49 protein-coding genes (1 of these 49 running past the window's edge) are annotated in these 51211 nt (G+C 59.7%); 3 read left to right on the top strand and 46 right to left on the bottom strand.

The window, feature by feature from the left end; all coding sequences use genetic code 11:
- Both M5G26_RS27870 and M5G26_RS27865 read left to right on the top strand, forming a co-directional pair.
- Positions 1–2682: hypothetical protein (locus M5G26_RS27870; RefSeq protein WP_273917034.1), on the top strand; the 2682-nt coding region annotated here is incomplete at its 5' end.
- 616 nt (positions 2683–3298) lie between these two features.
- A complete protein-coding gene (locus tag M5G26_RS27865) occupies positions 3299–3658 on the top strand; it encodes a DUF6124 family protein (RefSeq protein WP_273917033.1) in 360 nt (119 codons plus the stop codon).
- 185 nt (positions 3659–3843) lie between these two features.
- Here the strand turns inward: M5G26_RS27865 and M5G26_RS27860 are convergent, their stop codons facing one another.
- The 13 genes from M5G26_RS27860 to M5G26_RS27800 form a co-directional block, all read right to left on the bottom strand.
- Positions 3844–4518 carry a hypothetical protein gene (locus M5G26_RS27860; RefSeq protein ID WP_273917032.1) on the bottom strand — a complete coding sequence of 225 codons (675 nt, stop codon included), beginning with the start codon at positions 4516–4518 and terminating at the stop codon, positions 3844–3846.
- Positions 4519–4696: 178 nt separating this feature from the next.
- Positions 4697–5836, bottom strand: coding sequence for a flagellar biosynthesis protein FlhB (flhB, locus tag M5G26_RS27855; RefSeq protein WP_273917031.1), 1140 nt, complete (start codon positions 5834–5836; stop codon positions 4697–4699).
- Positions 5837–5839: 3 nt separating this feature from the next.
- Positions 5840–6625, bottom strand: a complete 786-nt coding sequence (fliR, locus tag M5G26_RS27850) for a flagellar biosynthetic protein FliR (RefSeq protein ID WP_047599973.1) — start codon at positions 6623–6625, stop codon at positions 5840–5842.
- A gap of 3 nt (positions 6626–6628) precedes the next feature.
- A complete protein-coding gene (gene fliQ / locus M5G26_RS27845) occupies positions 6629–6898 on the bottom strand; it encodes a flagellar biosynthesis protein FliQ (RefSeq protein ID WP_041072975.1) in 270 nt (89 codons plus the stop codon).
- The gene (fliP, locus tag M5G26_RS27840; protein ID WP_016984314.1) at positions 6895–7653 is read right to left on the bottom strand and encodes a flagellar type III secretion system pore protein FliP; all 759 of its coding nucleotides are present in this window, start codon (positions 7651–7653) and stop codon (positions 6895–6897) included. Before fliP ends, fliQ begins: the two co-directional genes overlap by 4 nt.
- Positions 7653–8105, bottom strand: a complete 453-nt coding sequence (fliO, locus tag M5G26_RS27835; RefSeq protein WP_122844898.1) for a flagellar biosynthetic protein FliO — start codon at positions 8103–8105, stop codon at positions 7653–7655. The genes fliP and fliO overlap by 1 nt, the downstream gene beginning before the upstream one ends.
- The gene (fliN, locus tag M5G26_RS27830) at positions 8106–8555 is read right to left on the bottom strand and encodes a flagellar motor switch protein FliN (RefSeq protein WP_007920031.1); all 450 of its coding nucleotides are present in this window, start codon (positions 8553–8555) and stop codon (positions 8106–8108) included.
- A gap of 56 nt (positions 8556–8611) precedes the next feature.
- Entirely contained in the window at positions 8612–9580 is a 969-nt protein-coding gene (fliM, locus tag M5G26_RS27825) for a flagellar motor switch protein FliM (RefSeq protein WP_038363850.1), read from the bottom strand.
- Positions 9581–9589: 9 nt separating this feature from the next.
- Positions 9590–10093 (bottom strand): flagellar basal body-associated protein FliL, encoded by a 504-nt coding sequence (gene fliL / locus M5G26_RS27820; protein WP_273917030.1) that lies wholly within the window; start codon positions 10091–10093, stop codon positions 9590–9592.
- 480 nt (positions 10094–10573) lie between these two features.
- Entirely contained in the window at positions 10574–11944 is a 1371-nt protein-coding gene (locus M5G26_RS27815; RefSeq protein WP_273917029.1) for a flagellar hook-length control protein FliK, read from the bottom strand.
- A 104-nt stretch (positions 11945–12048) separates the two neighbouring features.
- Positions 12049–12396: an Hpt domain-containing protein gene (locus M5G26_RS27810; protein ID WP_105709138.1), complete on the bottom strand. Its 348-nt coding sequence runs from the start codon at positions 12394–12396 to the stop codon at positions 12049–12051.
- Positions 12397–12427: 31 nt separating this feature from the next.
- The gene (locus M5G26_RS27805) at positions 12428–14131 is read right to left on the bottom strand and encodes an ATP-binding SpoIIE family protein phosphatase (protein WP_134178382.1); all 1704 of its coding nucleotides are present in this window, start codon (positions 14129–14131) and stop codon (positions 12428–12430) included.
- Between the two features lie 5 nt (positions 14132–14136).
- Positions 14137–14442: an STAS domain-containing protein gene (locus tag M5G26_RS27800; RefSeq protein WP_273917028.1), complete on the bottom strand. Its 306-nt coding sequence runs from the start codon at positions 14440–14442 to the stop codon at positions 14137–14139.
- 225 nt (positions 14443–14667) lie between these two features.
- Here M5G26_RS27800 and M5G26_RS27795 point away from each other — a divergent pair, with 225 nt between their 5' ends.
- Entirely contained in the window at positions 14668–15015 is a 348-nt protein-coding gene (locus tag M5G26_RS27795; RefSeq protein ID WP_273917027.1) for a hypothetical protein, read from the top strand.
- Between the two features lie 22 nt (positions 15016–15037).
- On the opposite strand, the gene fliJ is transcribed toward M5G26_RS27795, so the two are convergent.
- The 33 genes from fliJ to M5G26_RS27630 form a co-directional block, all read right to left on the bottom strand.
- Positions 15038–15490 (bottom strand): flagellar export protein FliJ, encoded by a 453-nt coding sequence (gene fliJ, locus M5G26_RS27790; protein WP_122608304.1) that lies wholly within the window; start codon positions 15488–15490, stop codon positions 15038–15040.
- A gap of 6 nt (positions 15491–15496) precedes the next feature.
- Positions 15497–16855, bottom strand: coding sequence for a flagellar protein export ATPase FliI (fliI, locus tag M5G26_RS27785; RefSeq protein WP_064119534.1), 1359 nt, complete (start codon positions 16853–16855; stop codon positions 15497–15499).
- On the bottom strand, positions 16845–17651 hold the full coding sequence (gene fliH / locus M5G26_RS27780; protein WP_273917026.1) for a flagellar assembly protein FliH: 807 nt from the start codon (positions 17649–17651) through the stop codon (positions 16845–16847). Before fliH ends, fliI begins: the two co-directional genes overlap by 11 nt.
- A gap of 4 nt (positions 17652–17655) precedes the next feature.
- Positions 17656–18675 (bottom strand): flagellar motor switch protein FliG, encoded by a 1020-nt coding sequence (fliG, locus tag M5G26_RS27775; protein WP_007958288.1) that lies wholly within the window; start codon positions 18673–18675, stop codon positions 17656–17658.
- Entirely contained in the window at positions 18668–20455 is a 1788-nt protein-coding gene (gene fliF, locus M5G26_RS27770) for a flagellar basal-body MS-ring/collar protein FliF (protein WP_038363829.1), read from the bottom strand. The genes fliG and fliF overlap by 8 nt, the downstream gene beginning before the upstream one ends.
- A gap of 15 nt (positions 20456–20470) precedes the next feature.
- Positions 20471–20800, bottom strand: coding sequence for a flagellar hook-basal body complex protein FliE (gene fliE, locus M5G26_RS27765; RefSeq protein ID WP_038363826.1), 330 nt, complete (start codon positions 20798–20800; stop codon positions 20471–20473).
- 128 nt (positions 20801–20928) lie between these two features.
- Entirely contained in the window at positions 20929–22320 is a 1392-nt protein-coding gene (locus M5G26_RS27760; protein WP_038363825.1) for a sigma-54-dependent transcriptional regulator, read from the bottom strand.
- 5 nt (positions 22321–22325) lie between these two features.
- A complete protein-coding gene (locus M5G26_RS27755; RefSeq protein WP_443218399.1) occupies positions 22326–23534 on the bottom strand; it encodes a sensor histidine kinase in 1209 nt (402 codons plus the stop codon).
- Positions 23535–23644: 110 nt separating this feature from the next.
- Positions 23645–25120, bottom strand: a complete 1476-nt coding sequence (locus M5G26_RS27750) for a sigma-54 dependent transcriptional regulator (RefSeq protein ID WP_007920053.1) — start codon at positions 25118–25120, stop codon at positions 23645–23647.
- 172 nt (positions 25121–25292) lie between these two features.
- Positions 25293–25589, bottom strand: a complete 297-nt coding sequence (locus M5G26_RS27745) for a hypothetical protein (protein ID WP_007920054.1) — start codon at positions 25587–25589, stop codon at positions 25293–25295.
- Between the two features lie 10 nt (positions 25590–25599).
- Complete coding sequence (gene fliS, locus M5G26_RS27740) at positions 25600–25995, bottom strand: flagellar export chaperone FliS (RefSeq protein ID WP_003222858.1); 396 nt, start codon at positions 25993–25995, stop codon at positions 25600–25602.
- A gap of 129 nt (positions 25996–26124) precedes the next feature.
- Positions 26125–27585 carry a flagellar filament capping protein FliD gene (gene fliD / locus M5G26_RS27735; protein WP_273917024.1) on the bottom strand — a complete coding sequence of 487 codons (1461 nt, stop codon included), beginning with the start codon at positions 27583–27585 and terminating at the stop codon, positions 26125–26127.
- An 82-nt stretch (positions 27586–27667) separates the two neighbouring features.
- Complete coding sequence (locus tag M5G26_RS27730) at positions 27668–28024, bottom strand: flagellar protein FlaG (RefSeq protein ID WP_038363821.1); 357 nt, start codon at positions 28022–28024, stop codon at positions 27668–27670.
- A gap of 73 nt (positions 28025–28097) precedes the next feature.
- Positions 28098–28949: a flagellin domain-containing protein gene (locus tag M5G26_RS27725; RefSeq protein ID WP_016984295.1), complete on the bottom strand. Its 852-nt coding sequence runs from the start codon at positions 28947–28949 to the stop codon at positions 28098–28100.
- A gap of 244 nt (positions 28950–29193) precedes the next feature.
- Positions 29194–29460 (bottom strand): hypothetical protein, encoded by a 267-nt coding sequence (locus tag M5G26_RS27720; RefSeq protein ID WP_134178374.1) that lies wholly within the window; start codon positions 29458–29460, stop codon positions 29194–29196.
- Positions 29457–30746: a motility associated factor glycosyltransferase family protein gene (locus tag M5G26_RS27715; protein ID WP_273917023.1), complete on the bottom strand. Its 1290-nt coding sequence runs from the start codon at positions 30744–30746 to the stop codon at positions 29457–29459. Before M5G26_RS27715 ends, M5G26_RS27720 begins: the two co-directional genes overlap by 4 nt.
- Before the next feature lie 87 nt (positions 30747–30833).
- The gene (locus tag M5G26_RS27710; protein ID WP_038363815.1) at positions 30834–31760 is read right to left on the bottom strand and encodes a ketoacyl-ACP synthase III; all 927 of its coding nucleotides are present in this window, start codon (positions 31758–31760) and stop codon (positions 30834–30836) included.
- A 226-nt stretch (positions 31761–31986) separates the two neighbouring features.
- Positions 31987–33039: a pseudaminic acid synthase gene (gene pseI, locus M5G26_RS27705; protein ID WP_150692181.1), complete on the bottom strand. Its 1053-nt coding sequence runs from the start codon at positions 33037–33039 to the stop codon at positions 31987–31989.
- Entirely contained in the window at positions 33032–34537 is a 1506-nt protein-coding gene (pseG, locus tag M5G26_RS27700) for a UDP-2,4-diacetamido-2,4,6-trideoxy-beta-L-altropyranose hydrolase (protein ID WP_273917022.1), read from the bottom strand. The genes pseI and pseG overlap by 8 nt, the downstream gene beginning before the upstream one ends.
- Entirely contained in the window at positions 34534–35229 is a 696-nt protein-coding gene (pseF, locus tag M5G26_RS27695; protein ID WP_273917021.1) for a pseudaminic acid cytidylyltransferase, read from the bottom strand. Before pseF ends, pseG begins: the two co-directional genes overlap by 4 nt.
- Positions 35226–35846, bottom strand: coding sequence for a pseudaminic acid biosynthesis-associated methylase (locus M5G26_RS27690; protein WP_134178369.1), 621 nt, complete (start codon positions 35844–35846; stop codon positions 35226–35228). The genes pseF and M5G26_RS27690 overlap by 4 nt, the downstream gene beginning before the upstream one ends.
- 31 nt (positions 35847–35877) lie before the next feature.
- Positions 35878–37035, bottom strand: a complete 1158-nt coding sequence (gene pseC / locus M5G26_RS27685) for a UDP-4-amino-4,6-dideoxy-N-acetyl-beta-L-altrosamine transaminase (protein ID WP_273917020.1) — start codon at positions 37033–37035, stop codon at positions 35878–35880.
- Complete coding sequence (gene pseB / locus M5G26_RS27680; RefSeq protein ID WP_273917019.1) at positions 37032–38033, bottom strand: UDP-N-acetylglucosamine 4,6-dehydratase (inverting); 1002 nt, start codon at positions 38031–38033, stop codon at positions 37032–37034. The genes pseC and pseB overlap by 4 nt, the downstream gene beginning before the upstream one ends.
- Before the next feature lie 30 nt (positions 38034–38063).
- Entirely contained in the window at positions 38064–40988 is a 2925-nt protein-coding gene (locus M5G26_RS27675; RefSeq protein WP_273917018.1) for a TIGR00180 family glycosyltransferase, read from the bottom strand.
- Between the two features lie 50 nt (positions 40989–41038).
- Positions 41039–41767 (bottom strand): cephalosporin hydroxylase family protein, encoded by a 729-nt coding sequence (locus M5G26_RS27670; protein ID WP_134178365.1) that lies wholly within the window; start codon positions 41765–41767, stop codon positions 41039–41041.
- Between the two features lie 29 nt (positions 41768–41796).
- Positions 41797–42462 carry an acetyltransferase gene (locus M5G26_RS27665; RefSeq protein ID WP_150692174.1) on the bottom strand — a complete coding sequence of 222 codons (666 nt, stop codon included), beginning with the start codon at positions 42460–42462 and terminating at the stop codon, positions 41797–41799.
- Complete coding sequence (locus tag M5G26_RS27660; protein ID WP_273917017.1) at positions 42459–43580, bottom strand: DegT/DnrJ/EryC1/StrS family aminotransferase; 1122 nt, start codon at positions 43578–43580, stop codon at positions 42459–42461. The genes M5G26_RS27665 and M5G26_RS27660 overlap by 4 nt, the downstream gene beginning before the upstream one ends.
- On the bottom strand, positions 43577–44803 hold the full coding sequence (locus M5G26_RS27655) for a class I SAM-dependent methyltransferase (protein ID WP_273917016.1): 1227 nt from the start codon (positions 44801–44803) through the stop codon (positions 43577–43579). Before M5G26_RS27655 ends, M5G26_RS27660 begins: the two co-directional genes overlap by 4 nt.
- Positions 44800–45360, bottom strand: coding sequence for a dTDP-4-dehydrorhamnose 3,5-epimerase (rfbC, locus tag M5G26_RS27650; RefSeq protein WP_273917015.1), 561 nt, complete (start codon positions 45358–45360; stop codon positions 44800–44802). The genes M5G26_RS27655 and rfbC overlap by 4 nt, the downstream gene beginning before the upstream one ends.
- Positions 45357–46439: a CDP-glucose 4,6-dehydratase gene (gene rfbG, locus M5G26_RS27645; RefSeq protein ID WP_273917014.1), complete on the bottom strand. Its 1083-nt coding sequence runs from the start codon at positions 46437–46439 to the stop codon at positions 45357–45359. Before rfbG ends, rfbC begins: the two co-directional genes overlap by 4 nt.
- The gene (gene rfbF / locus M5G26_RS27640; RefSeq protein WP_003222820.1) at positions 46421–47194 is read right to left on the bottom strand and encodes a glucose-1-phosphate cytidylyltransferase; all 774 of its coding nucleotides are present in this window, start codon (positions 47192–47194) and stop codon (positions 46421–46423) included. Before rfbF ends, rfbG begins: the two co-directional genes overlap by 19 nt.
- A 255-nt stretch (positions 47195–47449) precedes the next feature.
- Complete coding sequence (locus M5G26_RS27635) at positions 47450–51043, bottom strand: glycosyltransferase (RefSeq protein ID WP_273917013.1); 3594 nt, start codon at positions 51041–51043, stop codon at positions 47450–47452.
- A 109-nt stretch (positions 51044–51152) separates the two neighbouring features.
- Positions 51153–51211, bottom strand: partial view of a flagellar hook-associated protein 3 gene (locus M5G26_RS27630; RefSeq protein WP_038363782.1) — the 3' portion only. It continues 1510 nt past the right edge of the window; only the last 59 of its 1569 coding nucleotides appear in the window; its start codon lies off the right edge, out of view; it ends in the stop codon at positions 51153–51155.

Below are 51211 nucleotides of genomic sequence, written 5' to 3'. Positions count from 1 at the left end.
GAAACCTCGGCCCCCAACGCGGTGCTGCGCCAGTTGGCCAAGTCCCAGATCACCTTGTCTTACCGCCTGGAAAAAGCCGACGGCTCCACCGACCTGCGCTCCAAAAGCCAATTCATCCGCGCAATCGGCGAAGTCCAGCGGCTGGGCGCGCCGATCGTGCTGGACGAGAATTCCGGCGCACTCGACCCCACACTGCCCCAAATCCGTCTCGAGATCCCCTTCGATAAATCCTTCGTCGAAGGCCACGTTCTCCAACCGGTCATGCTCGGCACCACGCCCGGCCTGAAGCCGTACCTGCCTCAGTTGCCAACCCGCCCCATCACCTACAACGACATCGTCGCGGAGGCACCGCTGGCATACAACATCGATGGCAAACACCTGGCCCCGGTCAACGGCGGCACGGCGGAGTTCTACTACCAACTACTGATTCCGAGCGCAGTGCTCACCACGCTGGACAAGTACGCCGCCACCCGCGCCATTCGCGAGTCGATCCACAGCGACATCCTGCAAGTCGGCGAACCACGCCTGGAACTGCCACAGCCCAAGGTGGACGGCGTGGTGGACGGCGTCCTGCCCGCCGACACCGCCGGCACCACCCTGACGGTGATCTACAAGGAAACGGTCGAGGGCGATGAAGTATTCATGTTCTGGACAGGCTCGATCACCGGCGAATATACAGACAGAATCAAGCTGAACGAATTCACCGCCGGCAAGGAAGTGCCATTCACCATCCCGGCGGCGGTGATCAAGGGTAATGAAGGCGGAACGGTGACCGCCCGATACGAGATCAAACGCGCGGCGGGCTGGACCAGTTATGCCGAGCCGTTGACATTCGGCGTCGGGGTGGCGCTGGAAAATCCATTGCCTTTCCCGAGGATGCCACCCGCCAACGGTACGGGCGCGAGTGTGACGCTGGCACCTCTGAACGCTCAGACCGGAGCCAAGGTCATCGTGGCCTACACGGGCATGAACGATAAACAAAACATCAAACTGACCATGACGGGCACGCCCGGCGCCGGCTCGCCGGAAATCCCCGCCAAACAAGGCGTCGCCAGCGGCAGCGTCGAGTTCCTGATTCCTGCCGAAGCCATTGCGGCCAACATCGGCAATGAAACCAAAACCTTCACACTCAACTACGACGTCACGGCAGGACAGACAATTCCATCCTTGCCTTTGACCGTGAGCGTCATGCCGCTGCCTGCGACAGAGCTGGACAAAATCAGTATTGAGCAAGCCGATGGCACGGTGCTGGATCTGTCGAAGGTGACGTCGGGCGCCACAGTGGTCGCTGGCGTCTGGGCATTCATTGCCGTCAATCAACGGGTCAAACTGGAACTCAAAGGTACCAAGAGCAACGGCGACGATTTCCATTTCGTACGATGGCCATGGCCGTCATCCTACGTTAATCAAAACTGGATCAATGCCAGTCGATATACCTACCAGGTGCCCTACGACCTCCTCAAGGATCTGGCCAATGACAGCAAGCTGGAACTGCATTTCAAGGCCGCGTTGACCTTGAGCCGTGTGGAGGAAGAGGCGATTTTAGCGCCGGTGAAGGCCTACACGATCAAGGCTTTGGATCTAAAAGTCCCCAGCATCAAGGAAGCCAGCGGTAATAGCCTCAATCCTTTTGCGGCCAAGGACACGCTAACGGCGGTTATTGGGGCTTACTCAAACATGATCGGAACTCAAGTGAGTGTGACCTGGAGCGGCGCACCCGGTGAGGGCAGCGTTACGGTTGGCCCGATCGACGTGACCGCTCAAGCAGACAAGGAAATCCCCCTGCCCAATTCAGTGGTGGCGTTCAATCTGGGTAAACCGGTGAAAATAACTTACACCGTCACCCTTAATGGCACCCCGCTGGGCTCAAAAGAAGTGAATCTGACCGTACAGCCGATTATCGATGGCGACAATAACCTGCCAACGCCGGCCATCGACGGCGCAGTAGGTGATGATCTGGATATAACTCAGTTGGAGGAAACTGCGCAGTTGAGGATCGCCAAATGGTTGCTGCAGGCTTTGAATCAGAATATTTGGCTCCGTTACGACGGATTTAATAAAAATGGAGACGCTGTAGAACTCATTTTCTGGGCAGGCGCAGCACATAAACAACTGGAGGGGCTGTTAACGGTTGCGCGGATCGCATGGCTTCGAGATCTTAAAGATGGAAGTAAACTGATAATTACCTTCAAGCTAAACTTCGATAAAGTGGCAAATTGGGATGAAGCAGTAACGTTTCCGGCAATGACTTATGTAGTAAAAGCAGAACCTATGATTGTATTTGAAGACTTTGAGACATTGGCGCTTGGCGAGCATTCTGAAGGAAGTATTTTACCCCTAACGCATCTAACTATAACTGTCCAATCTTACCATCTAGGTGTATTCAACGATAACGCCACACCACCAATGATCACTGACAAATTTCTCCTCCAGCGAGGAGAAGGGAGTATCAAATTCGACTTAAATCGAGCTTGGACTAATATTACGCTTGGTGTTGAACAGTATGTATCTGCCCCCTCATCAATCATGTTCTACGATGAAAATGACTTTTTCATTGAAACCAAGAATTTTGAGGTCGGTGCTTATTGGTTCAAATATACCGCCCCAAATGGTAAAAAAATCAAAAAAATTATTCTTGATGCGCCTTACACGCTCATGGACAATCTCACCCTTTCCGACTAAGAGTAATGGGCGAACGATATCTAGTCATTGATTTAAATGCTCGCCACTTCACTTTAATTACGTCACTTGGATTTAGAGAAGTGCAAAAAAGGGGGACGGATTTATTTAACAAGTAATTTAAACAGCGGGGGCTTGATCGAGGTTTTTTGGCTGACCTGGATGGCCCTTTCGCGAGCAGCTCGCTCCCACAGGAAAACGCGCTCCAAATGTGGGAGCGAGCTTGCTCGCGAAGGGGCCAGTGAAGTCAGCGCAAATCGCCTTTTAAACTCAGGCGTTTAAAAGACACCTCCAGACACGCCTTTCAGGCTACAAATTCTTGCGCCATTGCCTACAGCTACGCCAGAATCCGCCGGCTTGTGCGCTTTGGGGTCGGGTTCTATTGTGGTCCGGTCGCTGACAAATCAGCGATCGGGTTTAGCGACTCGAGTCTATGTAGGCGCACCAGCGCTCCAAACTCGACTGTGGATGCTTATCTACAATTTGCGTTATGGCGGCTGTGCGCGGGAGATCTTCGGGTCTGCCGGGCGCCTACACCCGGTTCGCTAACCTGCGTCCAGCCGCCACCTTACCTGTTTAGCGACGGGTTTTAGCGGCTCCACCTTGTAGGAGCTTCACCATGATCAAACCAACACCCAACCCACCCGAAACCGACCCCACCTCCCCCTACGAATCCCTCGACTCCAAAAAACTCCACGAAGCAGCCGACCGCGCCCTCGATCACTACCTCTGCCCACCCGGCTCCACCCCACCACCGCGCAAAACCCGCCGGATGTACGCCGTTACCGCCGACTTCAAAAACGAAGAGCTGCTGGCCGATGCGTGCGAAACACTCGCCTCAGCCAGAACCATCGCCCATGACTTTGCCCACCTCATACCCGCTTCGCAGCGCAGGACTCTATTGGGGATCGCGCAATTGATCATGCTCGGCGAGCTGGCGGTGAATCGGGTGATGGATAATCTGGATTTGCCGCAGTAACGCCCCGCAATGATCGTTCCCACGCTCCTGCGTGGGAATGCCTCAACGGACGCTCCGCGTTCGGCTCTGGAAGGGACGCAGAGCGTCCCGGGCTGCATTCCCACGCGGAGCGTGTGAACGATCATAACCTTGAGGCAGAAAAAACCCGCCGCCCCGTTTCAGTCGGGGCGGCGGGTTGCAGATCACTACGCGGTTAAAACCTGTTCAGGTGTAATCGGGCCGAAACCGAGCGTCTTGCCGTTGATATAGCGCGCGCCCCTGAGCAGCTTCGTCCCCTCGATAACGACGACCTCGTTCTGCATGTACATAAACGTCACCACCGATATCGGCGTCGTACGCTCCGGCAGCCCCCAGGACACTATTGTCCGCTGCTCTATGAGGGTGAGAGCCCAATCAAACCAAATGATGGGGAGATCTTCGATCTTGATTTCGCGCTCCGGATTCTCCCAACGAAAGTCCTGCCGCGCCGTTATCAAAAGCGCATTTCCCTCTATGACGAATTGCGGCTTGCCAAATCGCCTCTCCATTTTATTGTTGATCCAGCCATCCAGGTACAAATCCGGGTTGGTGAAGAGTTCGAAAAGCATCGCACTGTTGACGATTTTTCCTGCAGAAGCACCAATCACACTGTAGTGATTGTGATACGCCAATCCCTCCAGCTCCGGCCGAATTGCGTTGCTCGACACCTCCAGATAATTGGCGCTGTAGGCGTTGGCCATCTGCTTGAAATGGGTGAAGTCCAGCATGAACTTGAAAGTTACGGTGTAACCGATTGCGCGATCGGCTGTACGTTGCTCCAACACTCCCGAGACGAATTCAACCTCCATACCTTGCAACTTTATGTAGGGCTGGTCTGCCATGATTGCTTCCTCTGAAACACGATGCAGGCGCCGCTCCCTGGTACTCGCATCAAATGATCAGAGCGACCAATGCAGGGAAATGCCGGGAGAATTCCCATGCCAATGAGAGCGCCGGCGGGCGCAAGCGTCTACTGTCAGACTTGACAGGTTCAGCGGTTTTCCAGACAGACGGTAAGCGTCAAGAATCGCGACGCAAATCCGGCGGAATCGGCAAATCATCCTTGAGCGGATCCGGACGCTTGCCCTTGCCCGCACGGAACTGGCGGATCTGGTAGACGTAGGCCAACACTTGAGCCACCGCCAGGTACAAGCCGCCGGGAATTTCCTGGTCGAGTTCGGTGGAGTAGTAGATCGAGCGCGCCAGCCCCGGCGATTCGAGGAGCATGACGTTGTTGGCCACGGCGATTTCGCGGATTTTCAACGCCAGGAAGTCGCTGCCCTTGGCGATCAGCATCGGCGCGCCGCCCTTCTCCGAGTCGTACTTGAGCGCGACGGCGTAGTGGGTCGGGTTGGTGATGACCACGTCGGCGTCAGGAATCGCCGCCATCATGCGGCGCTGGGACATCTCGCGCTGGGTCTGGCGGATGCGCTGTTTGACTTCCGGGCGACCCTCCTGATCCTTGTGCTCGTCGCGCACTTCCTGCTTGGTCATCAGCAGTTTCTTGTGGGCTTCCCAGAGCTGTACCGGCACGTCGACAGCGGCGATGATGATCAGGCCGCAAGCCAGCCACAAGGTGCTCCAGCCGACCAGCGTGACGCTGTGGATGATCGCCATTTCAAGCGGCTCGTGGGCGATCCGCAGAAAGTCATCGACGTCCGCCGACAACACCGCCAACGCCACCCCCAAGGTGATCAGAAATTTGGCCAGCGCCTTGAGCAGTTCGACTACAGCCTTGAACGAGAACATCCGTTTCAGGCCCGCCGCCGGGTTCATCCGACTGAACTTGGGCGCCAGGGAGCCCGCCGCAAACAGCCAGCCACCGAGGGAGATCGGCCCGATCAGGGCTGCCAGCAATAGCGTGATCATGAACGGCTGGATGGCCACCAGCGCCATCTGACCCGACTTCAACAAAAATGCGCCCATGGAACCCTGATCCATGATCACCTCACGCGACAGCGTGAAGTTCAGGCGCATCAACTCCATCAGGTCCTCGGCGAGCATGCCGCCGAACACCAGCAGCGCACCGGCACCGGCCATGGTCACGGCCAGAGTGTTGAGTTCTTTGGAACGGGCAATCTCGCCCTTCTCGCGGGAGTCCTTTTTCCGTTTCTCCGTGGGGTCTTCTGTTTTGTCCTGACCGCTTTCGCTCTCTGCCATGACTCAGCGCGCCCGTGCCAGTTCGCGTAACAACTGCAAAGCCTCGCTGGCCAGCGGCTGATACTGATTGAGAATGTCCGCCAGCCCGACCCAGACAATGAACAGACCGAGCACCAGGGTCAAAGGAAAACCGATGGAGAAAATGTTCAGTTGTGGCGCGGCGCGAGTCATCACGCCAAAGGCGATGTTGACCACCAGCAGCGCGGTGACCGCCGGCAATACCAGCAATAGCGCCGCACCGAGAACCCAGCCGAGTTTGCCGGCCAGCTCCCAATATTGCGCGGTCATCAGGCCGCCACCGACCGGCAGCGTGGTGAAGCTTTCGGTGAGGACTTCGAACACCACCAGGTGGCCGTTCATCGACAGGAACAGCAGGGTTACGAGCATGGTGAAGAACTGCCCGATCACTGCTACCGAGACACCGTTGGCCGGGTCGACCATCGAGGCGAAGCCCATGCCCATCTGGATCGCAACGATTTGCCCCGCCACGGCGAAGGCCTGGAAAAACAGCTGCAGGGAAAATCCGAGCACGGCACCAACGAGAATCTGTTCCGCTATCAGCAGCAAACCGCTGAGGTCCAAGGGGCTGACCGCTGGCATCGGCGGCAGGCTCGGCGCAATGCACACGGTGATCGCTACAGCGAAATACAGGCGAATCCGCCGCGACACCAGCGTGGTGCCGAACACCGGCATCACCATCAGCATCGAGGCGACGCGAAACAGCGGCAACATGAACGAGGCCACCCAGGTACTGATCTGGGTGTCGGTCAGCTGAAGCAGCGATTGCATGGCTTAGCCGATGACCATCGGGATGTTTTTGTACAACTGAATGATGTATTCCATGAAGGTCTGCACAATCCATGGACCGCCCACAATCAGGGTCACCAGCATCACCAGCAGACGCGGCAGGAAGCTCAGGGTCTGTTCGTTGATCTGGGTCGCGGCCTGGAACATCGCCACCAGCAAGCCGACCAACAGGCTCGGCACTACCAGAATCGCGACCATCAATGTGGTCAGCCAAAGGGCTTCACGAAAGATATCGACCGCAACTTCCGGCGTCATGGCGAGACACCTCCGAAACTGCTGGCCAGGGTGCCGATGATCAGCGCCCAGCCATCGACCAGCACGAACAGCATGATTTTGAACGGCAGCGAGATGATCAGCGGTGACAGCATCATCATACCCATCGCCATCAGCACACTGGCCACGACCAGGTCGATGATCAGGAACGGAATGAAGATCATGAAACCGATCTGGAACGCGGTTTTAAGCTCGGAGGTGACGAACGCCGGCACCAGAATGGTCAGCGGTGCCTGATCCGGCGTGGCGATGTCGGTGCGCTTGGACAGGCGCATGAACAGCTCCAGATCACTGGTGCGGGTCTGGGCGAGCATGAAGTCCTTGATCGGCACCTGAGCCTTTTCCACCGCTTGCTGGGCGGTGAGGGTTTCCGCCAGATACGGTTGCAGCGCGTCCTTGTTCACCCGATCGAACACCGGGGCCATGATGAACATGGTGAGGAACAGCGCCATGCCGGTGAGGATCTGGTTCGACGGCGTCTGTTGCAGGCCAAGGGCCTGACGCAGGATCGAGAAGACGATGATGATCCGGGTGAAACTGGTCATCAGAATCACGGCCGCCGGGATGAAGCTCAGGGCGGTCATGATCAGCAGGATCTGCAGGCTGACCGAATATTCCTGCGCGCCATCGGCGTTGGTGCCCAGCGTGATCGCCGGGATCGACAACGGATCGGCGGCGAACGCCAGCGGCGCGGCCAGCATCAGGGCCAGCGTCAAGACGATGCGTAACGCACCCATTACTTCGTATCCTTCTGATCCTTGCCGAGAATCTTCAGCAGATGCTGGGCAAATTCCGGCGTCGCTTTCTCACTGGCGCTGGGCACTTCGATCGGCTCTTTGAGCACGTGCAGCGCGGTAATCGTGCCGGGGCTGAGGCCGAGCAAAATCTGCTCGTTGCCGACTTGCACCAGCATCAACCGGTCACGCGGGCCGAGCGCGCGCGAACCGATCAGTTCGATCACCTGCCCCTTGCCCGCCGGGCCTGCCTGCTGCACCCGGCGCAACAGCCAGGCGAGGAAGAAGATCAACCCCAGCACCAGCAACAGGCCGAATACCAGTTGCGTCAGTTGCCCGGCCACGCCGCTGTTGACCATCGGCGCGGTGGCGGCGGGCACTGTGGTCGCCGTCGACGGCTCGGCGGCCAGCACGCTCAATGGCAATGCCAGCAAAGCCCAGAGAAACCGTTTCACTCAGCGCAGCTTCTTGATGCGTTCGCTTGGGCTGATCACGTCAGTCAGGCGGATGCCGAACTTTTCGTTGACCACTACCACTTCGCCGTGCGCGATCAGGGTGCCGTTGACCAGTACGTCCAGCGGCTCACCGGCCAGACGATCAAGCTCGATCACCGAACCCTGGTTGAGTTGCAGCAGGTTGCGGATGTTGATGTCGGTGCTGCCCACTTCCATCGAGATCGATACCGGGATGTCGAGGATCACGTCCAGGTTCGGGCCGTCGAGGGTGACCGGGTCGTTGTTCTTCGGCACGCTGCCGAACTCTTCCATCGGCAGACGCGAGCCGCTGGCTGCGTCGGCGGCCAGCAGGGCGTCGATGTCAGCTTGACCGTCACCGGTTTCTTCCAGGGCAGCAGCCCATTCGTCAGCCAGTGCCTGGTCGTCCTGGGCGTTCATATCGTCGTTCATCATTTGTCCTCGGCGGGCAAAAATTCAGTTAAAGGCTTGGGGATTGGAACGCCGCTTCAGCGACGCTCGATCGGCTCGATCACTTGCAACGCGAGGTTGCCTTTGTGCGAGCCCATCTTGACCTTGAAGGCCGGCACGCCGTTGGCGCGCATGATCATTTCTTCCGGCATCTCGACCGGGATCACATCCCCCGGCTGCATGTGCAGGATGTCGCGCAGCTTCAACTGGCGGCGGGCCACGGTGGCACCGATCGGCACATCGACATCGAGTACGTCCTGGCGCAGGGCGTTGACCCAGCGCTCGTCCTGATCGTCGAGGTCCGACTGGAAACCGGCGTCGAGCATTTCGCGCACCGGCTCGATCATCGAGTACGGCATGGTCACGTGCAGGTCGCCGCCACCGCCATCGAGTTCGATGTGGAACGTGGAGACTACGATCGCTTCGCTCGGGCCGACGATGTTGGCCATGGCCGGGTTCACTTCCGAGTTGATGTACTCGAAATTGACTTCCATGATCGCTTGCCAGGCTTCTTTCAAATCGACGAAAGCCTGCTCCAGCACCATGCGCACTACACGCAGTTCGGTCGGAGTGAATTCACGCCCTTCGATCTTGGCGTGACGGCCGTCGCCGCCGAAGAAGTTGTCCACCAGTTTGAACACCAGTTTGGCGTCGAGGATGAACAGCGCGGTGCCGCGCAACGGTTTGATCTTGACCAGGTTGAGGCTGGTCGGTACGTACAGCGAGTGCACGTATTCGCCGAACTTCATCACCTGCACGCCACCGACGGCAACGTCCGCCGAGCGGCGCAGCATGTTGAACATGCTGATGCGGGTGTAGCGGGCAAAACGCTCGTTGATCATTTCCAGAGTCGGCATGCGTCCACGGACGATGCGATCCTGACTGGTCAGGTCGTAGCTTTTGACACTGCCGGGTTCGGCAGCGTTATCGGTCTGTACCAGACCATCGTCGACGCCATGCAACAGCGCGTCGATTTCATCCTGGGACAGCAGATCCTGCACGGCCATGTCGTGTTCCTACTGCAGTACGAAATTAGTGAAAAGCAACTGTTCGATCACCACTTTGCCCAGCTCTTTCTGCGCCACTTCCTGGACGCTGGCTGTGGCCTTCTGGCGCAACATCTCCTGGCCGACCGGGGTCGCCAAGGTGGCGAAATCCTGACCGGAGAAGAGCATCACCAGGTTGTTGCGGATCACCGGCATGTGCACCTTGAGCGCTTCCAGATCAGCCTGATTACGCGCCAGCATGGTGATGCTCACCTGCATGTAGCGCTGACGGCCGTTCTGGTTGTAGTTGGCGACAAACGCCGGCGCCATCGGCTCGAAGATCGCTGGTTGCTTGCCGACAGGCGCCGCATCGGCGGCCGCGGCTGGCTTGCTCTGGGCGCTGTGCATGAAGAACCAGGTCGCCCCCACGGATGCACCAATAGCCAACAGCAACGCCAGCACGATCACAATGATCAGCTTGAGTTTGCCTTTGGTTGCGGGGTCTTTCACTGCTGCTGTTTCGCTCTTCGCCATGCCAATAATCCGTCACTAATCGGGTTTTCACAGTCGCACGGCAAGGCAAGAGCAAGTGTTATGCCAGAAGTGTCAGTGGTAGTGGAGACAACGCTAAAGTCAAAAGCCACCCTCACCCCAGCCCTCTCCCGGAGGGAGAGGGGGCCGACCGAGTTGTTTTGTCGTGATACGTCGACCTGAAGTACCGAGTCGATCATGGATTAGGCTCAAAACGATCAGATCGGCGAGCGTCCTGAGCATCCCCCAATGGATTCACAGCAGAAGTATCAAGTCGGCGTACTTCGCAAGCATCCCCCAATCAGTCCCCTCTCCCTCTGGGAGAGGGTTAGGGTGAGGGACCCTGTCGTGAAACGCCGACCTGAAAGACCGTATCGATTATGGACTCACAGCAGAATTATCAGGTCGGCGTACTTCACAAGCATCCCCGATCAGTCCCCTCTCCCTCCGGGAGAGGGCTAGGGTGAGGGGCTCTTGATTTGATCAGGCGTAATAGTCGACCGCGCTGCTGCCGATCACGCTGGTAGTTTGCGCAGCGGCTTCAGCAATGGCGGCAGGCGCCAATTCTTCATCCGCCGAATCGAGGCGACCGCCGGCAGCGCTGGTGCGACCACTCTGGCCTTGCTGTGCCTGTTCCTGACCTTGCTGGCCCTGCCAGCCACGGTTCTGGTCGGAGACATTGACGTCGACCTGGCCCATGCCCTGCTGGTTGAACATGTCGCGCAGACGATGCATCTGCCCGTCCAGCGCTTCACGCACGCTTGGATGCGCACTCATGAACGTCACTTGCGTCTGTTGATCCGGGACCATGTTGACGCGAATGTCCAATCGCCCCAGCTCAGCCGGCTGCAACTGAATGTCCGCCGCCTTCAGATTGGCGCTCGACAGATACATGACGCGGTTGACGATTTCTTCGGTCCAGCCACTCTGATGCATAGCGATCGGCTGGTTCACCGGCACGGCATTCGCGGTCTTCGGCGTAGCAGCTTGCGTCAATGCCGCCAGACGGTTGGCGAAGTCATCCACGCGGGTATCGCTGGTCGCTGTCTTGAGATCTTTGAGGCCATCGTCGATCAAGCCGCTGAAGGCTTTCTCGCCGCCCTGGCTGGTGCTGTCCTTGTCGGCTTGCACGTCGAGCATGCTGGCCATGCCGGCAGCGAAATTCTGCGCCGCAGTCAATTCGCCGTCGGCCTGAGCCTGAGCGGGCGACGCTTTCGGTTGTGCCTGGCTGGCAGCGGAAATGTGCCCGCCCTGCTCCATCGCCATGCGCACGGCCGGCAGCGAGTCGAGCGGATCGGCCGAAGGGTCGAAATCGCTGTCAGTGGTCGGTGCCGGATCTTTGACCATACCCGGTAATGCGGCGAGCGCAGGGGTTTCGGTTTCTGGCTGGGCAGTGGCGACCACAGCCGGGGCCTGCACCACGGGTGCCGTGACCACAGGCTGCACAGCGGCGACTAAAGCTGGATCGAGCGTCGGATCAACCGGCGCAGCATCTACCACTGGGGCCTGAGTGTTGTCCGCGCTGTCGTCGCTGCTGGCGGTGCTGTCATCGGTCGCTGTGGTTTTGTCGGCAGGCAAGTCGTTGCCGCTATCGGCAACCGCCGGTTGCGCTGCGGCAGACTGATCCTTGCCGATATCTTTTTTACCGCTGTTGTCAGCGACCTTGTCACGCGACGGCTTGGGCGAGTTGTCAGTGCTGGCAACAGGCTTGTTCGACCCCTGATCGGCGAACACTTTAGCGAAGCTTGAGGCTTTATCCCCAGTGTCTACGGCCATGGCCGACGTTTTGGCCGAGGCAGCTTGCGCCTTGGCCTGAGCGGCATTCTGAAGCAGGATGTTGGGGGTCGCAGGCATGAAACGGTCTCCGCTGCACTGGGATCGTAGGTACAGTTACGGAGATAGCTGCAAGTGCCGGGCCAGATTTGCCCGGCGCTTGAGAAAAGCGCCGGACGGCGGGATCAGTGCGTGTGAGCGGGATGTTTTTCGCTTTCGTAAACCGGGCGAACTTCAGCAAATTCGCCGCTGATCTCAGCGACCAGTTTGACTATTTCCGCCGGGCTCTTGTCTTTGGCGTCCGATTCGAGTTCCTGGCAGAGCGCCGCCAACCGGACAGCACCCATATTGCTGGCGCTACCCTTGAAGCTATGGGCAACCTCCGACAACACCTTGGCATCAGAGGTCTTTTGCAACTCGCCCAAGCGACTTTCGGAATCCGCCAGAAAGGTATCCAGAAGCTCCGGATAACCCTCCTCCATGACTTCGCGCAGTACGCTAAGCGCCTCGCGATCAATATGTGTGTCAGCCACTTGTTCACTCCTTGATCAAGAATTGCGCGGATTATGCCTCAACCTCCCAGGAAAACTCCACGCGGGCACTACGACCTTCGTCCGACCAACTGGCGTTATGCCCCAATTGCCGGACCAGACTGACGCCGCGTCCCGACAAACGGACACCGTCCAGCGGCCGCTCCATGACCCGCGCCACATCAAAGCCCTTGCCGCTGTCTTCAACACGAATGATCAGTCGGCCGCCCTCGCCGTGTGGCTGCACCTGCAAATGCACGCGCACGAAACCGTCCTGCAGCGCCTCCAGCCGGTCGTTGCGCTGCTGATAGTAGCGAGCGAAACCTGCCGCATCGCGCTTGAGACTGGAATCCAGGCCAAGCACGCCATGCTCCAGCGCATTGGAATACAACTCGGCGAGCACGCTGTACAAAGCACCACTCTGCGCCCGCAGACCATGCACCTCAAGCAGCAACTGCAACAGGTACGGCAACGGATTGAAACGCTTGAGCGTCGCGCCACGGAATTCGAAACTCACCGACCAGTCGAGCGGGCACGACTGGCCGCTGTCGGAATACACCGGCGCCGACGGCTTGACCTGCGCAGGCTCCAGCAGGCTGACCTCGACCATGCTGACATCGTCGCGCGCCTCACCGCGAAAATCCTGCAGCGCCTGCTCGATATCCTCGAATAAGCGATCCGGCTCGCGATTGGCGGCGAACACCTGCTGCAAACGCTCGACGCCGAACAACTGATCGTTGACATCACTGGTGTCGATCACCCCGTCGGACAACAGAAACACCCGATCACCAACGGCCATCGGATGCACTTCCGTACGGTCATCGAACGCCTGCGCACTCAGCACCCCCAACGGCAGGTGCCGCGCGGCCAGCGGCAAACGCTCGCCCGTGGCAATCCGATGCAGATAACCGTCAGGCATGCCGCCATTCCACACCTCGACCGAACGCCGCTGAAAGCTCAGACAAAGCAGCGTGGCGCAGCAGAACATGTCCACCGGCAGGATCCGTTTGAGCTTGGCGTTCATCTCGCGCAGGGTTTCCGCCAGGCCGTAGCCCTTGGCAGTCATGCCGTAGAAGACTTCGGCGAGCGGCATGGCGCCCACTGCTGCCGGCAGCCCGTGACCGGTGAAATCGCCCAGCAACACATGCATGTCGCCCGCCGGCGTATAGGCCGCCAGCAGCAGGTCGCCGTTGAACAACGCATAAGGCGATTGCAGGTAGCGGATGTTCGCGGCACTCAGGCAGCCGGAATGCGCAACCTTATCAAACACCGCTTTGGCCACGCGCTGTTCGTTGAGCAGGTAATCATGGTGTTTGGCGATCAGGTCGCGTTGTTGCAACACAGTTGCCTGCAAACGGCGCAAGCGATCCATCGCCTTGATTTTGGCGGCAAGGATCACTTGGTTGTAGGGCTTCGCCAGAAAGTCGTCACCACCGGCCTCCAGACAACGGGCCAGCGCTTCGCTTTCCGTCAGCGAGGTGAGGAAGATGATCGGCACCAGCGTTTCGCCCGCCAGCGCCTTGATCTGCCGCGCCGCCTCGAAGCCGTCCATCACCGGCATCATCGCGTCCATCAGCACCAGATCGGGTTGTTGCCGACGAAACAGATCGACCGCTTCGGCACCGTTGGCCGCCGTCAGGACTTCATGACCCTGACGACGGACGATGGTCGACAGCAACAGTCGATCGGCGGCGCTGTCTTCGGCGATCAGGATCGTTAGCGGCTCTTGCGCCTGCATGGCCGTCAAGTGATGTCGAAGAGTTTGTCGAAATTGGAGATGGCGAGGATCTTCTTTACGTCAGAGCTACTGTTGACCAACCGTACATCCGAGCTGTCACCGCCAGCGTGGTCACGTAGCAGGAGCAGCATGCCCAGCGCGGAACTGTCGAGGTAAGTGGCTTCCTTCAAATCCACCACAATGGATTCAGGTTTCTTGTCGAGCCGCTCATAGGACTCGCGAAATTCTTGATGGCGGCCAAAATCAAAGCGCCCCCTGACCGAGATCGTCAGTTTTTGCCCATCCGGAGAAAGATCTGTAACGACTGACATTGACTGGCTTCCTTGTCATTGACGAACCTGTACAAGGTTTAGCACTTGATCAAGCGAGCAGCAACCCGAACTACCGCAGGAGGGAGCCGATCGGCGACTCGCAAGTAACCGGTTACCATCCGTCTGGACTGTCAGATCTGACAGTAGAAGTTACAACTCGCCTCGACGCCTACTGCGTGTGACTGGCAGGCCGCCAGCACTCACTCAGGATGGAGAAAATTTGCCATGACCAGTAAAACCTTTGAAATCTCCCTGGAAGGAACATCCAGCCCAAACAGGGTCACGAAAAAAGAATTCGACGACGCCAAAGCGATATTGATGGCTTCTTACAGTTTCAAACTGAATGATGCGGTGACCTTTAATATCCGAGGCGGGCGCAACCCTGAATACTCGAGATCGGCGAGCGTGACGCCCTCAGGGGTAGAGCAAGGGAAGGTCGGCATAAAGCTCGACCCAACCCGGGATTGGCAGTTGCAGGGAAATGACGCAGTGGCTTACTTCACTGTTTCCAGAAACGGTACCCCGATCCCTGGCCAATCCCACGATTTGAACTTTTTTGTAGAAGAGAAATAACCAGTGTTTCCGCGGCATTATCTTAGAACGGATTCTGCCGCGGCAAACGCTGCGACAACTCATCAAGCAACTTCTGCTCACGCTTGTCTTCGAGGCGTTGCGCCTCTTCGCGATAGCGCTGCACCAGTTTGCGCAAGCCTTCAACCTTGGCGAACGCCTGTTGCCATTCCTCACGGGCCTTTTCGAGCTTGTTCTGGTGCCAGACCAGACTTTGGCGCTGCTGGTCGACGGCGGTATCGAGCTGCGCCAGAAAGCCCTGAAAACCGAGCAGCCATTGCCCGCTTACGCCGGTGCTGCCGCGCACGATCCATTGCTGCGAGTAATCCAGCCGGAAGGCATTGAGGTCGGCCAGTTTGCTTTCCGCGACTTTCACCTGGCCCTGAAAATAGCCCAGCCGTTGCACGGCAGTTTTCTCGGCCTGCTCGGCCATGTCCACCACCGGCGCCAGACGCGCGGCTCGACTGACGGTGGCCATGACCGGTTAGCCGCCCGCTGCGGGGGCAAACAGGGTTTCGAGGTAAGCCTGGCTTTCGCCCATGTTGATTTTGTCGTTGAGGCCCTGACGCTGGTACCGGACCAGCTGCGGTTGCAGGGAGATCGCCAGATCGGTCTCGCGATCGCCGCCGGCCACGTAGGCGCCGACGCTGATCAGATCGCGACTCTGCTGATAGCGCGACCACAACTGTTTGAAGTATTGCGCGCGCTGCATGTGTTCCGGCGAGACCACGGCAGGCATTACCCGGCTGATCGAGGCTTCGATGTCGATGGCCGGATAGTGCCCCTCTTCGGCCAAGCGCCGGGACAGCACGATATGGCCGTCGAGCACGCCTCGCGCCGAGTCGGCAATCGGGTCCTGCTGATCATCGCCTTCGGACAACACGGTGTAGAACGCGGTAATCGAACCGCCGCCCTTCTCTGCGTTACCGGCACGCTCAACCAGTTTCGGCAATTTGGCGAATACCGATGGCGGATAACCCTTGGTCGCGGGCGGCTCGCCGATGGCCAGAGCGATTTCCCGCTGGGCCTGAGCGAAACGGGTCAGCGAATCCATCAGCAACAGGACGTTCTTGCCCTTGTCGCGGAAATACTCGGCGATGCGCGTGCAGTACATCGCGGCGCGCAGACGCATCAGCGGCGCATCGTCCGCCGGAGATGCGACGACGACGGAACGCTTGAGGCCTTCCTCACCGAGGCTGTGCTCGATGAACTCCTTAACTTCTCGACCCCGCTCACCGATCAGGCCAACGACAATAATGTCGGCCTCGGTGAAGCGGGTCATCATGCCCAGCAATACCGATTTACCGACACCGGTACCGGCGAACAGACCCAGACGCTGGCCACGACCGACCGTCAGCAAGCCGTTGATGCAACGGATGCCAACGTCCAGCGGCACGCTGATCGGATCACGGTTGAGCGGGTTGATCGTCGGGCCATCCATCGGCACCCAGTCTTCGGCTTTCATGCCGCCCTTGCCGTCCAGCGCACGTCCGGCGCCGTCGAGGACACGACCGAGCATGCTCATGCCCATCGGCAAACGACCGGTATCAGCCAGTGGCACCACACGGGCGCCCGGGGCAATACCAGCGACGCTGCCGACCGGCATCAGGAAGACTTTGCTGCCGGAAAAGCCCATGACCTCCGCTTCCACCTGGGACGGGTGGTAACTGTCGTCATTGATCACCAGGCAGCGCGTGCCCATGGCGGCGCGCAGGCCTTCGGCCTCAAGGGTGAGGCCGACCATGCGCAACAGGCGACCTTCAAGAATCGGCGCGCCGGCAATCTCGGTGGCCTCAGCGTAAGTGCTCAGGCGCTTGGCGAAACTGGTGCGTTCAAGGCGCATCGGGTTCGTCCGCGAGCGGCTCTTCTGGTGTGGCCGCCGGTTTTACGTCTTCTGCAATGTCCAGAGTCAGATCCGCTTCAGCCGGGTGCAAAGCCTGTTCGTGCAACTGATCGAACAGCTTGGCCATGACCTGAGTAACGCGGGTTTCAATGCTGGCATCGATGCGGCTGTGCTCGGTTTCAACCCGGCAGCCGCCCGGCAACAGCGATTCGTCTTCGACGATGCGCCAGCTTTCCTCATGACGTTCGCGCAGGGCCTTGGCTTGCTCGAAGTCCTGCGGATTGACGTACAGGCGCACATTCTCGACACCCAGCGGCAACAGCTTGAGCGCATCGCGCATGACGTGTTCGATCTGACTGGAATCGATGGCCAGTTCGCGCTTGATCACCTGTTTGGTGATGTGTTGCACGAGGTCGACCAACGACTTTTCGATCTGCGTGTCTTGCTCGGCGATCGGTTCGAAGAGGTTCGCCATCAACTGCTCAAGGCTGGCAAGTTTTGCCGCCAGCGCCACTTCAGCTTCCTGACGGACCTTGAGTGTGGCGCTGTGAAAGCCTTCCTTTTCGCCGATGCCGAAGCCCTCGTTGTAAGCCTCCTGACGGATGCTTTCGAGTTCTTCCAGGGTCAGTGGCTGGACTTCTTCCAGCGGCACTTCTTCCATTTCCGGCGGTTCGGGCTCCGGCTCAGGCTCGGGTTCCGGCTTCGGCGGATCGAAGCTGGGCAGTGCCCAGGATTCGAAACCACGGACATCGCGGGCACGGATCAGATCCGTCACATCGTCGTCGTGCTTGTCCATGGGCTTAGATCATTTCCTCGCCACCTTTGCCACCGAGGACGATTTCGCCGGCTTCGGCCATACGACGGGCAATGGTGAGGATTTCTTTCTGTGCCGTTTCGACGTCGCTGACGCGCACCGGGCCTTTGGCCTCGAGGTCGTCGCGCAACAGTTCGGCGGCACGTTTGGACATGTTCTTGAAGATCTTTTCTTTGACGCCTTCGTCCGATCCCTTGAGGGCCAGTACCAGCACGTCGGAAGACACTTCGCGCAGCAACGCCTGAATGCCACGGTCGTCGACATCGGCAAGGTTGTTGAACACGAACATGAGGTCTTCGATCTGACCGGACAGGTCTTCGTCGACTTCGCGGATCGAGTCCATGAGCTGGCCTTCGATCGAGCTGTCGAGGAAGTTCATGATGTCGGCCGCACGCTTGATGCCACCCAGGGTGGTGCGCGAGGCATTCGAGTTGCCGGAGAACTGCTTCTCGAGAATCTGGTTGAGTTCTTTCAACGCTGCAGGCTGTACGGTGTTCAACGACGAGACGCGCAGGATGATGTCCAGCCGCACCTTGTGGTCGAAGTTGCCGAGTACTTCACCAGCCTGATCCGGGTCGAGGTACGCGACCACGATTGCCTGGATCTGCGGGTGTTCGTAACGGATCACATCGGCAACCGCGCGCGGCTCCATCCATTTCAGGCTGTCGAGGCCACTGGTGTTGCCACCGAGCAGGATGCGGTCGATCAGGCCGTTGGCCTTGTCTTCACCCAGGGCCTGGGTGAGCATTTTGCGCACGTAGTCGTCGGAACCGACGCCCAGGCTGGTCTGGTCGCCGACGATGTCGACGAACTCGCTCATGACCTGCTCGACCTGTTCGCGATGGACGTTGCCCATCTGCGCCATGGCCACACCCACACGCTGAACCTCTTTCGGGCCCATGTGGCGCAGCACTTGCGCAGCATCGGTCGAACCCAGGGACAGCAGCAGAATTGCGGCTTTGTCGACCCGGGACAGTTTAGCGACAGCGGCTCGGTTATCACTCATCTGCGTTAATCCACTCTTTCACGACCTGGGCCACGCGACCCGGGTCTTCTGCCACCAGACTCTTGATTGCATTCAGTTGCGCGTCATAACCCTCACTCGGGCTCGGCAACAGAATGCTCTGCGGACCACCGAGGCTCACGCGGTCGTTGGAAAGTTCGCCGTCCAGGCCGCCCATGCCACCGAGTTCCACGTCGCTGCCAAGACCGGCCAGCTCCTTGCCTTTGCCGCCGCCGGTGATGTTGTTGAGCACCGGACGCAGCACACCAAACACCAGCACCAGGATGAACAACACACCCAGCACTTGTTTGACGATGTCCCAGAACCATGGCTGGGAGTAGAACGGAATATCGGCAATCACTTCGCCGCGCTCGGCAGAGAACGGCATGTTGATCACGCTGACGCTGTCGCCACGGCTGGCGTCGAAACCGACGGCGTCCTGGACCAGACGGGTGAAGCGCGCCAATTCGTCGGCGCTCCACGGCGCACGGCTGGTTTCGCCGTTGGCCGCGTTGACCTTGACCTGATCGTCGACCACCACCGACACCGACAGACGATTCAGGCGACCCTGCTGCTGTTTGGTATGGCTGATGGAACGATCGAGCTCGAAGTTCTTGGTCGATTGCTGACGCTTGTCGGCCGGGTACGGCGCGAGCATCGGCTGGCCGGTGGCCGGGTCCATGATCTGCTGACCGTTGGCGTCAACCAATGGCTGACCTGGCTGCACCATCGCGGCCGGCGCTGCGGCGCCACCGGTGGTTTGCGGTGCCGAGGCTGGCGACGGTGGCTGGTTGCTCAGGGCACCCGGCACACCTTGCGGGCCATTGCTGGCGGTGCGTTGTTCGTTGACCGACTGCTCGCTGCGCAACGCCGGTTGATCCGGGTTGAACTGCTCGGCAGTCGACTCGACCGCATTGAAATCGATGTCAGCCGACACTTCCGCCTTGTAGCGATCGTTGCCCAGTACTGGCTGCAGAATGTTGTGCACGCGCTGGGTGAGCATGCTTTCCATGCGGCGACTGTAATCGAACTGCTTGCCGGCCATGGTCATTTCGGAGTTCTCCGCCTGATCGGAGAGCAGGTTGCCCTTCTGATCGACGACGGTGATCTGCGATTTGCTCAGCTCGGGAACGGAGGTCGCCACCAGGTTGATGATCGCGATGACCTGACCTGGCTCCAGCGAACGACCGGAGTACAACTCGACCAATACCGAAGCGCTTGGCTTGCGCTCGTCACGCACAAACACCGAACTCTTCGGAATGGCCAGGTGCACGCGGGCACCCTTGACGTTGTTCAGGCTGGAAATGGTCCGCGCCAGCTCACCTTCGAGGCCGCGACGGTAACGCGTCGCTTCCATGAACTGGCTGGTGCCCAGCCCCTGTTCCTTGTCGAGGATTTCGAAACCGATGTTGCCGTCGCTGGGAGTGACACCAGCAGCGGCGAGTTTCATCCGCGCACGAGACAGGTCATCGGCCTTGACCAGCAAGGCGCCGGAATTCGGTTCGACGGTGTAAGGGATGTCGGCAGAGGCCAGGGTGTCCATGACCTGCTTGGCGTCCATACCGGCAAGGCTGCCATACAACGGACGGTAATCCGGCTGCTGCGACCACAGCACCACGGCAAAGCCAATCGCCACGCTCGCAGCCAGGCCGACCAACAGGCCCACCTGACGCAGCATGGTCATCTCGGAGAGGTTTTCCAGGAAGGACAGGCCGAACAACGGTGGTTTACCGTCTATCGGGGTGGCCTTGGCCGGAACGTTATCGGCGACTGCTTCTGCCATGACTCAATCTCGTCCTTAAACCGGCATCTGCATGATGTCTTGATAAGCCTGAACCAGCTTGTTGCGTACCTGGGTCAGAGCCTGGAACGACACGCTGGCTTTTTGCGAAGCGACCATCACGTCCGTCAGATCGACGCCGCTCTTGCCCACTTCGAATGCGTTGGCCAACTGAGTCGACGCCTGCTGGGTATCGCTGACCTTGTTGATCGCCTGACCGAGCATGTCGGAAAAGCTGCTGCCCGCCAGTTCAGGGACAGCGGTCGTCGATTTCGGTGCAGACATGGCGTCCAATTTCATGGCCTTCATGTCCATCATCAACCGATTAAATTCAATACCTTGGCTCATGGTCTACTCTCTTGGGCGGCCCGCAATTTTTTGACACTCACTCGGCGGGTACACAGGTATTAGCAACAAGGGTGCCAGCTCATGGGCACCCCTTTCAGAAAAGCGTTTTCAAATCATTGCACCAGACGTCAGGTGGCGAACAGATAACCTTCGACGTCCATCCCGGCATCGCGCATTTGCGCCAGTTTGTAGCGCAGGGTGCGTGGGCTGATGCCGAGTTTTTCCGCAGCTTCCTTGCGGCGCCCACGTTCGGCACGCAGGGTATCGATGATCATCTGAAACTCCCGGCGGCGCAGGTCATCGCCCAGGGCGCCAGCCGAATCCGCTTCGATTTCCACCTCGCGAAGCACCGCTGACACTGGCGCGGTGACAGGCATCGCGGTGTACGTCACGGGACCGGCCAGGCAAAAATCCTGCGGCTGAATCAGGCCGCCCTGCTGCAGAATCAACGCGCGCTGAATCGCGTTATCCAGTTCTCGCACATTGCCCGGCCACGGGTAAGCGGTCAGGCACGCTTGCGCCTCAGGCGAGAGTTTCGCCGCCGCATGCTTCATTTTATTGACGTGTTTGGCCAACAGCCTTTCGGCCAGCGGCAAGATATCGGCAGTGCGCTCGCGAAGTGGACGCCAGGCCAGGGGGAAAACCGACAAACGGTAAAAAAGATCTTCACGGAAACGCCCCGCGGCCACTTCGCCCGCCAGATCGCGGTTGGTAGTGGCGACCACGCGAATATCCAGGGCAATCGGTTTACGCGCACCGACGCGCTCGACCTCACGCTCCTGCAACACGCGCAGCAGTTTGGCTTGCAAGCCGAGCGGCATTTCGGAGATTTCGTCGAGCAACAGCGTGCCGCCGTCAGCCTGTTCGAACTTGCCGGCTTGCGCGGCGATGGCGCCGGTGAACGACCCCTTCTCATGGCCGAACAGCGTTGCTTCGAGCATGTTGTCCGGGATCGCGGCGCAGTTGATCGCAATGAACGGCTGACTGGCGCGATGGGATTGCTGATGAATGTAACGCGCCAGCACTTCTTTACCAGTGCCGGATTCGCCGGAGATCAAAACGGTGGAATCGCTGCGTGCGACTCGTGAGGCCAATTCAAGCAGTTGGGCGCTTGCCGGCTCGACCGCAATCGGGCCTTCACTTTCGCTCGTACCAATATTGCCCAGCGCATGCCGCGCCACCAGATCGAGCAAGGCCTTGGGTTCAAACGGTTTGACCAGATAATCCGCCGCGCCCTGACGCATCGCATCGACTGCGCGCTCGACTGCGCCGTGCGCGGTCATCAGCAACACCGGCAATTGCGGCTGGCGGGCACGCAACAATGCGAGCAGTTGATGACCATCCATGCCGGGCATGTTGACGTCACTGACCACCAGATTGAACGCTTCGCGCGCCACCGCCGTCAGCGCATCTTCAGCGCACCCGACCGCGTGATAATCGTGGCCGGCCAGCAGCAATGTATCGGCCAGCGCCTCGCGCAACGAGCGGTCATCCTCGACCAGCAAAACCTTGATGCCCATGTCGTTTACTCAGCTCCGTGTACAGCGGAAAACAGCGGCAGGATCACCTGCGCGCACGTACCGCGCCCGACTCGCGAGCGCAGCAGCAATTCTCCCTGATGCGCCCGGGCCACAGCCTTGACCACGGTCAGGCCGAGGCCGGTGCCGGTGACTTTGGTGGTAAAAAATGGCTCGCCGAGCCGCGCCAGAACGACTGGCTCGATCCCGCTGCCACTGTCGCTGACGCACAGGCGCAGCGTGTTGTCGCGGCTGTAGCAATGCACTTTCAGACGGACGTTGCCGGCACTCGCCTGAATCGCGTTTTCGATCAGATTCAGCAGCGCCCCGACCAGCGTGTCGCGATTGCACAACAGCTCGCCGGTATGACTGTCGCACTGCCAGCGGATTGGCAGATCCTGCACATGCGTCAGCGCCGCCGCTTGCAGGGCCTGCATCAAGGCATTCGGGGTGAGGCGATCGGTCAGCGGCAATTCACCGCGAGCAAACACCAGCATGTCGCGCACTTGATGCTCGAGTTCATGCAGACGCTCTTTCAGGCGCCCGGCGAAACGCTGCTGCGTGGCGACCGGCAATTCCTGCTCAGTCAAATGACTGGCGTAGAGCAAGGCGGCAGACAGCGGCGTGCGGATCTGATGCGCGAGCGAGGCGACCATGCGCCCCAGCGAGGACAAACGCTCATGGCGCGCCAGTTGATCTTGCAGATGGCGGGTTTCTGTCAGGTCGTTGAGCAGCACCAATTGCCCCGGCTCGGCATCCAGCGAGCGGGTGGCAATCGACAGGCGTCGACCGTTCTTCAGGGAAATTTCATGACCGTCGTCTTCACGCGGCGCAAAGCAGCGCGCAATCACCTGGCGCCACAACTCGCCCTCAAGCGGCAGGCCGAGCAGCTCGATGGCGGCCGGATTGGCTTCGCGCACCATGCCGTGACCGTCAATGACGATGACGCCACCGGGCAACAGATCAAGAAGGTTTTGCAGACGGTTGGCCAAGCGTTCTTTTTCCGCCAGCTCCTGCATACGCTGGGCGCTGACCACCGCCAGCTCCCCCTTGAGCTCGGTCACCCGCGCTTCAAGCATGCTGTAGGAGTCAGTGAGTTGGCTGGACATCTGGTTGAACAGTTCGAATGCCTGCTCAAGACCCTGTCGGCTCGCCTGCTCTACGGAGGACGACTGCCCCTCGGGACTGGAGGCAGAAGACATCTGGGCTTGGGGCATTGTGCTTTCTCGCTTGGCTGACCGTCAGTTAAACGGAACGTTGCGAGGGCTGTAGCAATACCCGTGCCTAAAAAAAACTGCTTATAAATGAAGCAGTTGAAAAACAGGCGTCAATCCTCCGCCTGTTCATCTCCATCACGTCGGCTCATGCCGTACTTGCGCATCTTCTCGACCAGGGTGGTACGACGGATGCGCAGGCGCTCAGCGGCACGCGCCACAATGCCATTGGCATCGTCCAGTGCCTGCTGGATCAAGCCCTGCTCCAGACCACCGAGATAGTCTTTCAGGTCCAGGCCTTCCGGCGGCAGCATGGCGTTGGCGGTGAAGTCCGGCGTATGACCATTGATCGCCACGCGCTCTTCGAGATCGCTGCGCAGGCTATCGACCATTTGCTCGTCTTCGTCATCGACGTAACGGAATTTCTTCGGCAACTCGACCACGCCGATCACCCCGTACGGATGCATGATCGCCATGCGCTCGACCAGGTTGGCCAGTTCGCGGACGTTGCCCGGCCAGCCGTGACGGCACAGCGACATGATCGCCGCCGAGTTGAAGCGGATCGAACCGCGCTTCTCGTGCTCCATGCGCGAAATCAGTTCGTTCATCAGCAACGGAATGTCTTCGACGCGCTCACGCAGCGGCGCCATCTCGATCGGGAACACGTTCAGGCGGTAGTAGAGATCTTCGCGGAAGGTGCCGATCTCGATCATGCTTTCGAGATTCTTGTGCGTTGCAGCGATGATGCGCACATCGACGCTCTGGGTCTTGTTGCTGCCCACGCGTTCGAAGGTGCGTTCCTGCAAGACGCGCAGCAGTTTGACCTGCATCGGCAGCGGCATGTCGCCGATTTCGTCGAGGAACAGCGTACCGCCGTTGGCCAGTTCGAAACGGCCGGCACGGCTGGTGATAGCGCCGGTGAAGGCACCCTTCTCGTGACCGAACAGTTCGCTTTCGAGCAGCTCTGCCGGGATCGCCCCGCAGTTGACTGGCACGAACGGCGCGTCGCGGCGCTTGGAGTGGTAATGCAGGTTACGTGCAACCACTTCCTTGCCGGTCCCGGACTCACCAAGGATCAGCACGCTGGCGTCGGTATCGGCGACCTGCTGCATCATCTGGCGCACGTGCTGAATCGCACGACTGGTGCCGACGAGACTACGGAACAGGTTAGGTTCGCGATGACGACCGCGCTCGCGGGCCTGGTCGTACATCTCGCGATAGACCTGGGCACGGTGCAGGGAGTCGAGCAATTTGCTGTAGCTGGGCGGCATTTCGAGGGTCGAAAGCACCCGGCGACGCTGGTCTTCAGGCAAGTCAACGGAAGAATTATCGCCCATCAACAAAACCGGAAGGAACTCATCCCAGGTTGAGAGTGTCTTTAGCAAGCCCAAAAGCGCACCAGGAGCATTAACGGTCCCGATCAGTACGCAAATGACCTCACGACTAGACGACAAAGAGCCGACTGCCTGCTGCCAGTCATGGCTGCCGCAGGGTAAATTTTCTTCGCCGAGAAAATTTAGAATCACCGCCAGGTCGCGGCGGCGGACGCTATCGTCATCGATCAGCAGAATTTTGGTTTCACGCCACATGCAATAGCAACTTCCCTAGTCAACTCAATGCCCAAAATAAGGGGCAAGCGAGACGCTTGCAGGACACCATGTGCCTGTAGACGCCTGAAATCTGAAAACAGCCACTAGTTAAGTCAAAAAACCGTGCACAGTCAAATTTATGGCGCACATGTCTGGATTAACTGGGGGTTAATTAACCAAACAGATGGTAAACCTTTGCCGCCTTCTGCGCTTGGGTGATCTGCGACATCTCGTTGGCTATCGCCTGCCGCTCACCCATCGCCACCTCAAGAAGCTCTTTGTAGACGTGTAGCAACTCTTCAAGATTGTTGCGCAACGCGTCTTCATCCAGCGCAGCTTCAGCCATGACGTCTTCCATGCAGGAACGGCAAGCCAGATCCAGCTCGCCGATGGCTTCCCAATTGCGTTCGGCCAGCGCAGTGACCAACGCTTCTCGGGTATCGGCAATTCGCTGCAATACAAGACTCATGGTGATCTCCTTAAAACTGGGGGCCTGGCGGCGCAATGCCGTCCCAACCTTCCTTCACGGTGCGCAGCAGGCCGGCAACTTCGTCGAGAATCTTCGGGTCGCTGCTGATGTTGGCCTCAGCCAGACGCTTCATCATGTAGATGTACAGCTGGTCGAGCTCACCCACCGTATCGGCGCAGTTATCCAGATCCAGACCTTCGCGCAAGCCACTGATGATGCCGATAGCCTTGCTGATCGATGTGCACTTGCCCGGAATATCCTTGCGCTCAATGGCGCCTTTGGCCTGAGCGATGCGATCCAGACCACCTTCCATCAACATTTGCACCAGACGGTGCGGGCTCGCTTCGGACGTCTGTGCATGCGCGCCGACTTTCTGGTATTGCCGAAGGGCTAACATCGGATTCATGTTCTACCTCATTGCCACAATGACTCGTATACCCAGTGTATCGCCAACGAATCAGAGAACTTTAGATCAAAAGACAAAAACCCGGCACACGCCGATAAAGCGTAGCCGGGTTTTTGTCGTGTCTGTCTGTTACTTCGCGGACTGCTGAGCGGTCAGCGAGCTGAAGAACGACGTAATGTTGCTCGCCGTCGCCTTCATTTGCCCTACCAGCAAGTCCATGGCGTTGTACTTGGCCGTCAACGTCTGGGTCAGGTTGGCGACACGCAAGTCCAGCGCCGCTTGCTGATCGGTCAGGTTGCGGGTGTTTTTGGTAAGAATCGCCATGCGCTGATCAAGCAAACCAGGGCTGCTCAGATTATCCGCCGGTGGCTTGAGATACGGATCAACAGCCTTGCTCATGCGCGCCAGCAGACCATTGGTGTCGTTGGTGCCAGTGAACAATTGCTGAACCTGGCCGGTCATGCCGGGTTGCGCCATGGTTTTGGTGAAAGCAGTGGTATCGAACTTCAGGTTACCGGTGTCACGGTCGGTCATCACACCCAACTGCGACAGCACCGCCAACGGACCGCCAGCCCCTTCCGCCGTCAACTGACCACGAATATCGGCAATCAGCGCGCGCGGCATCGCGTCGCCAGTAAAAGCGGCCTGCACGGTCAGCTTGCCATCGGCATCCGGCGTCGCCTTGGACAGCGTGTCGATGGTGCTCTTCAACGTATTGTAAGCGTCGACGAACGTCTGAATTGATGTCTGCAGACCTTTGGTGTTGGCCTCCACGCTGACAACCGTAGGCGTCGCAACGGTACCTACGAGAGGGCTGACTGTCGTCAGATTCAGGGTCATGCCACTGATTGCGCCGGTCACCGTGTTGCTTTTGCTGGTGACTGCAAGGCCATCGATGGTCAGCTTGGCGTTGCCCGCAACGTCGTTGACGGCGCCTGAAGCGCCTGCAGCCGGGTTAAGACCCATCTTCTGAGTGCCGTCAATTTCCAGACCGGCGATACCGCTGACCTTCAGGTCAGAACCTTCGCCAGTCTTGCTCGAACTGATCACCAGGCGCGAAGCACCGGTGCTGTCGGTCACAATGTTGGCGGAGATGCCGTTAGCGCCCTGCGCCTTGTTGATGGCGTCGCGGGTGGTCTGCAAAGTGGAATTGGCAGGAATGTCGACATTGTAATCAGTGCCATTCTGACTGATTTTCAGGGTACCACTCGGAATGGCACTGGCGGTTCCGCCGGCGAACGAGGCGCTGGCGATTTTCGAACCAGTGGCCAATTGAGTGACAACGACGTTGTAGCTGCCCGCCACTGCGGTGCTGTCAGACGTCGCGCTCAGATTCGTATTGCTCGCAGTCGCGGTAAAGCCGGCAAATGCAGGATTGGTCTTGCTGCCCAGATTGGTCATCGCCGTCTGGAACGCGGTCAACGCGCTCTTCAGCGAACCAATGCCGGAAATTTTCAGCGTGTTGGCTTTGGTCGCGGTGTCGATCTGCGTCTGCTTCGGCGCCTTGTCGGCGTTGACCAGCGCAGTGACGATCGCACCGATGTCCAGGCCGGAACCCAGTCCGGAACCCGGTAGAATTGGACTTGCCATGTGCATCTCCCTTCAGATTGTTGCCATTCTTTTGACCGTTACACGCGTCCTGAGAACAGACAAACATTATTCATGCCAGCTATCAGACTTTGGCGTCGAACAACACGTGGCTTGCATTGGCCAGGCTGTCTGCCAGCTTGAGGGCTTCTGCGGAGGGAATCTGTCGAACGACCTCACCCGTCTCGCTTGCGATCACTTTGACAATGACCTTGCCGGAATGCTCGTCAATCGAGAACTCCAGATTGCGCTTGATCGATTGGACGAACTTCTCGATCTCCTGCACCGCCAGCTTCAACTTGGCGTCATCCGAATCCTGACTCTTGGCAGCGACCGGCGCTTCAGTCTTGGCAACCTTGGGCGTCTCTGACGGCTTGTCAGCAACCGGCGGAACTGGCTTGGGAGCCGGATAAGACTGGTTAAGCTTGACGCTCATGTCCATGCTCATCACCTCCTAACGTAAAAAGGCGAGAGAGCACGACCAGCGCACCCTCCCGCCCAAACTTGTTCCGAAATTACTGAAGCAGCTTCAGTACAGCGGAAGGCAGTTGGTTGGCTTGAGCCAGAACGGAGGTCGAAGCCTGCTGCAGAGTTTGCTGCTTGGTCAGGTTAGCAGTTTCTGCGGCGAAGTCGGTGTCTTGTACACGACCCTGTGCAGCGGTGGTGTTCTCAACGATGTTCTGCAGGTTGGAGATGGTGCTGGTCAGACGGTTTTGCGAAGCACCCAGGCTCGAACGAGTGCTGTTGATCGTTGCAATTGCAGCGTCGATCGCGGTGATTGCGTTGTCGATGTTGGCAGCAGCGCCCGATACGCTTGCACCGGTCAGAACTACAGTACCGCTACCTACGGACAGGCTGACGGCGTCGAACTTGGAGCTCAGTACCAGGTCGATGTGGTTAGCCGAACCGGTGTTTGCGCCCACTTGCAGGGTCACAGTACCAGCCGAACCGTCCAGCAGGTTTTTGCCGTTCAGGTTGGTGGAAGCAGAGATACGGGTCAGTTCGTCCGACATCTGGGCGAATTCGTCGTTCGTTGCTTTCTGGTCGATGCTGCCGTTGGTACCGGTACGGGCTTTAACAGCCAGTTCACGCATACGCTGCAGAATGTCGGTCGAAGCTTGCAGAGCGCCTTCAGCGGTCTGAGCAACGGAGATACCGTCGTTGGCGTTCTGGATCGCCTGGTTGCCACCACGGATCTGGGAAGTCATACGGGTAGCGATCTGCAGGCCAGCGGCGTCGTCTTTAGCGCTGTTGATTTTCAGGCCGGAAGACAGGCGCTGCATCGAAGTCGACAGAGCGTCGGAAGCGCGGTTCAGGTTTTTCTGAACGTTCAACGACGTAGTGTTGGTGTTTACTGTTAAAGCCATGACGAATTCCTCGTTGGTTGGGTACTGCGGCTTCCGGCCCTGGCAACCGCCGGGTATGGCCTAGAGAACCTTCGTAATAGTTATCGTCGGGTTTGCAGGTTGCTTGAGGGCTTTTTGAAAAAAATTTGCCATCACCCTGCCACTCCCAAAAAAACAAGGGCTTAGCGCACCCCACCTACGAAAAAATGACGCCATAAAACTGCCCACACCAACAACCCTTGTGCCAGAGCGGTCGCCCCCGCCCTCAGCGCTGCGCACCGTCGAGCAATTCAATCAGTTCATACTCGATGAAATCGGCGAGCCCCAGCCAATCCTGGCGTTCCTGACACGCCAGCATGTGTGTCAGCACCTGTGCCCACGACTGCTGGACATCCTCACGGGCGAGCGAAAAAACCTGCTGCGCCTCGTCGAATACGTCGACCATGATCAGCGCCGCTTCGACATCACGGCCCAAACGAAACAATCCGGCGCATTGCCGGCACGCGCTAATGCAATTCACCTGCGCACTCATTGCACAAACTCCGGATTGAATTGCGTGCCCACGATCATCGCCCCTGCCCGACTGCTGTTAAGGAAGCTGACCTCTGGATGCAGAGCGATATAACGCTCCAGCACGCACAGGTAGCCACGAAAATTCAGCTGCGTCCGGACCCGCTCGCCATTGCCGTCATGCACCCAGTGCCGAGCCTGCTCAACGGGCGGCCCCAGATCGCCATCGTCCCAGCCGGCATGTGTCTTGTTCATCGGGAAGGCAAAGTCGGCGCCGAACAGCGTGATGCGCGTGCCGCCCATTTTCACGGCCAGGTCCACGGCGGGGTGAATCACGCTGCCGCCGGCATTCAATTCGGCTCGCGGGTGCTGCTCACGCAACGTGGCGTAGACCGGGCTGGCGGTATAGGCGCCGTAGCGTTTGCCCCTCCAGGCCTTCAACACCGCCGGCGAGCTCATGGGCAGGTACACCAGCGAAATGCCGTCCGACTCCTCGAAAGGCAGATGCCGAAAGCTGATCAACTGATCGATGGTCACCACCAGATCGGGGATGATCCCGTGCTGACGCAAAGGCCGATAAGCCGTGTCGACACAAATGAACAGCGGCCGCTCGGCCTGAGCGCGCACCACCGCCAGCCGTTCAAAATGCCCCTCCAGGCTCGGCCCGGTACCGATCACATAGATTTCGCGGCCGATGCAGGTGCCAAACAGTTGCGCCACGTCATCATCGGCAAGCAGCACCTCCAGACTATCGCGCAAGCGCTGCTGAATCGCCGGCAATTGCGGATCGAACTGGCGATTGGTGAAACTCAGATGAACCTCATTGACCAGCCGATCACGAATCTTCGCGCTGAAGTCATCGGCCAGGAGCATTTCGGCGGGCAGCGCAAAAAACGGCGTGTAGATATCCGCATGATCGCCGGCATACATCAGTTCCACTCTGGGGTCTTCAAGCCATTGCCGCTGGTCGAGCAACTGCAGCACCAGGGCAAACAAGGCGCCGTTGAGGATGTGCACGTACAACCGTTCAAGTGCGGCCCGCTCGAGCAACACCGATGGCAGGTCGCCAAGGCCGGTGCCGTAGACGTGCACCCGAGGTTTTTCCGCAAGGCTGGCCGCCTGGACCCGGGCCTCGTGGATCCGGTCGTGGCGACTGGTCAGTTGAATCCCGTCGACACTCAGCGTAGAGCCCAGGCCTTGCACCAGTTCGGCTTGAATGGCCGAAGTGTCTTCAGTCTCCAATCGTGCAAACAGCGCCGGCCAGCGCCGTTGCAACACCTCGGCGTTGGCTTGGAAAAACTCGCTCATGGCGCCTCGCGCTCCCTTACAGGCAAAAAAATAGCGTTCAAGGTTAACCTTGAACGCTATTTTTGTATCCGCCGTTTTTGCTCGGACTCAAGGGCGATAGATAATCGCCGAGCCCCACGACAGACCGACGCCAAAACCGCTCAGCGCAATACGCTGCCAATCGGAATCGATGACGTGTTTTTCCAGCAGCAACGGAATGCTCGACGACACGGTATTGCCGGTCTCGACCATGTCCTTGATGAACTTCTCCGGCTCGCCTTCGAAGCGCCGCGCCACGGCGTCGACAATCGCCGCACTGCCCTGGTGGATGCAGAAGGCATCGATGTCATCCGCCTTCAGACCAGAGTCATCCAGCAACTCGTGCAAGTGTGCCGGGACTTTCAGCAACGCAAAGTTGAACACCTGACGACCGTTCATGAAGAACACGCCATCGGTGACTTTCAAGTGTGGTGCACCGGAGCCGTCAGTGCCGAATTTGGCCTTGCCCAGCGCCCAGACCGGATCTTCGCCCATCCACGTCGCAGTCGCGGCATCGCCAAACAGCATGGTGGTATTGCGGTCTTCCGGGTCGACGATTTTCGAATACGGGTCAGCGGTGATCAGCAAGCCGTTCTTCAGGCCGGCGGCTTCCATGAAGCCCTTGATCGCGTAGATGCCGTAGACATAACCGGAACAGCCCAGGGAAATGTCGAACGCCGCCACATTGGTCGGCAGACCGAGTTTGTCCTGCACGATCGCGGCGGTGTGTGGCAGGCCTTCTTCATCACCGTTCTGGGTGACGACGATCAGTGCATCGATCGATTCACGCTTCAGCTCAGGGTTATTGGCAAACAGCGCATTGGCCGCTTCCACGCACAGATCGGAAGTTTCTTGTTCAGCGTCTTTGCGCGGCAGGAACGCCGAGCCGATCTTGCCAAGGATGAATTCTTCATCCTTCTCGAATTTTGCACCTTGTGCGTAATTGTCCACGCCGGCTACAGGAACGTAGCTCGCAATGCTTTTTATGCCAATCATTACGGCTTCCCAATAAAAAACAGCCCAAGACCACCGCTCGCAAGGATTTCGAGGGGCGCCGACAAACAGAAAACGGCCGCCACAACGGGCAGCCACGGGGAGCGCAAAGGGCTATCACTGGAATCGAAAACGAGCCAGGCGCCATCTCCCCGATCAATACAATACAGTGAAGATGCGCGTTATGACTCGCAGGTCACGCTATTTTGCCGAATCGGTGCAGATCGGGTTATTCGACCAACGACCAGTCCAGCGGCGTGCCACGCTTGATCGGCGCGCGCGCGCGGCGACCGAGGACGGCGTCGGTGTGCTTGGGCGGCAGACCGAGGCCGGGGCGAATGGCGCGCAGATTGTCCCCGGTAAAGGTGTCACCGGCGGCCATGTCGGCGGTGACGTACAGCGAGCGGCGATAGACCAGCGACTTGCGTTCCGCCTCTGTGACGCCGTAATGCACCTGGCCCATGGCTTGCCAGGCACGCTCGGTTTCCACCACCAGACTGGCCATTTCCGCTGGCTCCAGCGAGAAACTGGCATCCACCCCGCCCGCTGAGCGGTCGAGGGTGAAGTGTTTTTCCACCACGGTCGCACCGAGCGCCACGGCCGCCACAGACACACCGACGCCCATCGAGTGATCAGACAGTCCGACCTCGCAACCGAACAACTCACGCAGATGCGCAATCGTGCGCACGTTGCTGTTAAGCGGTGTCGCCGGATAAGTGCTGGTGCATTTGAGCAGCACCAGGTCCTTGCAGCCTGCCTCGCGGGCGGCGCGCACGGCTTCATCCAACTCGGCGATACTGGCCATGCCGGTGGAAATGATCAGCGGCTTGCCAGTGGCCGCGACGCGACGGATCAGCGGCAGATCGGTATTTTCGAAACTCGCGATCTTGTAGGCCGGCACATCGAGGCTTTCGAGAAAGTCCACGGCGCTGTCATCGAACGGCGTGGAAAACGCGAGCATGCCCAGCTCTTTCGCTCGGGCGAAAATCGGCGCATGCCATTCCCACGGCGTATGGGCCTTTTCATACAGATCATAAAGCGAAGTGCCGGCCCACAGACTGCCCGGATCCTTGATGAAGAATTCCCCCTCGGCCAGATCCAGGGTCATGGTCTCGGCGGTGTAGGTTTGCAGTTTCAAGGCATGCGCACCGGCCTTGGCCGCGGCCTCGACAATTTGCAGGGCAACGTCCAGCGACTGGTTATGGTTGCCGCTCATCTCGGCAATGATGAACGGCGGCGCGTCGGCGCCGATCAAGCGGTTGCCGATCTTGAAACTAGTCATGCGGGTGATCCTTCAAAACACGGGTAAACGCACAGGCACTTTGTGTGAACCCGGCGTCACGAAACACATTCAACGAGGCGCGGTTAGCCGGCAAAACCTGAGCGGTCAGCGCCATCACTTGCGGCCAGTGGCGGATGACGAACGCTTCGCCCCGCGCCAGCAACGACTTGCCCCAACCCAGGCCGAAACGCCCCTCAAGCAAGTAGATCGACAACTCGGCCTCAAACCCGCGCAGGTCGTAGCGCAGAACACCGACCGGGCCGTCGTCGGCTTCGGCGATCAACAGCAAACGCTGCGGGTTGCGCAAACTGGCGGTCAGCCAATTGAGGTGCTGCGGCCAGTCAATTTCAGCATTGGCCAGCGACCAGCGTCGCACCGCCTCGGCATTGCGCCCATCGAACAACAGCTGCGCATCGTCTTGCGTGGCGGGCCGGATAGTCAGCACCGCGCCGGACAACGCGGCGGCCACGCGCTCGGCGCCGCGCCCGTCGACCAGTTGCCGCGAGCGCTCGGCCAGGCTCTGGCGCAAATAATGATTGCCGGTGACAAAGCCGATGGCGTCGCGCAACTGCTCGACACTGACCTGCTCGCGGGCGCCCATGAACACATGCGCGCCCGCCGCGGCCATGACTTCGCCGTTGGCCTGCTGGTTGTTCGACACGGCGATGCAGATCGTCGGCAAACCCAGCGCCGCGCGCTCCCAACTGGTGCCGCCACCGGCGCCGATAAACAGATCCGCCTGCGTCATGCGCTGATGGAAATCGCTGACAAAACTGTGCAGGCGCCAGTTCGGCCGTGTCTCGGCCAGCGCCTGCATCTGCGCCCATGCCGGATTGTCGGCGCCAGCAACGAAGTCCACCTGCAACTCGGGAAAATCCGCCAGCGCAAGCATGGCGTGATGGGTTTGCATCGCGGCATCGAAACCGCCGAAGTTGACCAATACCCGTCGCGCCTTGGGTTTGATCTCAATGGCCGGGCAACGGAATTCTTCGCGCAGCATGGCGTAACGCGGGCCGAGCAAGGTGCGGCAACCTTCAGGCAACAGGGGCGCGTAGTTTTCGCTCTGGCCGGACAAATTCTGGTTGAGCAACAGGTCTACGCTGTAACGCCGGGTCGCGAGGTCATCCACCGCCGCGATGCGATGCGCCCAGCGCCGTGCAGCGGTTTGCCAGTGATGATCGAGGCCGTAATGATCAACGACGATCCAGTCGAATTCGGCCTGCCCTTCAAGCTGCAAGCCCAGCGCGTCGATGTCGGCCTGCCACGGCAGCATCGATTCGATGGCTTGCTGCGGGTCTTCAGCGGCATAGCGCTCAGGCAGCGCAAACGTCTCGAAGCCCTCGGCGCGCAAGGCATCAAGGCGATGCCCCGGCAGACGCCGGCAGGCAAACGCGACGTGGCTGCCCTGCCCGCGCAACACTCGCGCCAGCGTCAGGCAGCGGGCAATGTGGCCGCTGCCAATGGTTGGCGAGGCGTCGGCACGAATCAAAACTCTCATTGCAGCTCTCCGCCGGCCTTGAGCGCGGCGTAAAGGTATTCGGCGCGTTTCCAGTCTTCAGGAGTGTCGATGTCCTGCACCAGATGCCGGGGCAGAATCACCGGCAGACTGGCTGGCGAATAGAGCACTTCGCCACGCAACCACGCATCACTGCGCCCCCAGTAAAACTGGCCGGCGTCCTGAAAGGCTTCGGGCAGGTCCTGGGAGCGAGTCTCGCGAAATTCGGGATACAAAGCAGTCAAGGCGCCCTGCGCATCCAGTGTCAGTGCACGCTGCACCGGAAAACCAAACCCGCACACGGAGAACGCGAAGGACTTGTCTGGGCGTTGCTCCAGCAACTCGATGCCCTGGCGCAGATAACGTGCCTGCAACAACGGCGCCGTGGCATACACGCAGCAGGCATGATCGAAGCGCGGCAATTGCTGCAGTGCATGCACAATCACTGCAGCAGTGCCGGTGAAATCATCCGCCAGCTCCGCCGGGCGCAAAAACGGCACCTGCGCACCGTGTGCTCGCGCAACGTCGGCAATCTCGGCATCGTCGGTGCTGACCACAACCTGATCGAACAACCCGGAATCGACCGCCGTGCGGATCGAACGGACAATCATCGGCACGCCATCGAACGGCAAGAGATTCTTGCGCGGGATGCGCTTGCTGCCACCACGGGCCGGGATAATTGCGACGTTGCTCAAGGGCGTTTTTCCAGCAGAAACCAAGTGATATCGTCCACAGGAAACTGCGGATCGCGGTGATAGACAAAACCATAATCCAGCAGTTGCAGATCGGCATAACGATCGAGCATTTCGCCAGCGAAATCACGTTTGAACAGCTTGCCGCTGTTGCCACGATAAGACACTTCCACCGGCGCCGGATTGTAATACTCGGCGATCAGGATGTAGCGCTGACTCAACTCATACAACTGCGCATAAGCCGTCGGCAACAGCTCCGGGGCCAGGTGGATCAGCACGCCTTTGCTCAATGTCAGGTCGTAGCGACGTTCACGCGGAAAATCGAACAGCGAGCCCTGCCAGATCCGGGCAATGCCCAACGTCCGTGCCTGAGCACAGGCGTTGTCGTTGATCTCGACACCGAACAGCTCGCAGCGTGGCAGCAGTTGATGCAACGCCTGCAAATTGTTGCCGGCGCTGGTGCCCAACTCGACCAGACTCTCGATACCTGCGGCGCGGCTCAGTGCTTTGGCAAACAACGCCAGGTTCGCCGCCACCAGCGGTTGCCCCACATTGCGCTCGAAGTACTGGTTACCGAAGTCGCCCTGCCAGAACTGTTCCTGCTCACTCAAAGGACGCATTGCAGATACCCATCCGTCGCCACAGCGGCAGTTATTCGGTCAGCCGACGCAATTGCTCGACCACGTAATCCTGTTGTTCGTCGCTCAGCAGCGGAAACAGCGGCAGGCTGATCGCCTCGGCGTAATAACGCTCGGCTTCGGGGAAATCGCCCTCGGCGAAGCCCAGGTCGCGATAGTAGGGCTGCAAGTGCACAGGAATGTAATGCAGATTCACGCCAACACCGGCACTGCGCAAGCCTTCAAACACCTGACGGTGGCTGAGGCCGATGCGATCGGTCTGCAAGCGAATCACATACAGATGCCAAGCCGACTCTGCCTCAGGCTGAAGGCTGGGCAACGTCACCGGCAAATACGCCAGCAGGCGATCGTAACGCGCCGCCAGTTCACGACGCCGGGCGATGAAGCCCTCGAGTTTGCTCAGTTGCGACAAACCCAGCGCGGCTTGCAGGTCGGTGATCCGGTAATTGAAACCCAGCTCGATCTGCTGGTAATACCACGGGCCGTGGCTCGGCTCGGTCATCTGCTGCGCATCACGGGTCATGCCGTGGCTGCGCAGACGCTGCAAGCGCTCGGCCAGATGCGGGCGGTTGGTCAGCACCATACCGCCTTCGGCACTGGTGATGATCTTCACCGGATGAAAACTGAACACCGTCATCGCCGCAAACTCGCCACACCCCACCGGGTGTCCCGCGTATGACGCACCGACCGCATGAGAAGCATCTTCGATCACGGTGAAGTTGTAGCGTTCGGCCAGTTGCGCAATGCGGCGCATGTCGCAGCTCTGCCCGGAGAACGCCACCGCCACCAGCACTTTCGGCAGGTTGCCGTCCTGTTCGGCCTGATCGAGTTTCGCTTCGAGGGCGAAGGCATCGAGGTTCCAGGTCAGCGGATCGATGTCGACGAAATCGACCTCGGCGCCGCAATAACGCCCGCAATTGGCCGAGGCGAGAAAGGTGTTCGGGGTTGTCCACAAACGATCGCCCGGCCCCAGGCCAGCGGCCAGGCAGGCGATGTGCAGCGCCGCCGTGGCGTTGCACACCGCGACGGCGAAGTCCGCCTGGCAACGTTCGGCCATTGCCTGCTCGAAGCGCTCGATGGTCGGCCCTTGGGTCAGCCAGTCCGATTGCAGCACCTCGACTACCGCGTCGATGTCTGCCTGATCAAGGCTTTGCCGACCGTAGGGAATCATACCGAGAGCTTCGCGTGCAGGTCAGTGATCTGCCCGACCGAGAGGAAGTGCGGGTTGGTGTCGGAGCGGTATTCGAAATCTTCGCTCACGGCACGCCCCTGCTCGCCAAGATTGTCGACGGCAAAATCGACATCGACGCTGGTGAAGCGGATCGACGGCTGGATGGTGTAGTGATCCTCAAACTCCAGGGTCATCCGCGCATCGTCCAGCGGCACCATCAACTCATGCAGCTTCTCGCCGGGACGAATGCCGACGTTCTTGTGCGGCAGATGTCCGGCCATGCCCCGCGCCAGATCGACGATACGGATCGACGGAATCTTCGGCACGAACACTTCACCACCGTGCATCCGCGCAAAGCTGTCGAGGACAAATTGCACGCCATGGTCGAGGGTGATCCAGAACCGCGTCATGCGCTCGTCGGTGATCGGCAACTCCGTAGCACCGTCGGCGATCAGCTTGCTGAAGAACGGCACCACCGAGCCGCGCGAGCCCGCCACGTTGCCGTAGCGCACCACGGCAAACCGGGTTTGCTGTTCGCCGGCAATGTTGTTGGCGGCGACGAACAACTTGTCCGAGAGCAACTTGGTCGCGCCGTACAGGTTGATCGGGCTGGCCGCCTTGTCGGTCGACAGTGCCACGACTTTCTTCACGCCGTTGTCGATGGCGGCGGCGATGATGTTCTCCGCGCCATTGACGTTGGTACGTATGCATTCGGTCGGGTTGTATTCCGCTGCCGGCACCTGCTTCAACGCGGCGGCATGCACCACGTAGTCAATGCCGCGCATGGCCTGCCGCAGCCGATCAGCATCGCGCACGTCACCGATGAAGTAACGCATGCACGGCGCATTGAACGTCTGCTGCATCTCATACTGCTTCAGTTCGTCACGGGAAAACACCACCACGCGCTTGGGCTGGTATTGCTCCAGCAGACGGGCGATGAATTTGCGCCCGAACGAGCCGGTGCCGCCGGAGATGAAAATCGATTTACCGTTGAACATGTCTGAATTCCTGTGTCCTGGTCGCCAGGCTTAGCCGAGCAATTGCGCCCAATTGATCGGGGCACTTTCGCCCAGGGTAAAACCTTTGCCGGTCAGCGCCAGGTTGGCGTTGTACGCCGGATCCTGGGCAAAAGCCACGCTCCACTTCTCGCGCAATGCAGCCAATGCTTCAGGGGTTTGCGGCAACTCGCCGGTGTGCAACACCTGCACCAGCGGCGTCCACACGGTGAGGTAACCGGCCTGCCCGGCCTTGAGACACAGATCAACGTCGCTGAAGCCGTCGGCGAAGGTCACTTCGTCAAGGCCACCCAGTGCGTTGAACAATTCTTTGCGCACCATCAGGCACACCCGCGATACCGCCGAATAGTTCTGCTCGACCGCCAGGCGCTGCATGTAACCCTCGTTAGTGTGTTTCTCGCCGATGAAGGCCGAAGCCACCCCGTCGTTCAACCCGAGAATCAAACCTGCCTGGGCGATCTTGCCGTCGCGGTCCACCAGTTTGGCACCGACGATGCCGACCTCAGGACGCTGGGCGTGATTGAGCAACGACTCGATCCAGTTCGGGTTGACCACTTCACTGTCGCTGGCCAGCAGCACCAGATATTCGCCCTGCGCCTCTTGGCTGGCCGCGTTGTACAGCGCCACCGGGGCAAGCGGACGATCGGCATGCAGCACCCGCACTTTGACGTTGCGCTGCGTTCCCAGCCAGTCATTGATCTCGGCCGACTGATTCGGGTTGACCGCCACCAACAACTCATAGCGGGTGTAACGGGTTCTGAGCAGCACGGCGTCCAGGCAGCGTTGCAATGCGCCAAGATCGTCGCCAGCGGGCACGATCACCGAGACCAGCGGTCGCTCGACATGGCGATAGTCGATCTGCCAGGTGCCAGGCTGCGTGGAGGTGACCTGAGCCTTGTAACCACGATTGCCCAAGTGCCGCAGCAGCGCCTGACGCTCGTGAGGATTTTCTGCCAGCTCCGGCGCCCGGGTGATCAGCAATGGCTCATCGAGATGGGCGAGACCGTCGAGGCCACCCTGCTCGATGATGCGCAGCAGCACATCCAGTTCCAGCGCCTTGCTGAAATCGGCCTGATAACCACCAAGCCCCGTCAGCACTTCGCGACGAATCAACCAGTGCCGCGCCATCAGTGACGGAACGCTTTGCAGCAGATCGAGGTTGAAGCCCGGGCGGAACATATCCACCAGCGCACCATTTTCCTGGCGCTGAATTTCATCGGTGGCAACCGCACGCACACCCGGCGCAGCCATCAGTTCGAGGCTGGCCCGCAGCAGGCCGGCCGCCGTGAACTCTTCACCCGCCTCAGCCAGCAGCAGCCAGTCGCTGGTCGATTGATTAACGCTCTGGTTGAGCTTGTCGACGAAGTTGCTTTGGGTCACGCGCACAAAGTGCAGGGTATTTTGTGCAGTGGTTGCAGCCGGCGGTTCGCCCGTGGTGAAGACCACAACCTTGAAGGCTTTGCTGTGACCTTCGAGCAAGCTGTCCAGGGTGATCTGCAACTTGTCGATGTCGTTGTCCAGATCGAGCAGGAAAATGCCGAACTGCGGTCCACCGGCATTGTCTGCCAGGTGACCGGCGATCGCCGCGGCCTGCTCGGTATCCGGCTCACGTGCAGCGAGCCACTCGAGCAGTCGGCCGGTGAGCATCCTGGCGAATGTCGGCTGATGACCTTCGAGCAATACCGTGTCCAGACGCGCGACCCAGTCGCGCAGCACGGGAACGTCGCCTTCCTCGTCCAGCGGTTGCAATTGCGCGATCAGTTGCTTGATCACCGCGCGATTGAACACGTTGGCGTCGTGCGCCTGCCACAAGCGGTCGAGCACGCTTTGCGGGGTGTCATTGTTGCGTTCCAGCATCAGGCTCTGCTGGCGAGCCCAGATACCTTCCAGTTCCTGGAGCTGAACGCGTCCGGCAGGCATCGCGTGCAACAGAAACTCGAATTGCGTCAGTTGATCGAAAAACACCTGATTGTAGAACGGCATTTCCACGTATTGCTTCGGACCGAATCGACGCTGCGGGTCCGTCGCGATATCGACCCAGGTCGACTCGAAAATCAACTCGGCGGTGAGTGCCCGATAGTTCTTCAGGCTGTCGGCGAGCGTGGCAAAACTCTTCAGAGCAAACTGTTTGCCCTGCTGTGGATCCTGATGCTGGAGCTGGGTCGGCAACCCCGCCAGGAATTCGGCAAACGCCTCACGTCCGGCCACGCTCTTGGCGTCCATATAGGCCAGCGTGTGATAGATCTCGGTGTTGTGATCGGACTGGCCATAGTTGATTTCGCGCACGACATAAGGAATCGGCAGAATCCGCACCTTGCCCCGGGCCAGCATGTAAAAGGTGTGACCGACTTCCTGCCACTGGAAGATCGTGTCTTGCGGCATGGCTGCGTACCAGTCGCGCAAGATCGCCGTACGCTGCACGGCATAGAACGGCGGCAGGTACTGATGCATGTAATCGAGCAAACGCTCTTCGGCCTGATCGGCCGAGTAGTCTTCGCAGACTTTCTTGTCACGACGGTAGTAATTGACGCTGTTGGCCATTGCCAGATACATCAGGCTGTAGCCATGGCACAGGCTGTAATCGGGGTTGGCCTCCATGAATGCCACGGCTTCGTGCAGGGCATCATGCACAAGGAAGTCATCGTCGGCGGCAAACACCATGTAAGGCGTTTGCAATTGCTCGACACCGTAAGCCAGCTTGGCGCGAATCCCCCAGTAACCGAACTGCGGCAAATGTTGATAATCCACGTGGGTGAATTCGGCAGGGATGCCCGTCAGCGCCACCGCCGACGAATCCAGCACCAGAATCCTGCACGGCAGGCTGCTGTAGAAGCGAATGGCTCTACGCAAAAACGCCGGGCGTTCGTGGGAGATCAGCACAACGGTCAACTGTTCGTTGAGTGCCAGATCGGTTACAGAAGTGTTCTTGCCTTGCATATATTCCCCACAAACGGCGCGTCGCCGAAAACCCATCGTTGTTGTGTCGATTAACGCACGCGACGCAGATAACCATCCGGCGCGACTGTGATCAGCAATTTGCTGTGAATCGCTTGATCGATCTCGAAATCACGATTCTCTTCCAGGTAAGCCCACACCGCGGTTTTCGGGTTGTCACCCTTGCCCCACGGACGATCCGGGAACGCATCGGCCGGCATGTCTTCGACCACGGTGTCCATGACCACGCAGTAGCTGCCCACCGAAACCAAAGGTGCATACAGGCGCAGCTCTTCGAGGACGTGTTCGTGAGTGTGGTTGGAGTCCAGCACCACCAGCACTTTTTTGCCCTGCACGCGCTCGCGCACCTGATCAACGATGGCGCTATCGATGCTCGAACCCTGGATCATGCTGATGCGTTTGAACATCGGGTGCGCTTCGATGGCTTCGCGGTTGTGCTCGCGAATATCGATGTCGATGCCCAGTACTTCGCCGTGCCCGATCAGTTCCAGGATCGAGGCGTAGAACACCAGCGAACCGCCGTGCGCGATACCCGTCTCGACGATCACGTCCGGACGCAGGTTCCAGATGATTTCCTGCATCGCGACCATGTCCTGCGGGAACTGAATGATCGGTCGGCCCATCCAGCTGAAGTTGTAGGTGTACTTGTGCTTGGCCGTGGTGCCGACCCAGTCGAGAGACTCGGTCTGCAGGGCCTTGTCGTTCTGCAGGCCTTCGATGTTGGCTTTTACTTCTTCGCGAAACTGTTCATGCGGATTCATTGCAACTCTCCAAAAATTCGGGAAACGGCTTACCTGAACACCTTGGCATCCGGGTAAGGCACTGCGTTGGTCTTGATGATCCTGGCGGGATTGCCCACCACGACCGAAAAATCCGGCACATCTTTGGTCACGACCGCACCGGCACCGATGGTTACCCAGCGACCGATGCGCAGGCGCGGCAGGATCGTGGCGTTGGTGCCGATAAAGGTCCCGTCGCCGATTTCCACACAACCGGCGATGCACACGCCCGGCGCCATGAACACCGAGTGGCCGATCTGCCCTTCATGCCCCACGACACTGCCGGCGCTGATACTGGTGTTGTCGCCCAGTGTCACTTCAGCCTGCATCAGCACGCCTTCCTGCAGATAACTGCCCTGCCCCATGCGGATCATGCTCAGGTCGATACCCGGATGAACGAACTGGCCGAGGCGCGCACCGGCATCCACCAGCTGACAGGTGGTTTCGTAGCGTAACCGGGTACTGCCGGTGATCAGATTGACGAAGCGCACGTCCTCGCCATTGAGTTCGCCGACTAGCTCGCAACCACCGAGCACCGGGACCCCGTAAAACAGCGTGCCGTGCTTGCGCGGATCGTTGTCGAGGAAGGCGAACTCGATGTTCGGCGTGCTGCGCTTGACGGCGTGCAGCATGCGCACCGCTTCCGGGTTGGCGGCCCCCAGCAGATACATCTTCACGATGTGTGCCTGCGCGCCAGCAGATCCAGCACCACTTGCACCACACGCTGTTGATCGGCGTCGGTCATGTCGTGATAGCTCGGCAGGTTGAAGGCACGCTCGGGCAAGGCAAACGCCAGCGGCGTGTCGACCACGTATTCGCTGAACATCGGCAGCGACGACAGCGGCCAGAAAAACACCCGGGCGTCGATGTCTGCGGCCTGGAAGGCGGCGATCATTTGCTCGCGGTGGATGCCGGTATCGGCAGCAAACACCACGGTCGGCATCCAGTAGCCATTGCGGCCATGGGCCGGTTCTGGATTGAGCGACACACCCGCTACGCCTTCGAGCGCTCGCGCATAGTTGGCAAAAATCGCCCGTTTGCGTTCGATCAACTCATCGATTCGCTCGACCTGAGCACAGCCGACAGCGGCCTGCAGATTGCTCATCTTGTATTTGAAGCCGACAAACTCTGGCCAGAACTGTTTGGTGCAACCTGCCACACGACCATGGTTGGACAGGGTCAGGACCCGCTCATACAAGGCCTTGTCCGAGGTGACGAACATGCCACCCTCACCGGTGGTCATGGTCTTGGTGCCATGAAACGAAAAAGCGCCGAAAGCCCCCAGCGAGCCGGCAGCCTTGCCGCGCCATTGCGAGCCGATGGCTTCCGCCGCGTCTTCGATCACCGGGATGCCGAACTCGCGACCGATGGCGAGCAGCGCGTCCATGTCACACAGGTTGCCGTACAGATGCACGGCGAGAATCGCCTTGGTGCGCGGGGTGATCGCCTTTCTGACCTGTTGCGGATCCAGGCACCAGCTGTCCGCCAGTACATCGACAAACACCGGCGTGGCGCCCAGGTAAGTGATCGGTGCCGCCGAGGCAATCCAGTTGGTGTTGGCCAGGATCACTTCGTCACCAGCGCCGACACCCAGCGCGGCCATGCCCATGTGCAGCGCGCCGGTGCAGCTGGAGGTGGCGATGGCGTAGGTGCTGCCCAGATGCTCGGCAAAGCCGTGCTCGAAACGTGTCAGGTATTCGTAGCAACGTGCGCCCCAACCGTTCTGCACGGCGTCCAGGGCATACTGCGCTTCGAGTTCGCCAACGCTGGGTTTGGTGTAATGAATTCTGCTCATTGAATGCTCAACTCCGGAACGGCGACGACAAAGCGTGCGCCCCATGCCTTGGCCGCAGACAGCTGCTGCGTCACTTCGCTCAACAGGTTCCACGGCAACACCAGAATGTAGTCAGGCTGCTCCTGGGCAATACGCTCAGGCGCAACAATCGGGATGCGGCTGCCCGGCAGGAACTTGCCCTGCTTGTGCGGGTTGGCATCGGCCACCCAGGCCAGCAGGTCCGGTTTGACCCCGGCGTAGTTGAGCAAGGTGTTGCCTTTGGCGGCAGCGCCATAACCGACCACACGCTTGCCTTCAGCCTTGGCCTGCAACAGAAAGCGCAGCAATTGATGCTTGATGCTTTCTGCCGCAGGGGCGAGCGAGGCGTAGTACTCAGCAGTTTTCACCCCGGCAGCGAGTTCGGCTTGCAGCTGCTGCTGCACCGCCGCTTGCACCGGACGACGCTGGCCGTCCTTGCGTTGCACAAACACCCGCAGCGAGCCGCCGTGCGTCGGCAGTTGGCTGACGTCGAAGACTTCCAGACCATTGCGCTCGCACAGGGTCTGCACGGCCGTCAACGACAGGTAGGAATAGTGTTCGTGGTAGAGCGTGTCGAACTGCGCACCCGCCATCAGCGTCAGCAATTGCGGGAATTCGAACGTGGCCACGCCGGTCGGCTTGAGCAGTGTCGCGAAGCCGCCGAGGAAATCATTGATGTCCGGCACATGCGCGAGCACGTTGTTGGCCGCCATCAGATCAGCGCCCCAGCCCTCGCTTTGCAACTGCGCGGCGGTGTCACGACCGAAGAACAGCTCACGAATCTGCAGGCCTTTTTCCCGCGCTGCCTGTGCAGTGCTGCGGGTCGGCTCGACACCCAGGCACGGGATGCCTTGAGCGGCGACGTATTGCAGCAGGTAACCGTCGTTGGCGGCGATTTCCACCACGCGGCTGTCGGCGGTCAGATCAAAGCGCTCGACCATCTCGGCGACATAGCGTTCGGCATGGGCCAACCAGGTGCTGGAGAACGAACTGAAGTAAGCGTATTCAGCGTCGAACAGGCTGTCGGCGCGAGTGTAATCCTCGGTCTGCACCAGCCAGCATTGCTGGCACACCGCAACTTTCAGCGGCACCCACTGCTCGGCCTGTTCCAGGCGATCAGCGTGGACGTAGGCGTTGGACGGCGGCGAGGTACCGAGGTCGATCAGCGGCAGGCTCAGCGGTGCGGCGCACCCACGGCAGTTCATAAACGCACTCCAGCAAAATGTTGATCAAGCGCGGGATGGCTGGAATCACGCGCTGACAAATTATTGACAGGCAACGGCCAGGCAATCGCCAGCCGTGGATCGTTCACCGACAGACCGCCCTCATGCTCCGGCGTGTAATCGGCACTGTGCAGGTAAAGCAATTCGGCATCGTCGCTGAGGGTCTGGAAACCATGGGCGAAGCCGGCCGGGATCAGCAGGCTGCGACCGTCACCGGCCTTCAGATGCTCGGCGTGCCAGTGCAGAAACGTCGCGGAGTCGTGGCGCAGATCCACCGCCACGTCCCACACTTCACCGCGCAGGCAGGTGATCAGTTTGGCTTCCGGCGCATTGCCATTCTGATAATGCAGACCACGCACACTACCCTTCTCGCGGGTGCAAGAATGGTTGATCTGGCGGATATGGAATTCGCTGCCGAACGCACTCAGGCTGCCTTCGCAGAACAGCCGGGCGAAGTGCCCGCGCTGGTCTTCAAAACGTTTGTGCTGGACGCTGAACAATCCGGCCAGCGGCAACGCTTTCAGAGAAAACTCACTCACAGCGCGCCTCGGTACAGGTTCAATTGACCGAGGGTAACAGCGCGCATGTCATCGCCGTTCTGCCACGCCAGATGCCAGTCGAGGGTCTGGGTCAGGCAGGCCTGCAAGGTCCAGCGTGGCTGCCAGCCGAGCACTTGGCGCGCACGGCTGCTGTCCAGACGCAACAGGCCGGCCTCGTGCAATTCGCTTTTTTCGATGCGCAGACCACGCGCTTGTGGCCAGCGGCTGGCGAGCAATTCGACCACTTCGCCGACGCTGCACATGTCCGCTTCGCCCGGGCCGAAGTTCCACGCCCCGGCGTATTCCGGGCCTTGCTCGTAGAGGCCGGCGGCCAGTTGCAGATAACCGGCCAACGGCTCCAGCGCGTGCTGCCACGGGCGCACGGCTTGCGGGTAACGCAGGGTCACCGGTTCGTCTGCGGTCCAGGCTTTCAGCACATCAGGAATCAGTCGTTCAGGCGCAAAGTCACCGCCGCCGAGGACATTGCCAGCACGCGCCGTAGCCAAGGCCAGACCGTGTTCGGCGTACTTGTCGGCCGGGAAGAACGATGCGGCATACGACTGTGCGAGCAATTCACAGCAGGCCTTGCTGCTGCTGTACGGATCGTGACCACCGAGGGCTTCGTCTTCGCGGTACGGCCACAGCCATTCCTTGTTGGCGTAGACCTTGTCGGTGGTCACCAGCACGCAGGCACGCACGCAACCGACCTGACGAATCGCTTCGAGCAGGTTCAGGGTGCCCATGACGTTACTGGAGTAAGTGCCGAGCGGATCGCGATAGCCTTCGCGTACCAACGGCTGAGCCGCCAGGTGCAGAACGATCTCCGGCTCTGTGTCAGCGATGATTTCCAGCAGAGCGCCAAGATCACGAAGATCGCCACGCTGATCGTTGATGCCTTCGTGCACGCGCGCCAGTTCGAACAGGCTCGGTTCAGTCGACGGATCCAGAGAAAAGCCGCTGACTTGCGCGCCGAGGCTTTGCAGCCACAGGGTCAGCCAGCTGCCTTTGAAACCGGAATGCCCGGTGACGAGAACGCGTTTGCCACGCCAGAAATCCGCACTCAGGCCCATTGCTTCCATGGGGCCTCCCCGCTCTGCCACAGGGCTTCGAGGTGGTTCTTGTCGCGCAGGGTGTCCATGGGCTGCCAGAAGCCATCGTGCTGAAACGCCATCAGCTCACCGCGCGCGGCCAGGCCGTCCAGCGGACCGGATTCCCACGACGTCGAATCGCCTTCGATCAGCGGCAGGACCTTGGGCGACAGCACGAAAAAGCCGCCATTGATCCAGCCTCCGTCGCCGCGTGGCTTCTCGGTGAAACCCAGCACCCGGTCGCCTTCGCGATCCAGCGCACCGTAGCGTCCCGGCGGTTGTACCGCGGTGACGGTGGCCAGTTTGCCGTGAGTCAGGTGGAAATCGACCAACGCGCTGATGTTCAAATCGGAAACGCCGTCGCCATAGGTGAAGCAGAAGGCCTCTTCATTTTCCAGGTAGCGCGCGGCTCGCCCCAAGCGGCCACCGGTCATGGTTTCTTCACCGGTATCGATCAGCGTCACACGCCATGGCTCGCTGTAATTCTGGTGAACGTCCATGCGGTTTTCACGCATGTCGAAGGTCACATCGGAGGTGTGCAGGAAGTAGTTGGCGAAGAAGTCCTTGATCGCGTACCCCTTGTAGCCCAGGCAAATCACGAAGTCGTGAATCCCGTGGGCGGAGTACTGCTTCATGATGTGCCAGAGAATTGGCTTGCCGCCAATCTCGATCATCGGCTTGGGCTTGAGGTGCGACTCTTCACTGATGCGCGTGCCCAGACCACCCGCCAAAATAACTGCCTTCATCCTCTCCCCTCTCGTTCGTCACAGCGCTGCGTATCGCTTTCTTGAGCGTTACAGCCTTCTGGCTAAACCTTTCTGCCGTTTCGGGCGCAGGGGCAATGACCGCGAGCGCTCGTTTTATGGCGATTTGAGGGGGACTTGCAGGAAACGCGCCAGCTCGGTGCGCTACGTGTCGCAGGACGTGCAGCCATGAAAAAAGGGATGAATCCGTCACCGGACTCATCCCTTTCATCGGGCTGTTTCAACGATTGGAACCGGTCAGTCCGCCAACCAGCCATTTTCCCAGTAGCGCAGGTTATCGCCACGCAACACGTAATCGCGCAGCACCACCTCACGCAACTCGTCGCCCATGCGGTAACTGGCATCAGGATCGGCCAGGTGCATGCGAATCGCCTGCAGCCATTCATCGGTGGTGTTGGTCTTGACCCGCGTGCACGGCAGGTAGCCACGATAGGCTTCGGTGTCAGTGCAGATCACCGGGTAGCCGCAGGCGCCGTACTCCAGCAGCCGCAGGTTGCTCTTGCAGTCGTTGAAGATGTGGAACTCCAGCGGTGCCAGGGCCAGATCGAGGTTGAGGCTGGCCAGCTTCGCCGGATACACGTCGAGCGGGATCACCCCGTGGAACTCATGCATGTACGGCCGCAGGTCATCCGGGCACATGCCGAAGAACACCCAGTCGACTTCATTGGCCAGCTCGCGAACCACCTCCGCGATCACTGCCAGGTCGCCGTGGTGGCTGGTGCCACCGCCCCAACCGACCCGTGGTTTTTTCGACGTACGCCGCTGGCTGCGCAGGTTGCTCCAGAGGTCTTTGGCGAGCATGTTCGGCACCACACGAATGTCGTGGTGCATGTCCGACAGCGCATTGGCCAGTGGCTGCGTCGACACGACCACCCGATCACAGAGGCCGATCGCCCGACGCACCATGCGCTCCATATCCTGCTTGTTCGGCATGTTGCGGATGTGGGCATTGCGATGAGGAACGTCGATGACATAGTCATCCAGCTCGAAAATACGCCGGGCGCTGAAATACTTTTTCAGCGGCGGGATTTCATCAATGGCGTGCTCCGAGTAGCGTCCCTGCAGCACGATCACGTCGGGCGCCTGACGCTCGATGTCGACGATCGACGGCAAGCCGTAGCAGATGCGCCCTTCGACCCGGTTGGCCGCCTCAAGCTCGATCATCGGCTGGCTCATGCGGTAATGGCCGATGGCAGAAGCGTTGATCGGTACCACGAGCACGTTGGGCAGACTCGACTTGGAAAACGCACGCCAGCCGCTCAGCAGGCCCGGTTCGAGGCTGAAGTTGGTGGCCCCGATACCCTGTAGCGCAAGGTTGACGTTGTAGGCCGGATCGCGCGCAATCAGCGGCAACCAGCGCTGGTAAAAAGTATCCTGCTCGCGCTCGTGCTGTTGCTGCTCTTCGCTCGTTGCCACGGCGCTCGGACGTGTGCCCAGAGCCAGCCTGGCATGTGGGTTCCACACCACCAGGTAACCTTCGCGACCGACACGCAGGCACAGATCGACGACGTTGTAGGCGACCTTCAAGTCCTGATCGTCGAGCCCCGCGACCTCCTCGAAGACCGACTTGCGAACCATCAGGCAGTCACCGCCGACGGCGCTCAGATCCTGCACCGCCTGCAGTCGGAACATGTAGCCCTCCGACTGCATCGGCTGACCCAGGAACGGCAGCCCGGCCGGCCCCTGCAAGCCGAGAATCAGCCCGGCATGCAAGATCCCGCCATCCGGGTCGTACAACTTGGCGCCGACCACTCCGACTTCGGGGCGCTGCGCATGATTGAGCAATTCGTCGAGCCATTCGGCTTGCGTGATCACCGCAAAAGCGTTGAGCAGCAACACATACTCGCCACGCGCCTGGCTCACGGCAAAGTTGTGAATGGCGGCAGGGTTGTGCTTTTGCAGGCAGCGCAATACACGAATCCGCTCACCGCCCAATTGTCCCATGCCATCGAGCCAGGCCTGTGCCTCGGCGGTTTCGCTGCCGCTATCGACCAGGAGAATTTCGTACTCGGTGTAAGCGGTCTTTTCCAGCAGCGTTTCGACACAACGCTGCAAGGCTGCCGTCTGATCCTGAGCGACGATGATCACCGAGACCAACGGGCGTCGGGCATGGCGATAGTCGACCCGATTGAGCAGCTCAGAGCCCTCACGCCGGGTTTCGTAGGTAATCCCCAGGCGCTGCAGATGCGCATCGAGCACCCGTGGATTCTGCTCCAGGACACCCGGATCAGTGAGCCATTGGGACAGATCGAATTTCGATTCGAGCAACACTTCGGCGATATGCCCGACCACCTGAGTGCCGTCGCTCTCGACCATGCGCCAGAGCAGGTCGTGAGGTGCCAGTTGCGCGAAGTCAGACGCCAGGCCTCCCAACTCCAGAACCCGCTCGCGCTTGAACGCCAGAGCACGCCCGACGTAGGGATAGCTGCGCATGAGGTCGAGGTTGAAATCCGGTTTGAACGCAGGCTCTGCCGACTCGCCATTGCGCAGACTGCCTTCGTCGCTGTACAGGCAGGTGAAGGACCGCGAATGCGCGATGCGGTCGGCCATGATCAGCAACGCCGTGGCCACCGGGCGATCACCAGGCTGCAGCAGGTAGAACCAGTCGGCGCCTTCCAGTTGCGGCAGCAAGCTATTGAGCTGCTCCAGCCCGTCGTCTTGCAGCGGCAGTCGAAACACGCGTCCATCCAGCTCCGCTTCGGAGCAGGACGCGGACAGTACCAGCACCAGTTCCGCCGGGTAATCCTGATTGGCGAGGGCCTCCAGCGTACGCTCCACACCGGCGCGACTGCCTTTGTCGTCGATGATGACCGGCACGATTCGCGGCTGGTGCGACCAACCGGCGATGGTTTCCGGCAGCATCTTGCGCTGGCCTTCGGTCAGCACCCGGCACTCCAGCCATTGCGCATAGAGTTCGCCAAAACTCAGGCTGTCCACCCCGACGCCACACTCCTGGCGGCTCTGCCGGGAACCCAGGGTGCGACTCAACGGCAGCTCATCCCAAACCCTTGGCGACTCATCAGCCTTTACCAGCGGGATGTAACGCACCCAGCCTGGCGCCGGCGCCGACTCACCGTTGCGGACCTTGAGCATTTGCGAGAGCCACTCGCGCTCGACGTCCATCGCGTCCTTCATCGGTTGCTGCGCGCTGAGCCGCTCCGGATAAAGACGCTCAGCGCTCAGTACATTGTTCGATACCGCCAGGTTGCCGCGTCGCAGCAGGCAGATATACAAGGCGAAATCCAGGCTGGCGACGAAGCCGCCGCCCTCCTCGGTCAAGGCCGGCAGCAGCTCGGCGACGTCCGCGCGGCGAAACAGCGCGTTGCTGAATCCGCCGAGAACGTTGACCGGGAATTTTTCAAATATCGCCAGTAGATCGTCACCCTTGAACAGGCCACTGACCGGCGACAGCGAAGTGTTTTCCAGACGCGCAGGCAGGATGATGTCGTTCGCGTCCCAGAGCAGTCGCTGGGCCAGCACCAGACTGACCTCGGCACGGCGCATCTCGTGCGCCTGCTGCTCGATACAGGCGGAATAGAGCAGATCATCGTCACACAGAAACTTGATGAATTCGCCCTGCGCCTGATCCAGGCAGGCTTTCAGGTTGCCGACCAGGCCCAACGTGCGCGGGTTGCGTACATAACGGACGGCGACGCCGCTCTCCTCGCTGACATTCGAGACGATGGTCTCGATCTCGACGCCACGACTGTCATCGCAAACGATGATTTCCAGATGGCCATAGCCTTGGCTGACGGCGCTGCGCAAAGCACGCTCGAAAAAGCGTGGATTGAAGGCGGGAATGACAAGGCTGACGAGAGGGAGTGAATTCACGGCGGGCTCACAGGCGGTACGAGCCCGCTCGGTAAAGCGAGCCCTGGAAACCGCTAAAAAACATTACTTGAAGGATGGAGCAAACGGGCGCTCACGCGCCCGTTAACCGTCAGATCTTGTTGAACAGACCCAACTGGCTGATCTTGCTGAACGCCAACTGCGCGGCTT

It is taken from the genome of Pseudomonas sp. TNT2022 ID642 (genome assembly GCF_028656995.1).
Lineage (GTDB): Bacteria > Pseudomonadota > Gammaproteobacteria > Pseudomonadales > Pseudomonadaceae > Aquipseudomonas.
The sequence above is the reverse complement of the archived record's forward strand: the minus strand, read 5'-3'. Positions and strand labels throughout refer to the sequence as shown.

Coding starts and splice junctions, on each gene's coding strand:
- M5G26_RS27660 (WP_273917017.1), bottom strand. CDS start 43,580: ATGAGCAGAATTCATTACACCAAACCCAGCGTTGGCGAACTCGAAGCG.
- M5G26_RS27710 (WP_038363815.1), bottom strand. CDS start 31,760: ATGATTGGCATAAAAAGCATTGCGAGCTACGTTCCTGTAGCCGGCGTG.
- fliF (WP_038363829.1), bottom strand. CDS start 20,455: ATGGCAGAAGCAGTCGCCGATAACGTTCCGGCCAAGGCCACCCCGATA.
- rfbF (WP_003222820.1), bottom strand. CDS start 47,194: ATGAAGGCAGTTATTTTGGCGGGTGGTCTGGGCACGCGCATCAGTGAA.
- fliI (WP_064119534.1), bottom strand. CDS start 16,855: ATGCGCCTTGAACGCACCAGTTTCGCCAAGCGCCTGAGCACTTACGCT.
- fliD (WP_273917024.1), bottom strand. CDS start 27,585: ATGGCAAGTCCAATTCTACCGGGTTCCGGACTGGGTTCCGGCCTGGAC.
- M5G26_RS27715 (WP_273917023.1), bottom strand. CDS start 30,746: ATGAGCGAGTTTTTCCAAGCCAACGCCGAGGTGTTGCAACGGCGCTGG.
- pseB (WP_273917019.1), bottom strand. CDS start 38,033: ATGTTCAACGGTAAATCGATTTTCATCTCCGGCGGCACCGGCTCGTTC.
- fliN (WP_007920031.1), bottom strand. CDS start 8,555: ATGAACGACGATATGAACGCCCAGGACGACCAGGCACTGGCTGACGAA.
- fliP (WP_016984314.1), bottom strand. CDS start 7,653: ATGGGTGCGTTACGCATCGTCTTGACGCTGGCCCTGATGCTGGCCGCG.
- M5G26_RS27690 (WP_134178369.1), bottom strand. CDS start 35,846: ATGCGTCCTTTGAGTGAGCAGGAACAGTTCTGGCAGGGCGACTTCGGT.
- fliH (WP_273917026.1), bottom strand. CDS start 17,651: ATGGACAAGCACGACGACGATGTGACGGATCTGATCCGTGCCCGCGAT.
- M5G26_RS27760 (WP_038363825.1), bottom strand. CDS start 22,320: ATGGGCATCAAGGTTTTGCTGGTCGAGGATGACCGCTCGTTGCGCGAG.
- M5G26_RS27675 (WP_273917018.1), bottom strand. CDS start 40,988: ATGCAAGGCAAGAACACTTCTGTAACCGATCTGGCACTCAACGAACAG.
- M5G26_RS27755 (WP_443218399.1), bottom strand. CDS start 23,534: ATGCCCCAAGCCCAGATGTCTTCTGCCTCCAGTCCCGAGGGGCAGTCG.
- pseC (WP_273917020.1), bottom strand. CDS start 37,035: ATGATTCCCTACGGTCGGCAAAGCCTTGATCAGGCAGACATCGACGCG.
- M5G26_RS27805 (WP_134178382.1), bottom strand. CDS start 14,131: ATGCAGGCGCAAGAGCCGCTAACGATCCTGATCGCCGAAGACAGCGCC.
- flhB (WP_273917031.1), bottom strand. CDS start 5,836: ATGGCAGAGAGCGAAAGCGGTCAGGACAAAACAGAAGACCCCACGGAG.
- M5G26_RS27795 (WP_273917027.1), top strand. CDS start 14,668: ATGACCAGTAAAACCTTTGAAATCTCCCTGGAAGGAACATCCAGCCCA.
- pseG (WP_273917022.1), bottom strand. CDS start 34,537: ATGAGAGTTTTGATTCGTGCCGACGCCTCGCCAACCATTGGCAGCGGC.
- M5G26_RS27800 (WP_273917028.1), bottom strand. CDS start 14,442: ATGTCAGTCGTTACAGATCTTTCTCCGGATGGGCAAAAACTGACGATC.
- M5G26_RS27865 (WP_273917033.1), top strand. CDS start 3,299: ATGATCAAACCAACACCCAACCCACCCGAAACCGACCCCACCTCCCCC.
- M5G26_RS27730 (WP_038363821.1), bottom strand. CDS start 28,024: ATGGACATGAGCGTCAAGCTTAACCAGTCTTATCCGGCTCCCAAGCCA.
- pseI (WP_150692181.1), bottom strand. CDS start 33,039: ATGACTAGTTTCAAGATCGGCAACCGCTTGATCGGCGCCGACGCGCCG.
- fliM (WP_038363850.1), bottom strand. CDS start 9,580: ATGGCCGTGCAGGATCTGCTGTCCCAGGATGAAATCGACGCGCTGTTG.
- fliL (WP_273917030.1), bottom strand. CDS start 10,093: ATGGCGAAGAGCGAAACAGCAGCAGTGAAAGACCCCGCAACCAAAGGC.
- fliE (WP_038363826.1), bottom strand. CDS start 20,800: ATGAGCCAAGGTATTGAATTTAATCGGTTGATGATGGACATGAAGGCC.
- M5G26_RS27745 (WP_007920054.1), bottom strand. CDS start 25,589: ATGAGTCTTGTATTGCAGCGAATTGCCGATACCCGAGAAGCGTTGGTC.
- fliS (WP_003222858.1), bottom strand. CDS start 25,995: ATGAATCCGATGTTAGCCCTTCGGCAATACCAGAAAGTCGGCGCGCAT.
- M5G26_RS27725 (WP_016984295.1), bottom strand. CDS start 28,949: ATGGCTTTAACAGTAAACACCAACACTACGTCGTTGAACGTTCAGAAA.
- M5G26_RS27815 (WP_273917029.1), bottom strand. CDS start 11,944: ATGCCTGCGACCCCCAACATCCTGCTTCAGAATGCCGCTCAGGCCAAG.
- fliJ (WP_122608304.1), bottom strand. CDS start 15,490: ATGGCCACCGTCAGTCGAGCCGCGCGTCTGGCGCCGGTGGTGGACATG.
- M5G26_RS27670 (WP_134178365.1), bottom strand. CDS start 41,767: ATGAATCCGCATGAACAGTTTCGCGAAGAAGTAAAAGCCAACATCGAA.
- M5G26_RS27860 (WP_273917032.1), bottom strand. CDS start 4,518: ATGGCAGACCAGCCCTACATAAAGTTGCAAGGTATGGAGGTTGAATTC.
- rfbG (WP_273917014.1), bottom strand. CDS start 46,439: ATGGAAGCAATGGGCCTGAGTGCGGATTTCTGGCGTGGCAAACGCGTT.
- fliQ (WP_041072975.1), bottom strand. CDS start 6,898: ATGACGCCGGAAGTTGCGGTCGATATCTTTCGTGAAGCCCTTTGGCTG.
- fliR (WP_047599973.1), bottom strand. CDS start 6,625: ATGCAATCGCTGCTTCAGCTGACCGACACCCAGATCAGTACCTGGGTG.
- M5G26_RS27750 (WP_007920053.1), bottom strand. CDS start 25,120: ATGTGGCGTGAAACCAAAATTCTGCTGATCGATGACGATAGCGTCCGC.
- fliG (WP_007958288.1), bottom strand. CDS start 18,675: ATGAGTGATAACCGAGCCGCTGTCGCTAAACTGTCCCGGGTCGACAAA.
- M5G26_RS27720 (WP_134178374.1), bottom strand. CDS start 29,460: ATGAGTGCGCAGGTGAATTGCATTAGCGCGTGCCGGCAATGCGCCGGA.
- M5G26_RS27655 (WP_273917016.1), bottom strand. CDS start 44,803: ATGAACTGCCGTGGGTGCGCCGCACCGCTGAGCCTGCCGCTGATCGAC.